The following is a 56681-nucleotide window of genomic DNA, read 5'->3' as shown; positions in this document are numbered from 1 at the left end:
CGTTCACCAATTGCGCGCGCGGGTCGGTCGGATTCAGGTTCATTTCCCCTGCCTGCTGGTTGCCGTGCGTCGGATATTCGCTGCCTCGCGCCGCGTTCGGCATCAAACGCGTGCTGTTTTGCGGCGCGTTCATGTCGTCCTGCGGGCTCAAACCCTGCGCGCCCGCCTGGGCGGCGATCGCGCACGCGGCCGCGCACAGTAAAACCCGCCCTACCTGCGACATCGTCGATATTCGTTTCATACCTGCCTCCGGCAAAATGAAATGAAGGGGATCAAGTCGCGCCCCGGCATACAACAGGCCTGCACGCGACGGCCAACGCTGACCACACCAGTTATACGCGCCACGCAGCGCTTCGGATTCGGCGACCTTCAGGACACGCCGCGGTCAACAGGAAAACCGGCCGGCACGGTCTTTTATTCCGGTTGCGGCGACCGCCACGCAAAACCCGGCGAACGCCTATCCTTATGCCGATTACCGATTTTGTTCCCGCGCGGTCGCGCCCGATAATGGACGTCATGAACCCACAACCCAATCTTCAGGCTAGCACGCTGCGCGCCACGCTTGCGATGCTCACAGCAACGTTGCTGCTGGCGGCCTGCGCCGGCCCGTCGGGCTCGACTTCGGCCTCGACTTCCGCATCGCCCAGTCCGGCGCTGCTCGATGCCGCGATTTCCGGACCCCAACGCAGCGACAAGGCCCGCGCCCGCGACATCTACCGCCATCCGAAGGAAACGCTGCAATTCTTCGAACTCGCGCCGTCGCAAAGCGTGCTGGAGATCGAGCCGGGCGGCGGCTGGTACACGGACATCCTCGCGCCGTATCTGCGCGAGCACGGCAAGCTCTACGAGGCGCAGTACGACGGCCCGCAGAGTGCGCCATCTGCGGAAACACAGGCCAATCGGGCCGCGTTCGCGCGCAAGTTGGCGGCCACGCCCGCCGTGTACGGCCATGTCGTGGTCGGCACGCTGCACGCCGGCCAGTTCAGCGGCTTTCCGGCCGATGCCAGCGTCGACGAGGTCCTGACCTTCCGCAACATCCATAACTGGATCAAAGACGGCCAGATCGACGCCAACCTGCGCGCGTTCTACGCGGCGCTCAAGCCGGGCGGTGTCCTCGGTGTCGAGGAACATCGCGCGGCGCCGGGCATCTCGCTGCAACAGACCATCGACACCGGCTATGTGACGGAAGACTACGTCATTGAACACGCGCGCGCGGCGGGCTTCGAACTGGCCGGCAAGAGCGAAGTGAACGCCAACCCGCGCGACACGAAAAACTACCCGAACGGCGTCTGGTCGCTGCCGCCGACCTTCGAAGGCGGCGACGTCGACCGGGCGAAATATGCGGCGATCGGCGAATCGGATCGCATGACCTTGCGCTTCGTGAAACCGGCGCACTAATCTCCGCCAGCCTCGATCCAAAAGGGAACGGCGCTTGACGCCGTCCCGATAATATGGTCCTATTGCGCACTATGTACCGCGCCCAGACCATCCTATCGCTACTACTAGCCCCCTCTACCGGGCTAGGTCTGCTGCTGCGCGCTTCCATCTGAAACACCCGAAGCACCGCAAAATTCCCCAGTAACTGACCCAGCCCCGGTTTTCGACCGGCGCCTCGTCATGTCTTTTCGTCGTCCGGTCGACTCCCAGCTACCTGGTCTCACCCACGGATGATGAAAATGTTGAAGAACCCCGCTACCAAATACCGCTCGTTCAAACCCGTCACCTTGACGGATCGCCAGTGGCCGTCGCGCACCATCACGCACCCGCCGATCTGGATGAGCACCGACCTGCGCGACGGCAATCAGTCGCTGTTCGAGCCGATGGACGCGCAGCGCAAGATGCGCATGTTCAAGACGTTGGTGCAGATCGGCTTCAAGGAAATCGAAGTCGCGTTTCCGTCCGCTTCGCAGACCGACTTCAATTTCGTGCGTGAACTGATCGAAGGCGGCCATATCCCCGACGACGTCACCATCGAGGTCTTGACGCAAGCGCGTGACGACCTGATCGAGCGCACCTTCGAATCCTTGCGTGGCGTGCCGCGCGCCATCGTCCACCTGTACAACGCGACCGCGCCGGAATTCCGCAAGATCGTCTTCAATCTGGACAAGAGCGGCGTGAAGGAACTGGCGCAAAACGCTGCGCGCACGATGAAGCGCATCGCCGCCACCATGCCGGAAACGCAGTTCACGTTCCAGTACAGCCCGGAAGTGTTCAGCGGCACGGAAATCGAATTCGCCAAGGAAGTCTGCGACGCCGTGTTCGATGTCTGGCAACCGACGCCGGAACACAAAGCCATCGTCAACTTGCCGGCCACCGTCGAAATGTCCACACCGAACATCTACGCGGACCAGATCGAGTGGATGCACCGCAATCTCGCGCGCCGCGATTCGCTGATCATCTCCGTGCATCCGCATAACGATCGCGGCACCGCCGTGGCCGCGGCTGAACTCGCCGTGATGGCCGGCGCGGATCGTATCGAAGGCTGTTTGTTCGGCAACGGCGAGCGCACCGGCAACGTAGACCTCGTCACGCTCGCATTGAACCTGTACACGCAGGGCGTCGACCCGGGCCTCGACTTCTCGAACATCAACGAAGTCGCGCGTACCGCGGAAGAATGCACACAGTTGCCGATCCATCCGCGTCACCCGTATGTCGGCGATCTGGTGTTCACGGCCTTCTCGGGCTCACATCAGGACGCGATCAAGAAGGGTTTCGCGGTGCAGAAGCCGGACGCGGTCTGGGAAGTACCCTACATGCCGATCGATCCGGCCGATCTCGGCCGCACTTATGATTCGGTGATTCGCGTGAATAGCCAGTCGGGCAAGGGCGGCATCGCGTATCTGCTCGAACAGGGCTACGGAGTCGTGTTGCCGCGCCGCCTGCAGGTGGACTTCAGCTCGGCCGTGCAGCGCTTCACCGACGACAGCGGCCAGGAAGTCACGTCCGCGCAGATCTGGGAATTGTTCCAGCAGGAATATGTGCAGAACACCGCGCCGATTCATTACGTGGGCCATAGCCTGTCCGAGCGCGAAGGACGCGAGCGCATCAAACTGACGGTCGACATCCACGGCACGCGGCGCGTGCTGACCGGCGAAGGCAATGGCCCGCTCGACGCGCTGATGCACGCGATCGGTGTGCCGGTACGGATTCAGCACTATGAAGAACGCGCGTTGACGCAAGGCGCGGATGCCCGCGCGGTGGCCGTCGCTGAAATGGCCGGCGCCGATGTGACCGGCAGCGCGTTCGGCGTCGGCATCGACGCCAACCTGGTGACGGCGTCGATTCGCGCGGTGATCAGCGGGGTGAATCGCGCTTATGCTCGTGTCAATACGCGGGCGCAGGAAAGCTTCTTTAACGCCGCGATGAACGATGCCGTGGAGAGCGTGGGCGTTTAAGGTTCGATGAGCGTGGCTGCGACTGCGTAGCGGTGTTGTTAGAAGGGGGCGTTCCGACGCCCCCTGTTGTTTGGGCTGCTGTCTTGGTGCGTCGCGATGCTGGTGCATCGCACAGTCATGCCGCTGCGGCTTGCGCCTGCCGCATGCCTGCCCTGCCGCGTTACCGCCGTCCGGCTCCGCCCGATTCAGTCCATTCATCCGGCAAACTATGCGTCAACGTCGAGACGAAACGCTCCGTTTCCGGCGCGCGCGGCTGCATGAAAATCTCGCGCGACGGCCCGGCCTCCACCACCACGCCGTTATTCAGAAACACCACGTCCCGCGCGATCGTCGCGGCGAGGCGCAAGTCGTGCGTGGCCATCAGCATGGTCATGCCTTCGGTGGCGAGCTGCTTGAGCACTTCCACCACTTCCGCCGCGAGGCCGGGATCGAGCGCCGAGGTCGGCTCATCGCATAACAGCACTTCCGGCGACGGCGCCAACGCCCGCGCAATCGCCACGCGCTGCTGCTGACCGCCCGACAGCGTGGAAGGCCATGCGTCCGCCTTCTGCGCGATGCCGACCTTTTCGAGCAACTCGTCCGCGCGAGCGCGTGCTTTGTCCTTGTCCCACTTCAGCACGGTCACCAAGCCTTCCATCACGTTCTGCCGCACCGTCAGATGCGGAAACAGCTGAAAGTTCTGGAACACCATGCCGGTGCGGCGGCGAATCGTCAACACCGCTTCGCGAGAAGGCCGCTGGTCGCGGCTGAATTCCAGCCGCTGGTCGCCGAGTTCGAGAGCCCCGGACTCTGGAATCTCGAGCAGATTCACGCAACGCAACAGCGTGCTCTTGCCGCTGCCCGACGGACCGATCAACGCGGTGACATTACCCGAGGCGAGTTGAAGATCGACCGAGTTGAGCACCCGCAGGCCGCCGAAATACTTGTCGATTTTTTCCAGCCGGATCATCAGTTGCCTGCCTGGAAAAGTGCGTGACGCCCGAATTTGCGTTCGAGCCTGACTTGCGCCGACGACAACACCGAACTGAACACCAGATAAACCAGTGCCGCTTCCGTGTACAGAATCAGCGGCTCATAAGTCACCGACGCAATACGCTGCGCCGCCTGAAACACCTCGGGCACGGTCAGCACCGCGGCGAGCGAAGTGTCCTTCACCAGCGCGATAAACGAATTGGACAACGGCGGCAACGCAACGCGCGCAGCTTGCGGCAGGATCGCGCGGCGCAAGGCCTGCTCGCGGGTCATCCCCATCGAATACGCCGCTTCCCACTGCCCTTTCGGAATCGACTCGATCACGCCGCGTATCACTTCGGAGTTGTACGCGCCGACATTCAGCGAAAAGCCGATGATCGCCGCCGTCAGAGGATCAAGCACGATGCCCACGTTCGGCAAACCGTAGAAAATCACGAACAGTTGCACGAGCAAGGGCGAGCCGCGAAACAGCCATACGTAAAAGCGCACGATCGCGATGGCCCACCTGGGCCCGAACAACCGCACCAGCGCGACGAGAAACGCCAGCGCGAGCCCGATCGCGAACGAGATAAGCGTGAGCGGCACGGTAAACACGAGCCCCGCAAACAGCAGGGGCCACAGCGACTGCGCCATCAGATGCAACCATGCCGGCATGATTCAGACTCGCTGAAGGCGTTTACTGGGAGACGTCTTTGCCGAAATACTTCTGCGAGATTTTCAGGTACGTGCCGTCTTTCTTCATGTCGGCGAGCGCCTTGTTGATCGCGGCCTGCAAATCGGGGCTGCCCTTCCTGATCAGCACAGCGGATTTGTCGCTGCTATCGGGCGACGTATCGAGCGCGGCGATCTTCACCTTCGCGTCCGGCTTGTGCTTCTTGAAGTCGAGAAACGACAGCGAGTCGTTGACGGTGGCATCGACACGGCCCGAGGTCAGCAGATCGATCGACTCATTAAAGCCCTGCACGGGGATCACTTCCGCGCCGTGCGCGGCCGCGATCTTGCCGAAGTTGCTGGTCAGCGTGTTGGCCGACTTCTTGCCCTTCAGGTCGTCGAAGTTCTTGATCGTGGTGTTGTTCGACGCCACGATCAGCGCCGCGTGCGACGTGATGTACGGATCGGAGAAATCGTATTTGGCCTTGCGCGCATCGGTCACGGCCACTTCGTTGATCACCGCGTCGTAACGGTTCACATCGAGGCCGGCAATCAGACCGTCCCATTTGCCTTCGACGAATTGCGGCTTGACGCCGAGACGCTTCGCGATCTCCGTGCCGATCTCGACGTCGAAGCCGGTCAGCTTGCCCGATTCGTCGTGGTACGTGAACGGCGCATAGGTGCCTTCGGTGCCGATCTTGAACACGCCGGCGGATTTGATCTGCGCGAGTTCATCGGCGGCGAATGCGGAAGTCACGGCCACGGCCTGGAACAACGCGATCAGCAGAATGGAACGAATCGATTTCATCAGGCGGCTCCGTCAAATGTGCCACGTGGGTGGCTGAGTCTTGTGTTGGACAGTCCCCGCCGGCGCATGCGCCTTGCAGAGTGGGCGGACTGTAGCAAACGGTCTGCGTTTTTACAAAGGATCAGGTTTTCGATCGATATGCGCTTGCGTGCTAAGCGAACAGCCAAGGCCTCTGGTATGACGCGGATTCCAACTCTACAGCAGATAGGACAGACGCGGGATGCATCGCAACACGGAACCTATGTTGCGCGCCATCGGGGAAAACGCGAGAGCGGTGCGGCCGCGGCGAACGCACGGCATAAAAAAGAGCGGCGCCGCGTTTGAATGCGGCGCCGCCCGCTGGCGGATTGCGAACAGCTTACCGCTCCACCGGATGCGGTTCCTTGCGCTTGTTGGCGACGCGGATCGCGTCGAAGTAGGCACCGTTCGGCGGACGCTTCAGATAGCGGCCGGCGCCGCGCTCCGCCCGCAACTCGCCGTCGGTCCAGGCGAGCGCGCCGCGAGTGAGCGTGTGCATCGCCACGCCTTGCACCGTCATGCCTTCGAACACGTTGAAGTCGACCTTCTGATGATGCGTCTTCACCGAAATCGTTTTGCTCGCGTTCGGGTCCCACACCACGAGGTCCGCATCCGCACCGACCCGCACCGCGCCCTTGCGCGGATACAGGTTGAAGATCTGCGCGGCATTGGTCGACGTAATGCGCACGAACTCGTTCGGCGTGAGACGCCCCGAGTTCACGCCGTGATGCCAGAGCACCGCCATGCGATCTTCCACACCGCCGCAGCCGTTCGGGATCTTCGTGAAGTCGTCGCGGCCCATGGCTTTCTGCGACGCGCAGAATACGCAGTGATCGGTTGCCGTGGTGTGCAGCTGGCCGGCTTGCAAACCCCGCCACAATGCCTCACGATGCTCGGCCGAGCGGAACGGCGGGCTCATCACGTGGGCCGCCGCGCGGGTCCAGTCGGGATCGCGATACACCGCTTCGTCGATCACCAGATGGCCCGGCAATACCTCGCCGAACACGCGCAGACCTTCGCTGCGGGCGCGGGCGATCGCATCGACCGCATCTTTCGAGGACACGTGCACGATATACACCGGCACCCCCAGCACCTGCGCGATCCGGATCGCACGATTGGCGGCCTCGCCCTCCACTTCCGGCGGCCGCGACAACGGATGCGCCTCCGGACCGGTAAAGCCTTTCGCCAGCAACTGACGCTGCAATTGAAACACCAGCTCGCCGTTTTCCGCATGCACGGTCGGCAGCGCACCGAGTTCGAGTGAGCGCGAGAAGCTGTTCACCAGCACTTCGTCGTCGGCCATGATGGCGTTTTTGTAGGCCATGAAGTGCTTGAAGCTCGACACGCCGTGTTCGTGCACCAGCGTGCCCATGTCGCGATAGACCGAATCGTCCCACCATGTCACCGCGACGTGAAAGCCGTAGTCCGCCGACGCCTTCTCGGCCCAGCCGCGCCACTCCTTGAACGCGTCCATCAGCGGCTGCTTCGGGCTCGGAATCACGAAGTCGATGATGCTCGTGGTGCCGCCCGATAAACCCGCCGCCGTGCCCGTATAGAAGTCGTCGCTCGCCGTGGTGCCCATGAACGGCAATTCCATGTGCGTGTGCGGATCGATGCCGCCGGGCATCACGTATTGACCGCCCGCATCGACGATTGCGGCGCCGGCGGGCGCCTCCAGGTCCGCTCCGATCTGCAGGATCGTGCCGCCGTCCTGCGGGTCCGCACACAACACGTCCGCACGATACGTGTTCTCCGCGTCGATAATCGTGCCGCCGCGAATCAGGGTCGTCATGTTGCCGCCTCCTTATGAACTGCTGGTTTCGGTGCTACGTAATCGCTGGCACTCGTGGGCCGGCTTTATGCGCTCGCCACGCGCGCACTCGGTCCTTTGCTCAACTTCATCCACGCGCTATATACGATCGACGCCAACGCGAGTCCGACAAACCACGCGTACGTATAAAGCGTATTGAAGATCGCCGGCACGTTCGGGAACGAGGCCGGAAACGCGGTATGCAAGAAGCCCGGCAGATTCGGCAGCACGCCGATCACGAGCGCGACGACCGCGCCGATATTCCAGCCACCGGTGTAGCTGTATTCGCCGTGTTCGTCGAACAACTCACGCGTGTCGAGCCGTGTACCGCGGATCAGGAAATAGTCGACCATCAGAATACCCGCCACCGGACCGAGCAGCGCCGAGTAGCCGACGAGCCACGTAAAGATATAACCCTGCGTGGTGGCGAGAATCTTCCAAGGCATCATCACGATCGCGATGGTCGCGGTGATCATGCCGCCCACGCGATACGAAATGCCCTTGGGCCACAGGCTCGAAAAATCGTAAGCCGGGCCGACAAGATTCGCGGCAAGATTGCAGCACATAGTGTCGAGCGTCAGGATGATCAGAGCGACGCCCACGCCGATGCCGGTCATACGGCTCGTCAGATCGATCGGATCCCAGATCGCCTTGCCGTAGATCACCACCGTCGCCGACGTAACAACCACCGAGATCACCGAGAGCAAGGCCATCGGCACCGGCAAGCCGACCGACTGGCCGATGATCTGATCGCGCTGCGTTCTGGCAAAGCGCGTGAAGTCGGGGATATTGAGCGCGAGCGTGGCCCAGAAGCCGACCATGGCCGTGAGGCCGGGCCAGAACGTGGCCCAGAAGAGGCCTTCTTTCTTGCCGCCCGCCACGAATTGCGACGGCGCCGACAGCATCGAGCCGAGACCGCCCGCTTTCGATGTCGCCCACCACACCAGTGCAATGCACATCACGATCTTGATCGGCGCGGACCAGCTTTCGAGCCAGCGGATCGAATCCGTGCCGTGCACGATGAAGTAGATCTGCAGCGCCCAGAACACCAGGAAGCACGCCAGTTGCGCGAGCGAGATGTCGAGAAACGGCAAGGCCGCGCCGTGCAGCGCGTTGCCGGTGAGAATGTTCAGCAGCGTATAGATCGCGCTGCCGCCGAGCCACGTCTGAATCCCGTACCAGCCGCATGCCACAATGGCGCGCAGCATTGCCGGCAGTTTGGCGCCCTGCGTGCCGAACGAGGAGCGCACCAGCACCGCGTACGGAATGCCGTGCTTCGCGCCCGCGTGGCCGATCAGGAGCATCGGCACCAGTACGATCAGGTTGCCGAGCAGCACGGTCGCCACCGCTTGCCACGGCGACATGCCCTCTTCCGTCAAGCCGGCGGCCAGCATGTACGACGCGATGTTCATCACCATGCCCACCCACAGCGCGGCGAAGTGATACCACTTCCACGTGCGCTGAGCGACGCCGGTCGGCGCGAGGTCGTCGTTGTAAAGACTGCTGCCCTGCACGCCGGCCGCGAACTGCGGGTCGGCGGGTTGCGCTGTCTGCTTCATCTAGAGCTCTCCACTCGATCGTTGAGACCCGCGCGGCTTCTGTCGGCGCGTCGAGCCTTTTGGGGAATGACAGGTTCAGTACTAGCGCTGCGTTTGTTTCGGTTCCCTTCAACCGTGCTCTGTTTTCAGGCGGCATTTGCCGCGTGCGCCGGCTCGCCGGTTTCAGCCGCGTCCGCCGATGCGCTCAGCCCTGCGTCCACGCGCGCCGGATTGTTCGGATGCGTAGTCCAGTTCGCATACTCGCCGTTGTCCACGCGTTCCATCGAGATGCACTGTTCGACCGGGCACACGTGCATGCACAGATTGCAGCCCACACATTCGGAGTCCATCACTTCAAAATGCCGGACGCCATCTTTTTCTTTCATGATCGCCTGGTGAGCCGTGTCTTCGCAGGCGATATGACACAAGCCGCACTGGATGCACTTGTCCTGGTCGATGCGCGCCTTGATGTCGTATTTGAGGTTCAGGTACTTCCAGTCGGTGACGTTCTGGACGGCGCGGCCGCGAATATCGTCGAGTGTCGCGTAGCCTTTTTCGTCCATCCAGTTGGAGAGGCCGTCGGTCAGGTCGGAAACGATACGGAATCCGTAGTGCATGGCCGCCGTGCAGACCTGCACGCTGCCCGCGCCGAGCACCATGAATTCCGCGGCGTCGCGCCATGTCGAAATCCCGCCGATGCCGGAGATCGGCAGATTCGGCGTTTCCACATCGCGCGCGATTTCCGCGACCATGTTCAACGCGATCGGCTTCACGGCCGGGCCGCAGTAGCCGCCGTGCGTGCCCTTGCCATCGACCATCGGCAACGGCGACATCGCGTCGAGATCGACCGCGACGATCGAGTTGATCGTGTTGATCAGCGACACGCCGTCCGCGCCGCCTTTATAGGCCGCGCGCGAACCCGTTCGAATGTCGCTGATGTTCGGCGTGAGTTTGACGAGGCACGGCAGCCTGGTGCCTTCCTTCACCCAGCGCGTGACCATCTCGACATACTCAGGCACCTGCCCGACGGCCGCGCCCATGCCGCGCTCGCTCATGCCGTGCGGACAGCCGAAATTCAGTTCGACCGCATCCGCGCCGGTGTCCTCGACGAGCGGCAGAATCCACTTCCAGTCGCGTTCGTTGCACGGCACCATCAGCGAGACGATCATCGCGCGGTCCGGCCAGTCGCGTTTGACCTGCGTGATCTCCTTCAGGTTGACGTCGAGCGGGCGGTCGGTGATCAGTTCGATGTTGTTCAGGCCCGCCATGCGCTGGCCGTTCCATTGGACCGCGCCGTAGCGCGAGCTGACGTTCACCACGTGCGGGTCGAGGCCGAGCGTTTTCCACACCACGCCGCCCCAGCCCGCCTCGAAGGCGCGGTTCACGTTATAGGCTTTGTCGGTCGGCGGCGCGGAGGCGAGCCAGAAAGGATTCGGCGAAGTGATGCCGGCAATCGTACAGCGCAGATCAGCCATGTTCGGCTCCTTGGGGACTGCTGTTTTTTGTCTGGTATGACGCTTCGTCAGGCTTGGCTCGATTCGCTTCAGGCGGCTTTCACCGCTGTGCGAGCGAACTGTGCGTCGATCGCGGCAGCGGCGATCTTGCCGTCCTGCACCGCCTGCACCGTGAGGTCGATGCCGCCGGTCGCCGCGCAATCGCCTCCGGCCCACACGTTCCCGAGCGAAGTCTGGCCATTCGCATCGACCGCGATACGGCTGCCGTCCAACGTCAGCAACTCACGCTCGATGCCGACCGGCACCAGCGTTTGGCCGATCGCCTTGAGCACCATGTCGGCTTCGACCACGAAGCGCTCCTCGCCACCATCTTTTGACGTGCGCGCGAATTCGACACCTGTCACCACGCCGCCGCCGCCGATCAGACGCATCGGCGTGGCATGCGTGACGAGCGTAACGCCGCTGGTCTGCGCGAAGTCGCGTTCGGCCCAGGTCGCGCTCATCGCTTCGACGCCGCGCCGGTAAACCATCGTCACCGACGTCGCCCCGAGCTTGCGGCTTTGCACGGCAGCGTCCACCGCCGTATTGCCGCCGCCGATCACGACCACGCGGCGCCCAACCGGCACCGTGCCGAGATCGCTCGCGCTGCGTACCTGCTCGATGAAGTCCACCGCGTTCATCACGCCGCCGAGGTCTTCGCCGTCCATGGCGAGCGCGCGCACGCCGGTGAGGCCGATCGCGAGAAACACGGCGTCGTGCTGCTTGCGCAGCGTGTCGAGGTCGACATCGCGTCCGAGCGCGACGCCGTGTTTGATCTCGATGCCGCCCACCGAGCACAGCCACTCCACTTCACGCTGTGCAAAGTCATCGACGGTTTTATAGGCGGCAATGCCGTATTCGTTCAGGCCGCCAGCTTTTTCGTGCGCGTCGTAGATCGTCACGTTGTGGCCGGCCAAAGCAAGTCGGTGCGCACAGGCGAGTCCAGCCGGACCCGCGCCGACCACCGCGACGTGCCGTCCGGTTTCCGCCGCGCGCTTGAAAAGCACTTCGCCGCGCGCCATCGCCCAATCCGTGGCGTGGCGTTGCAGCGCGCCGATCGCAACCGGCTTCGCATCCTGATGGTTACGCACGCAAGCGCCTTCGCACAGAATTTCCGTCGGGCAGACGCGCGAGCACATGCCGCCCAGCGGATTGGCCGACAGAATGTCCACGGCCGCGCCCTTCAGATTGCCGTTGCTGATCTTGCGAATGAAGCTGGGAATGTCGATCTGCGTCGGGCAGGCGTTCACGCACGGCGCGTCGTAACAGTAGTGGCAGCGGCTCGCCGCCGCGGCGGCAGCACTCGCGTCCAGCAAGGGCGCGATGTCGGAGAACTCGCATGAGAGCTGCTCGGGCGAGAGCCGCTGAGCGGCAATGTCGCCGGTTTGCTTGATGGCCATACTCGTTCCTTCTTCGATGTGAGGACGTAGCCGCTCCTGCCGGCCACGCTGCGGAGCCGGGACGGCATGTTTTATGAGCACTACGGTGCAGCGGACGAAACGGGTGGTAAGGACCGCAACCGCTAAAGCGTTATGAAACCGGCTCGCACGCACGCTCCAGCATGGCATGCAGCAATACATTGGCGCCCGCCTCGATCCATTCGAAGGTGGCGTCCTCGATCTCGTTGTGACTGATCCCGTCCACGCACGGCACGAACACCATCGAAGTCGGCGCAACTTGCGACAGATAGCAGGCATCGTGTCCCGCACCGGACACCATGTTGCGATGCGGATAACCGAAGCGTTCCGCAGCGGCGCGCACGGACTTCACGCAAGCTTCGTCGAAGGCGACCGGCGCGTAGTAAAAGATCTGCTCAAGTTCGGTTTCGAGGCCGATACCGTTCGCGATGTCGGCCACGCCCTTGCGCAAGGCGGCGTCCATTTTCGCGAGCACCGCATCGTCCGGATGACGGAAATCGACAGTGAAGAACACACGCCCCGGAATCACGTTGCGCGAGTTCGGATAGACCTGCATCATGCCGACCGTCGCACAGCCGAACGGCGCGTTGTCGAGTCCGATACGATTGACCAGATCGACTACGCGCGCGGCGCCGAGCAACGCGTCGCGACGGCGCGGCATCGGCGTCGGACCGGCGTGCGCCTCCTGTCCCGTCAGCGTGATTTCGTACCAGCGCTGACCTTGCGCATCGGTCACGACGCCAATAGTTTTCTGTTCGGCTTCGAGAATAGGCCCCTGTTCGATATGCAGTTCGAACGCCGCGTGCAGCGGCCGTCCGCCGCATGGAATATCGCCCGCATAACCAATGCGCTCGAGTTCGTCGCCGATGGTCTTGCCGTCCACATCCTTGCGCGACAGACCGTACTCGAGCGTGAACACACCGGCGAACACGCCCGATGCCACCATCGCGGGCGCGAAACGCGAGCCTTCCTCATTGGTCCAGATCACCACTTCGACCGGATGTTCCGTCTCGATGCCGTGATCGTTCAGACTCCGAATCACTTCGAGACCGCCCAGCACGCCGTAGATGCCGTCGAAGCGGCCGCCGGTTGGCTGCGAGTCGGCGTGCGAACCGGTCATGACCGGCAGCGCAGCGGGATTGCGCCCGGCGCGCCGCATGAACACATTGCCCATCTGGTCCACACTGACCGTGCAGCCGGCTTCCTTCGCCCAACTGACGATCAGATCGCGGCCTTCCTTATCGAGGTCGGTGAGCGCCAGGCGGCAGACGCCGCCTTTGGGCGTTGCGCCGATCTTCGCCATTGTCATCAGGCTGTCCCACAGCCGCTTGCCGTCGACCTTGATCGACGTGGTGGGTTCAGCGTGCTTCAGCGCTTCGGATACCGCGTTCATTCGTCTCGCTCCTTTCGGTGGACCGACATGAAACTGGTGCATCGGCGGCGGGTTTTGGGGCGTGCCCGCACGGGGGCGGTGCAGATTCGATGCCGTCGCCCGCTTCTCATACAGCGGGCAAACCCTGGGGTATCGGCCGCTCCTCCAATCCTGTCCAGTTGGACAGGTTGTAGCCGATTAAACTCGCCAAATCAACACCTTTCGTGCGGTGAGAAACATAGCGAGAAGCGTGCCATTGCATCGCAGCATGCCCGCGCCGCGCGCGATGAATGCGCGTGTGGGCAGCGCGCCAAACGACTAGAATGAAGCGCGACGCGGCACCCATGCCGCCGAAGGCGAACATGAGAGACGACGACGTGGCGGCAGACATCACGGAAAGCGAGGAAACACGCGCACCTTTGCGGCGGCGCAAGGCGCACATTCGCGAGTCGAATGAAGCGCATCTTCTGGCGTGCGCCGAGGCGGTTTTCGCCGAGCGCGGACTCGACGGTACGAGCACCGCGATGATCGCGGAACGCGCGGGCTTACCAAAAGCCAACGTGCATTACTACTTCCCGACAAAACTCGCGCTCTATCGACGCGTGCTGGAAGACCTGTTCGAAGACTGGCATCGCGCGGCGGATACGTTCGAATGCAGCGACGACCCGGTCGAAGCGATCGGCGGGTACGTGCGCGCGAAAATGGAACTGTCGCGGCGCCGGCCGCTTGGTTCGAAGGTGTGGGCGAGCGAGATCATTCACGGCGCGGAGCATATGGAGGACATTCTCACGGGGCGCGTGAAGCCGTGGCTCGACAGCCGCGTGAAGGTGATCGACGATTGGATCGCGCGCGGGCTGCTCGCGCCGGTGAATGCGCAGACGCTGATGTATATGATCTGGGCGACGACGCAGCATTATGCCGACTTCGATGCTCAGATTCGCGCGCTTAAAGGCAAGCGCGCGTTGACGCAAAAAGCGTTCGATGCGACCACGGAGGAAGTGGTGCAGTTGGTGCTTCGGGCTTGCGGGGCGGTGTCGCCGGGGAAGGTGGATTCGGCGGAGTGCGACACGTAGGCCCTCAATCTTCGACCAGCACTATGCCGATCCACAAACCACTATAGGAAAATCATGCATAGCAATCTGATATCAAAATCCGAATTCGAAGCCAGGGTGCTCGAGTTGTTTCGGCAGGTCGAATCTTCCGGCGAAAGTCTGATCGTGACAGACTGCGGGAAACCCGTGCTGGAAGTGCGGCCCTATCGCGGCGTGGAACGCCACGCACTCGAAGTGCTGCGCGGCACGCTTTTGCGTTACGACAATCCCACCACGTCCATCAGCGAAGACGAGTGGGAGGCCGCTTAGCGATCACTCGAGGCGAGTTCCGTAAGATTTCGCCGAACGCATGACCGGCCACCAGCCGCTCAATACGTCTCCAGATGCAGCCTCCCCTCCTTCTTCAACTTCACCCACAGCGCTTCCCAATCCAGCTGATGCTGCTCACCAATCTCCTTGAGCGCCTGCAGCACACCATCCTCCATGCCCCTCAACCCGCACACGTAAATATGCGTGTTGTCGTCCTTGAGCATCTGCGCCACATCGACCGCGCGCTCGCGCATGGCGTCCTGAACATAGCGCTTCGGTTGACCCGGCGTGCGCGAGAACGCCAGATTCGTATCGATGAAATCCTTCGGCAGATTCGTGAGCGGTCCGAAGTACGGCAACTCTTCTTTGGTCCGCGCGCCGAAGAACAACATCAACTTCCCAGTCGCGCCCTTCAGCCGACGCCGGCGGCGATACTCGGTCATCGCACGCATCGGCGCTGAGCCCGTGCCGGTGCAGATCATCAGCAGATGCGAGTTCGGATGGTTCGGCATCAGGAACGTGCCGCCGAACGGGCCGATCACCTTGACCACGTCCCCCTTCTTCAGATCGCACAGGTAGTTCGAACACACACCGTCCAACGAGTCGCCGTGTTGCTGCGAAACACGTTTGACCGTCAACGAGACGTTGTTGTAACCGGGCCGCTCACCATCGCGCGGGCTCGCAATCGAATACTGGCGCGCGTGATGCGTGCGGCCGTCCGCGGTCGCGCCGGGTGGAAGAATACCGATTGACTGGCCTTCCAGCACCGGAAACGGCATCGATCCAAAATCCAGCACGATATGATGAATGTCGCTATCGGTCGAACCGTCCGTCAGCCGGTAGTTGCCGACCACCGTCGCGCTAGTGGGCTCCTTGTGCGTGTAAAGGTTCACGTACGGTTTCGCCGCGGACCATGGCGGCACGACCGAACCGCGCACGGTATCCACTTCAATGCCGCCCGCCTCCGCCGGCGTATCACCCGAGCCGCCCGCGGCCGGCGACTTGTCCGCGGCGGGCACGGCCATCGTGTTCTGTTCCGGCAGAACGTCCCACGTGAACTGTTCTTCGATCGGATACGCGTCGGCCTTCAGCACCGTGCGCCAGTTGTCGATCGCGCCAGTCGGACACGGCGGCACGCATGCCATGCAGCCGTTGCAGATCTCCGCCTTGACCACGTAGTTGTTGTCGTCGTGCGTGATCGCATCGACCGGGCAAGTCTCTTCGCACGTATTGCAGCGAATGCAGATTTCCGGATCGATCAGATGCTGTCTGAGAACTTCGATCGATACTGGGCCGTTCATGACTTCCTCCACCTTGAGATGCGGCGCACTGGCGCCACGCGTGTCAAGCGCCGCTCGCGCGCTCAGTTGAAGCGCACGTATTCGAAATCGACCGGCTGACGGTTCACGCCCATCGCGGGCGGCGCAATCCAGTTGGCGAACTTGCCGGCTTGCGTGACGCGTCCCATCAACGACGCAACGTAAGCGCGGTCTTCTGGCGTGGCGAGCCATTTCGCCTCGTTGGCGGCCCATTCGGTTTCGCTGACCACGCGGCCGTCGGGCGACACGCGCGTGCCCGCGAACGTCCCGATCTGCCGATTGAATGCTTTGTGCGGCACCGTCATGCGGAAATCGATGCCGGCTTTTTCGAGCACCTTGTTCCAGCGCCCCACGCCGGCCACCGAATCCTTGATGTAATCGTCGCGTAGCACTTCGTTCATCGCGTTGAGCATCGGCACTTCGCGCTCGACCAGTTTGCCGTCCTGCACGTCGAGCAATTTGTAGCTCTGGCCGTTCAACTGATGATCGTCGTCGCGCTTGTTTTCTTCATAGCGACCCTTGAGGCCCGAGCTATAGAACGTGGCCGCGTTGGACGAATGATCGGCGCCGAACAGGTCGATCGTGACCGAGTAATGGAAGTTCAGATAACGCTGAATGGTCGGCAGATCGATCACGCCGGCCGCGCGAAGCTTCGCGACATCGTCCGTGCCCAGTTCGTTCATGACCTGGGCAGTGCGCTGGATCACGCGAGATACACCCGATTCGCCCACGAACATGTGATGTGCTTCTTCGGTCAGCATGAACCTGGTGGTGCGCGCGAGCGGATCGAAGCCGGACTCGGCAAGCGCCGACAACTGAAACTTGCCGTCTCGATCGGTGAAGTACGTGAACATGAAAAACGCGAGCCAGTCGGGCGTTTTCTCGTTGAATGCGCCAAGAATGCGGGGATTGTCGTCGTCGCCAGAACGGCGGCCGAGCAATGCTTCGGCTTCCTCACGGCCGTCCCGGCCGAAGTAGCGATGCAGCAGATACACCATCGCCCACAGGTGACGGCCTTCTTCCACGTTCACCTGGAACAGGTTGCGCAAGTCGTACATGGAGGGCGCCGTCAAACCAAGGTGGCGCTGCTGCTCGACCGACGCCGGTTCGGTGTCGCCCTGTGTCACGATGATACGGCGCAGGTTCGCGCGATGTTCGCCGGGCACGTCCTGCCAGGCCGCTTCGCCCTTGTGTTCGCCGAAATGAATCTTGCGGTCCTGCTCGCCGGGCGTGAGAAAAATGCCCCAGCGGTAGTCCGGCATCTTCACGTGATCGAAATGTGCCCAGCCGCCCGCGTCGACGCTCACCGCGGTACGCAGATATACGTCGTAGCCGTGCGAGCCTTCCGGGCCCATGTCGCCCCACCACGCCAGAAAATTCGGCTGCCATTGTTCGAGCGCGCGCTGCAGTGCCCGGTCGTCGGCGAGGTTGACGTTGTTCGGAATCTTTTCGCTATAGTTGATCGTTGACATGGTCGGTTCCTGGTTCGGAAACTGCAGTGACGATGAGAGGCTGGTATCGGGCAATTGGCGTCGATGGTGTTCAGACGCCCATCACGCGCGCATCAAATGCGTGCCCGATGCGTATCAAACACGCGAGACGTCGAATTGCGCCTTGCTGCCCTTGCCATATACCTTGAGCGCGCCCTTCTCGCCCACTGCATTCGGCCGGTTGAAAATCCAGTTCTGCCACGCGGTAAGACGCCCGAAAATGCGCGTCTCCATCGTTTCCGGACCATTGAAGCGCAGATTCGCCTCGAGTCCGGTCAATGCATCCGGCGACATCGCGGCGCGCTCTTCGAGCGCGATGCGGATTTCGTCGGCCCAGTCGATGTCGTCGAGCGATGCGGTCACGAGGCCGAGACGCTCGGCTTCGACCGGCTTGATCGGCTGACCGATCAGGGAGCGCACCGCGTCGAGCGGCTCGGCTTCTTCGTAGAAACGCCGGCCGAGACGCGACTGATGCGTGACCATCGGATAGAGGCCGAAGTTGACTTCTGAAAGCGTGATGGCCGGCTCTTCCTCTTCATTGCCCGGCAGCGCCGCCATATACGTGCGGTCCGCGGCGAACGCGAGTTCCGCGAACGTGCCGGCAAAGCACGAACCCGGCTCGATCAGCGCGAACAACGAGCGCGACGAAACGTCGATACGTGCAAGCGTGCGGCGCAACAGGCCGATGGTCTCGCGCACGAACCAGTGGTCCTTGTGTTGCATGAGCGAGGCATCCGCAGCGAGCAGATTGCGGGCATCGCCTTCGGTTCTGAAGACCCACGTGCCGACCGCCAGTTCGTTCGTACGCATGCACAGGATCGCGTCGTCGAGTTCGCGGGCGAATTGCAACGGCCACCAGTTCACGCCCGCTGCGACGATCTCATCGATATTCGCGGGCGGTTCGCCTGCCGGCGCCTTGGCGGTGAACGTCGCGATACGTTTCGCACGATCAATCGTGACGTCGAGCGTCTTATAAGTGAGGCCGTCTTCGCGGTCCGTGCGTTCGATACGCGTGAGCACAACGCCTTGCGCGTCCGCGGGACGATCGCTTTGCTCGGCGAGTTCGAGCGCGCGCGCCTGGATCGCCTGATCGAACTGGTTCGGCTTCACGACTTCATCCACGAGACGCCATGCTTTCGCTCGCTCGCCGCGTACGCCTTCGACCACCGTGCAGAAAATGTCGGCGCGGTCGTGCCGCACCTTGCGTTTGTCGGTGACGCGCGTCAGGCCGCCGGTGCCCGGCAGCACGCCGAGCAACGGTACTTCCGGCAGCGACACCGACGACGAGCGGTCGTCCACCAGATAGATTTCGTCGCAGGCCAGAGCGAGTTCATAACCGCCGCCGGCGCACGCGCCGTTCACGGCAGCCAGAAACTTCAGACCCGAATAGCGCGACGAATCTTCCAGGCCGTTGCGCGTCTCGTTGGTGAACTTGCAGAAGTTGACCTTCCACGCGTGTGTCGAGAGGCCCAGCATGAAAATGTTGGCGCCCGAGCAGAACACGCGGTCTTTCAGGCTTGTCAGCACCACGGTCTTCACTTCAGGATGCTCGAAGCGGATGCGCTGTATTGCGTCGTGCAATTCGATATCGACGCCGAGGTCGTACGAATTCAGTTTCAGCTTGTAGCCGTCACGAATGCCGCCGTCCTCGGCGATGTCGATGCCGAGCGTCGCGACGGGGCCGTTGAAGCTCAGCTTCCAGTGCTTGTACTGCGAGGGATCGGTGCGGTAGTCGACCGGCGCGACGGCGGTTTCTGCTGTGGACATGGGGCGTCTCCTGACTGGACGATGCAAATTTGTTTTTTTGAACAATAGTGCATCTTCATACCCATGTAAAGCACTTTAGTGCATGTTTGCTAGTAAACCCTGACGCCGCAGCGCAGATTAGCTCGCATGCGCTTCGTCGGGCGATTCCGCGGCGAGTCTTGCGGCGAGGCGGTCGCGCAGTTGCAGGTAGGCGTCGGCCAAGGTTTTTTCGCTGGTGTCGAAGGTCATGTCGGCGCGGCCGTACAACTCGGAGCGCCCCGCCAGAATGCGCTTCAGGTCATCCATCGCCTCCTTGTTGCCCGACATCGGCCGCAGGTCGCCCTGCGCGACGACGCGGCGCATGTGCTCTTCCGGCGCGGCCTGCAGCCACACCGTATAGCAATGCGACAGCAGCGTATTGAAGGTGCCAGACTCCGACACGAGTCCGCCCGGCGACGCGATCACCGCGCGCTCGTGCTCCTGGATCACGGCCTCCAGCGCACGGTGTTCATAACGCCGGTAGGCGGCCGCGCCGTAAAGCGAATGAATCTCCGAAGGCGGACAGCCGGCCAGTTGCTCGATCACGCGCGTGAGTTCGACGAACGGCACTTTGCGCTCCTGCGCCAGCATTCGCCCGAGCGTCGATTTGCCGGCGCCGCGCAAGCCGATCAACGCAATCCGGTCCTTGCGATGCGGGTCGCGCGGCGCCTGCGCGAACATCTCGGCGAGCGCCACGCGGGCGCGCTGCAAGGCCGCCTGATCGCGTCCCTGGAGCAATTCGCGGATCAGCAGCCATTCGGCGGAAGCCGTGGTTTCGTCGCCGATCACCTCGGCCAGCGAGCAGTTCAAGGTAGCCGCGATCTGCCGAAGCACCAGCACCGACGCATTGCCCACGCCCGATTCCAGATTCGCCAGATGCCGCTCCGACAGACCGGTCTCCGTGGCCAGCGTCTTGCGCGTCATGCCACGGCGGGCGCGCAGCAGGCGCACGCGGTCGCCCATCGCCGTGAGAAACGGATCGCGCTCGGCGCCGCGCTCCGGCGACCGTTCGGCACGGGGCGCCTCCTCATCGGATGAGTCGTCAAGAGGTGCCTGAGAGTAATTTTGGTTCATGTTTTGCTGCCTCATAACTGCGATACATGTACTATAGTGCTTGACAGACACCGAGTGAACGGTTAATTTTCGCCAAATATTGATCCAATAACAAACGCTGTCGAGATTTTCGGCGGCGTCACGGAGATGGCGCGACGACTCGCATGCATTAACGTGCGTGTGTCTGTCTAAGGCGCCGATCTGGAGGCTCGCATGTCCCCACATGAATTCCAGCGCCTGATCGCGGGCGTCACTGAGCAACTCGCCGGCCGGCCGCTCGACGGCAAGCTGGCGGTCTGGCTGAACGAGACCTACCCTGCCGACGGCGACGCGTTCCGCGAGCTTGCAGAGGCGTGCAAAAGCGGCGTCGCTGAAGGCTGGCTGTGCAACCGCGAAGGCGGCGGCATTCGTTACGGTCGCATCTTCAAGGCGCTGCCCGAGACGCACGGCTTTTCCGTCGACGTCGTCGATATGAAGGATATTGCGGGACCGCATCATGTTCACCCGAACGGCGAGATCGATCTGATCATGCCGCTCACCGCAGGCGCCACCTTCGACGCCCACCCGGCCGGCTGGTGCGTGTACGGGCCAGGCTCCGCGCATCGTCCGACGGTGGCGAACGGCGAGGCGCTGGTGCTGTATCTCCTGCCGCAAGGCGCCATCGAATTCACTCCCGCCTGAGCACCGCCATGACCGAACTCGTGAAGAACCATGTCGCCCGCGAGCGGATCGCCGGCCGCGGCGCGGGCGTCACACTCACCGATCCGCTGACGGGCGTTGCGCTCGTGGACCGGGCAAGCACCTTAGCCTGACAGCATCGAGCGGATCATGAGCACAGAACAGCCGGACCGCGCCCACCCGATGGAGGAGACACATGGAAGCCCTGTTGGAAAAGGCAGCGAATCAGCCCGCCGCGACAGTCGAAGCGCCGCCCGCGCTATTCAACTTCGCGGCCTACCTGTTTCGACTGAACGAAGCCCGCGCCGCCAAGACCGCCTATATCGACGACACCGGCAGCACCACCTACGCTGAGCTCGAAGAGCGCGCGCGGCGCTTTGCGAGCGCGCTGCGCACACTCGGCGTGCATCCCGAAGAGCGCGTGCTGCTCGTGATGCTCGATACCATCGCCCTGCCGGTTGCCTTTCTCGGCGCGCTCTACGCGGGCGTCGTGCCGGTCGTCGCAAACACGCTGCTCACGCCCGCCGACTATGTGTACATGCTCACGCACAGTCACGCGCGCGCGGTGATCGCCTCGGGTGCGCTGGTGCAGAACGTGACGCAGGCGCTGGAGTCCGTCGAACACGATGGTTGTCAGTTGATCGTCTCGCAGCCGTGCGAGGGCGAGCCGCTCATCGCGCCGCTGCTCGAAGAATTGATCGACGCCGCCCCACCCGCCGCCAAAGCCGCCGCAACCGGTTGCGACGACATCGCCTTCTGGCTGTATTCATCAGGCTCGACCGGCAAGCCGAAAGGCACCGTCCACACGCATGCGAACCTGTACTGGACCGCCGAGCTTTATGCCAAGCCGATCCTCGGCATCGCCGAAAGCGACGTGGTGTTCTCCGCAGCCAAGCTGTTCTTTGCGTACGGTCTCGGCAACGGCTTGACGTTTCCGCTGTCGGTCGGCGCCACGGCGATCCTGATGGCGGAGCGTCCCACCGCCGACGCGATCTTCACGCGTCTCGTCAATCATCGCCCTACCGTTTTCTACGGCGTGCCCACGCTCTACGCCAACATGCTGGTCTCGCCCAACTTGCCCGCACGCGCCGATGTCGCGATGCGCATCTGCACGTCGGCGGGCGAAGCGTTGCCGCGTGAAATCGGCGAGCGCTTCACCGCCCATTTCGGCTGCGAGATTCTCGACGGCATCGGCTCGACTGAAATGCTGCACATCTTCCTGTCTAATCGCGCGGGCGCGGTCGAGTACGGGACGACGGGCCGCCCGGTGCCTGGATACGAAGTCGAGTTGCGCGACGATGCCGGTCATGCCGTGGCCGATGGCGAAGTCGGCGACCTGTATATCAAAGGGCCAAGCGCCGCCGTGATGTACTGGAACAACCGCGAGAAAACTCGCGCCACCTTTCTCGGCGAATGGATCCGCAGCGGCGACAAGTACTGCCGGCTGGCGAACGGCTGCTATGTCTACGCGGGCCGCAGCGACGACATGCTCAAAGTCAGCGGCCAGTATGTCTCGCCGGTCGAAGTGGAAATGGTGCTGGTCCAGCACGGCGCGGTGCTCGAAGCGGCGGTGGTCGGCGTCGATCACCGCGGCCTCGTCAAGACTCGTGCTTTCGTGGTGTTGAAGCGTGAATTCGCAGCCTCTGAGATACTCGCGGATGAGTTGAAGGCTTTCGTGAAGGACCGGCTCGCGCCGCATAAATATCCGCGCGATATCGTGTTCGTCGACGATTTGCCGAAGACTGCCACCGGAAAAATTCAACGCTTCAAACTGCGCGAGCAGTCATAAGGTGATCTATGCAGAACCCCGCCATTGGCAACGATGCAGCGACGAGCGCGAGCGAATTCGCTGACTTGCCCGCTTGCGCGTCGCATGGGCCGTTGCGCATCGAGTATCGTTGGCTGAATGAAGCGGCCGGCAACGCGCCGATCGCTGTCTTCCTGCATGAAGGCCTCGGTTCGATCGCGATGTGGCGCGACTGGCCGCAAGCGCTGTGCGAGCGGCTCGGCATGCGTGGGCTGGTCTATTCGCGGCCCGGCTACGGACTTTCCACGCCGCGTGCGCATGAGGTGAAATGGCCCGTCGATTTCATGACGGCGCAGGCGCGCGATATCCTGCCCGCGTTGCTCGACGCGCTCGATATCGATATGCGCGAACGCCGGCGTATGTGGGTGATCGGCCATAGCGACGGAGGCTCGATCACGTTGCTGTATGCAGCGCTCCATCCTGAAGAATTGGCCGGCGCGGTGGCAATTGCGCCGCATGTCTTCGTCGAAGATATTTCGGTGGAGAGTATCGCGCAGACCAAACGACTCTACGAAACAACGGATCTGCGCAGCAAGCTGGGCCGCTATCACGCGGATGTCGATTCCGCGTTCTATGGCTGGAACGATATCTGGCTGAATCCGGCTTTCAGGCAGTGGTCGATTGCAGAAGAATTGGCGTCGATCCGCAAACCGTTGCTCGCCGTGCAAGGCCACGACGACAACTACGGCACGATGGCGCAGATCGAAACGATCGCCGCACACGTGCCGCATGCGCAACTGGTCAAGCTCGACGCTTGCGGACACTCGCCGCATCGCGACGCGCCGGGGCCGCTGAACGAAGCCATTGCGGCATTCGTTTCGAGCGCGACGCATTTGGACCATTGAGGTTATGAGCGCGGCGCATCTTCCCGACGACGTGCCGCGTCATAACGCTATTGCCGGCAAACGCCTCAGATTAACTTCACGCACTGCGCACGCGGGGCCAATCTCGCGCTCCGCGGTCGGCGTGGGCTCGCTGCCGGGCAATATTACCGTCGAGATCGAGGCCATCGTCGCCATCCAGGATTGACGGTCGCGCAATTCTCAACAAATACCCAAATTTCCACATCTTCACAAAAGTTACACAGGTAAGCGACTATTCTTGCGCATCGCTGACCTGGGCAAATGGACGCCCTGGCTCATCTTCCCCGTGCCGGAGACATTGCCATGTCTGTTGTGTCGAACCCGTCGATTGGCTTGCATTGCAAACGTTTGGCGGCCGCACTGGCCGCCGTGTCGCTGTGCATGCTGCTCGGCGCATGCGGCAACGACGACGACAAAACCCCGGACACGCGCGCGGTTACTTCTACGGGGAGTCCGGCCAGCCCCAATAACGCCGGCGCCGTGCTGTCGGCGAATCCGTCCTTCGCTTCACCCGCGCCCGCTGCCGTTACGATTCAAACCCCCGCACTACCCGCATCAAGCGCCGACCCGGCATTGTCCGCCGCCGCGTCGACGCCGCTCGCCACACCCGTGATCCATACCGTCGACTGAGTTTCGCGCGTCACGCGGCGCGCGGGCGAGTCTCGTGCGTTGCGTGCATCGTTCCTCCACCGAAGATCGAAAGCCAATACCATGACCTCAAAAAATCGCCGTGATTTTCTGCGCTCCGCCGCGCACGCTGCCGGTTCCGCCACCGCGCTGAGCATGCTGCCGCTGGGCATCCGCAACGCCCTCGCCATTCCCGCCAACAACAAGACCGGCACCATTCGCGACGTCGAGCACATCGTCGTGCTGATGCAGGAAAACCGTTCGTTCGACCACTACTTCGGCACCCTCAAGGGCGTGCGCGGTTTTGGCGACACGCGCGCGATCAATCTGCCCAACGGCAAGCCCGTGTGGTATCAGCCGCTGGCGGCGGACGCTGGTTACGTGCTGCCGTTCCGCCCGAGCGCGCCGAATCTGGGTCTGCAATTCCTGCAGGATCTCGCGCACGACTGGACCAGCACGCACGCGGCATGGAACGGCGGCCGCTACGATCAATGGGTGCCCGCCAAAAGCGCCACGACGATGGCCTATTTCACGCGCGAGGACATTCCGTTCCACTATCAACTCGCCGACGCGTTCACCATCTGCGACGCGTACCACTGCTCGCTGATGGGACCGACGGACCCGAACCGCTATTACATGTGGAGCGGCTGGGTCGGCAACGACGGCAGCGGCGGCGGCCCGGTGATCGACAACTCCGAACTCGGCTATGGCTGGTCCACGTACCCCGAAGTGCTGCAAAACGCGGGCATTTCGTGGAAGATCTATCAGGACATCGGCACTGGTCTCGACGCGAACGGCTCGTGGGGCTGGACGCAGAACCCGTACATCGGCAACTACGGCGACAACTCGCTGCTCTACTTCAACCAGTACCGCAACGCGCAGCCCGGCAATCCGCTTTACGACAACGCGCGCACCGGCACGAACGCGGCGAAGGGTGACGGCTACTTCGACATCCTCAAGCGCGACGTGCAGAGCAACGCCTTGCCGCAAGTGTCGTGGATCGTCGCGCCCGAAGCCTACTCCGAACATCCGAACTGGCCGACGAACTATGGCGCGTGGTACATCGACCAGGTCTTGCAGATTCTCACGTCGAATCCCGAGGTGTGGAGCAAGACGGTGCTGCTGATCAACTACGACGAGAACGACGGTTTCTTCGATCACATGGTGCCGCCGTTCGCACCGTCGTCGAGCGCGAACGGTCTGTCCACTGTCGACACCAGCAACGAAATCTATCCGGGAGACGCGAAGATTCCCGCCGCCCCGTACGGCCTCGGACCGCGTGTGCCGATGCTGGTGGTGTCGCCGTGGTCCAAAGGCGGCTACGTGTGCTCGGAGCTGTTCGACCACACGTCGGTGATCCGTTTCATCGAAAAGCGTTTCGGCCACGAGCACAATCTCGGCGAGTCGAACATCACGCCGTGGCGCCGCGCGGTGTGCGGCGATCTGATGTCGGCGTTCAACTTCAGCAATCCGAACGACGCTTTCCCGACACTGCCGGGCACGAGCGGCTACGTGCCGCCGGATCAGAACCGCCATCCGGATTACGTGCCGCTGCCGCCCGCGTTGCAGGCCGTGCCGAAGCAGGAACCCGGCGTACGCCCCGCGCGCGCATTGCCGTACGAATTGTTCGTGCGTGTGCATGGCGAAGGTTCGGCCAACCAGCTCACGATGCGCTTCGTCAATACGGGCCGTACCGGCGCGGTGTTTCTCGTCTACGCCGCTCATAGTCTCGACGCGCCGCGCACCTATACGGTCGAAGCCGGCAAGCGCCTGCAGGACGTATTGCCGCTGAATGCGGACGGCAGTTACGACTTCACCGTGTACGGCCCGAATGGCTTTCTGCGCCGCTTCGCGGGCAAGCCGGTCGCGCGCAACTGGTGGAACGGCTCCGACATCGCGCGTCCTGAAGTCGAGGAAGGTTATGACGTCGCGAACGGCAATCTGCAACTGCGCCTGGAAAACGTGGGCAGCGCGCCTGCACAGTTCAAGATCGTCAACGCGTACGATCCGAACAACGTGATCCGGCATACGGTGCGCGGCGGCGATACCGACCAGATCTACCTCGATCTGCGCAACGCTCACGGCTGGTACGATCTGGCGATTACGGTCAATACGGATCCGCTGTTCGCGCGGCGATTTGCCGGACACGTGGAAACCGGCAAGAGCAGCATGAGCGATCCGGCGCTGGGTAGCTAAGCCTTAGCCGAACGTATCGGTGAAATACAGCGGCCGCTGCGATGAAGATCGCAGCGGCCGTTTTTTCATGCACGATGCCTGGTCACTACACCGAGCAACGTCACGCGGCGACAGCGGACGATAACGACGCGCGCTCGCTTGCCTTCTCGCGAATCGCCTGCACGATGAACTCCGCATCGCGCGCGACGCCGGAGAAACGCCCCGATCCCCACGTATGCAGCCACGGCAAGCCGACGAAATACAAGCCGTCGATCGGCGTAATACCGCGCGTATGCGCCGGATAACCACGACCGTTGAACACGGGTGCATCGAGCCAGCTGAAGTCCGGCGTAAAACCGATGCACCAGATGATCGCGGCAATGCCGCTTGCTTCCAGATCAAGGGTGGTGCGCTCCTGTGACGGACGCCAGACAGGTTCGTACACACCGCCCTTCGGCGCGTCGATACCCCGCTTCTCGATGAAGTTGTCGATGCTCACGTTGATCCGGTTATACGTATCGTCCGCCGCGTCGAGATTGGCCGCGAGCGTGGGCGAGAAATGAAACTGGCCGTCGCGCAGATCGTCGAGGCGGCCGTACAGCTCCATGCCTTCGGCGGCGAACTTGCGCAGATCGATATCGCGGCCACCGTCGCGGCCCGTCACGTAGTGATTGGTGTTGTCGCGCACGCCTTCGCGCAACGGATGTTTTTCCACCGGCATGTCGTAGTACTGCATGTCGGCCAGCCAATCCACCACGTCGCGGCCACGATAGAAGCGCGCGCAACGCGGCGCCTCGCCGACCGCCAGCACCACCTTGCGGCCGGCCAGATGCAAGTCTTCCGCGATCTGCGCGCCGGACTGCCCTGTGCCGACCACCATCACCGCGCCGTCAGGCAGCGCCTGCGGGTTGCGATACGCCGACGATTGCAGTTGCACGATTCGCGCGGGCAAGCGCTCTGCCAGGCGCGGCACGATCGGCGTGTGATAGCCGCCCGAGGCCACCACCACCTGATCCGCGCTGAAATCGCCCCGCGTTGTCGTGATCGCGTAGACGCCGTCGTCGCGCTGTTTGACGCGTTTGACCTCCGTGCGCTCCATCAACGGCGCATCGACGTGTTCAATGAAACCGTCGAGGTAGGCCACGATCTCGTCCTTCTTCATGAAGCCGTGCGGATCGTTGCCGCGATACGGATAACCGGGCAGCGCGCATTGCCAGTTTGGCGTGACCAGACAGAAAGCGTCCCAGCGCTGCTCGCGCCACGTGTGCGTCACGGTGTTCTTTTCAACGACCAGATGGTCGATGCCGGCCTCTTTGAGGTAATAGCTGACCGACAGACCCGCCTGACCGCCGCCGACGACGAGCACGCTGTAATGGCCTTCGGCACGCGCGTGATGTGCTGGATTCGACATGATGCGTCCTCTGAAAGAATAAGCGCCTAGCTGAATTCGATAACCTTGACGGTCGCGTCCGGGCGATCGCGAAAGCGCGCCGCGTCGCGCTCGATCTGCGCAAGCTGGTCCATCGCCGCCGAGCAGGCAAAGCCATATTTCTCGCGCACCCGCTCCGACGCGATGCCCAGCGCCTGCCGCGAGCGCGCCACGAAATCTTCCAGCGCGTACGCCTCGCCCGGGATGAAAAAATCGCCGATCACGTGCGAGGGCGAGTAACAGTTCGCTTCGTCGCCATCGGGCCATTGAATGCGAAAGTGCATGACGGGCATTGCTGATCCTCGAATCAATGAGTGGGCACGAACACGGTCGCGTCGTGCCCATGTGTCGTCAAAGGCGTCGCCAGTTCGAGCGTGTGCTGAACGCCGTGACGCGGCTTGACTGTGCACAACGCGTTCATGTCACGTCGCCCTTCCCGACAATGAAAGGCTCGCGCTGAAAATCCCACAGCGTTGCAGCGTCGTCTCTGTGATGCACGACAACCTGATTCGCCGCATCGATGGATCCGATCACCGCACACGAGAGAGCGCGCGCATCGAATAGCGCCTGCACGGCATCGACATGCTCGGGTCGCACGGATAGCAGATAGCCGAAACTCGGAAACGCGGTCACCCAGCGTTCCAGCGCCACGCCTTCGGGTTTGGGAATGCGAGCGAGGTCGATCCGCGCCCCAACTCGCGAGCATTCGAGCAACATCAACGCCGTGCCGAGCGTGCCCGCCATGCTGATATCTTTCGCGGCATCGCACAGGCCGCTTTCCGCCAATTGCGGCAGCAGTTCGAGATCGCCGCGCAGACGCTCGGCCGGCGCATCCACCGACGCATTCCAGAACGGATACGGTTCTTCAAAACGGCCGCGCAGATCGACCGCCATCATCAGGCTGTCGCCTGGTTTCGCGTTGAAGCTCGATAGCAACGCCTTGGCGCGGCCGATAATCGACACCGCCAGTTGCGCCGCGTCGCTGCGCGTATTCGTGTGGCCGCCGACAATCGGCACGCCGTACGCGACCGACGCCGCCGCCATGCCCGCCAGCACCTCGTCGGCCGCGCCGATGCCCGGACTCCACAGCGCGTCCACCACCGCCAGCGGCCGTCCGCCCATCGCATAGATATCGCTGACGTTGACCATCACGCTGCTGTAGCCGGCAAACCACGGCATGGCGCCGACAAAATCGCTGACCATGCCTTCGATCGCAAAGAGCAGATAGCCGTCGCCATCGGCGAGCGCGGCGCAGTCGTCGCCGAGCGCCACGGCTTGCGCGAGATCGCGCGTGCCGCGAGGCAAACGCTTCGCCAGCGCGCCGATCACGTCGACGATATCGGTCTTGTGACGGAACCCACGGCTTTCGCGCAAGCTCGCGACGAGATCGGCAACGCTCATGCCGCACTCCGCGCGGGCTCGACACGGCGCGAATACACTGGCGCTTGCGTACGCGTGACGAAACCGCCAAAGGGCGTGACGCACGGCGGATAGCGGTCCAATTGCGCCTGCATCAGATGATGCGGCCTGCCGAGCAAGGTCTCCTCTGCGAGCACGTCCCAATCCATTGCGCGAAAGAGCGGCACATTCTGGCTCTGCACATGGGCCAAAAACGTCTCGCAGCCCAACGCATGCGCGCTGCTCACCGCGAGACGAATCAACGTCGCGCCGATCTTTCCATGCCGACGAAACGCCGCGTGCACGGCGAGGCGCGAACCGAACCACACGTTGTCGTGATCGCGGTGAATCCGCACGGTGCCGACCACCTGCTCCGGCATGCCGCCGAGACAACTGACGGCCACCAACTGCTGCGCGTGCCGATCGATATCGTCGCGATCATCCGCGACGAAAATGCCTTGCTCGATGCAGAACACTGCGCGCCGCAATTTGAATGCCTCTTCGGCTTCCCAATTCAACGTGGTCCACTTAATGCGGAATTCACTCGGCGCATACGGCGCGGAATCGATGTCACCGTCCAGCGTCTCGCCTGCAATCGCTTCACCGAACATGGTCACTCCTCGTACGACGACAACGACGAACACGCGCCGCATTTACCACAGCCCGCCTTGATATCGCTGGAACGCATGGCCGCGGCATTGAGCATGCCGCCCAGCGGCTGCAACACCGACTTCATGAATTCGGGCGTGGGCGCCGGATGATCTTCGAGCGGCGTGCCGCTGATCGGCACGAAGGGCACGACGAACGGATAGACACCCAGCTCGATCAGTTCGCGCGACATCGCCAGAATCGCCGCCGCGCTGTCGCCGAGCCCCGCGAGAATGTAGGTACTGACCTGGCCGCGCCCGAATACGGCCACGGCGGACTTGAATGCTTCCATGTAGCGCGACAGCGGCACGCTCGCCTTGCCCGGCATGATGCGTTCGCGCAAAGCGGGCGTCACCACTTCGAGATGCATGCCGAGCGTGTCGATGCCGCTCGCTTTCATGCGCGCGAACCAGCGGTCGTCGTCGGGTGGCTCGCATTGCGCCTGGATCGGCAGATCGACCGCGGCCTTGATGGCGAACGCGCTCTCGCACAGAATCTGCGCGCCGCGATCCGGCGTGGGCGGTGTGCCGGTGGTCAGCACCATATGCTTCACGCCGTCGAGCAACACCGCCGCGCGCGCCACTTCCGCGAGTTGCTCCGGGGTCTTGCGCGCAATCGTGCGGCCCGCCGCGAGCGACTGCCCGATCGCGCAGAACTTGCAACTCTTGCGCCGGCTCTCGTAGCGAATGCAGGTTTGCAAGACGGTGGTGGCGAGCACGTCGGCGCTATGCAATGCGGCGATATGCGAGTACGGCACGCCGTCGAGCGTCTGCATGCCGTAAAAACGCGGCGCTTTCGGAAAGCTGATGTTGGCGATTGGGATCGTGCCGCGCAATAGCGCGCTCGAACCGCTCGCATCCGGCGTCTGCGCGACGAAGGGCGAATGCCACGCGGTGCTCGTGTGCACGGGCACCATGATCGTCACGCCATCCACCGTCACCGCCTTGTGATCCGACGGACCCGCGCCGCCGCGCCGGCTCGCTGCGCCCGCATCCGGCGACACGAGCCGCAAACCGGTCGACTGCAATTCAGTCATCAATTGCCGGCTCTGCGCCGACAGCGACTCGCTGGCGTTCATCGCATCCTCCTTCGGTTGATTTGAAATCCACGCTCGATGTGGCCGACCACGGCGGCATCGGCGCGACAGTTTCCGCGGGCCGCCGGTTGATCGCGAGGCTCAGCAATTCGGGCCGCGCGTAATGGCCGACCGAATCCATCATGCGTTTGCGCTTGGTGATCAAGGCCATGTCGAGATCGGCGATCACCATGCCTTCGCCCTCGCGCAGCGGTTCGGCGAGATGCTGTCCTTCCGGCGAGACAATCGCCGTATTGCAGCCGCCGCGCAGCGCCTTCTGCAAATTCGTATCCGGCGTCACGGAGGCGATCTGCGCTTCGGTAAGCCATCCCGTTGCATTGACGACGAAGCAGCCCGACTCCAGCGCGTGATGCCGGATCGTCACCTCGATCTGCTCGGCGAAAATCGGCCCCACGAGAGAACCGGGAAACTGGCTGCAATGAATCTCTTCGTGCTGCGTCATCAAGGCATAACGCGCGAGCGGGTTGTAATGCTCCCAACAAGCCAGCGCGCCGACGCGCCCCACCGCCGTATTCGCCACCGTCAAACCCGCGGCGTCGCCCTGCCCCCAGATCATCCGTTCATGAAACGTCGGGGTGATCTTGCGGCGCTTGAGGACGATCCGGCCATCCACGTCGAAGATCAACTGCGTGTTGTAGAGGCTGCCGTGATCGCGTTCGTTGACGCCGAGCACCACCACCATCCGGTGCAAACGCGCCTGCTCGGCCACCGCCTGCGTCACCGGGCCCGGCACGATCACGGCCTCTTCATAGAGTTTCATGTGATCGGCGCCGGACACGACCGGCGGCCGCACGAAAGAAAAGTACGGGTAATACGGCACGAAGGTTTCGGGGAACACGATCAGCTGCACGCCTTCGCGTGCGGCTTTCCCAATGGCCTCGCAAACCTTCTCGAGCGTGCCGCCGCTGCGCTCGAAGTCGGGTGCGATCTGAACCGCTGCGGCGCGCACGATACGTTTGTCGGACATGGTGGTCACTTGCCTCTCGTCAAACTGCCGTCAGACCGTCCACGTGTGGATGACCAGCGCATTGTCCTTGCGGTGAAGCAACTGGATGTCGAGCACGTCGAGCGGGCTGATCGGCCGGATGCCTTCGATCAGCGAGGCTTCGCCGTGGCCATACAGCGCTTGCAGTGCGAAGCGGCACGCGTAGACCTTGCCGCCCTCTTCCATGAACTTCGTCAACTGCTTGTTGAAGTTCAGATGGCCGGGAAACGCTTCGTCGCCGAGCGTCGGAAAGCCGCGTTGCAAGCCGAGCGTAACGCCCGGCCCATACAGCAGCACCGATGTTTCGAAGCCCTTACGTTGCAGGCGCGTGGCCTGCAGCATATTGACGAAACCGATCGAACCTTCGAACGCGACCGTATGAAACGTGACGAGCGCCTTCTCGCCCGGCTCGGCTTTCACGTCTTCGAAGACTTTCTCCTCGTAGTCGACAAGGTAATCGCCTTTCTGATGCAGCGGTTTGTTGACGGCTGGCATGACACTCTCCGATCAGGTTTGCTAAGTAAAAGAGGACGCGCGTTCAAGCTGTGCGCGCTTCTTCCAATGCAACGGCCGTGCCATTGATCGGGCACGCGAATGCGATCAATCAGCAATCAATTCCGTCTCGATTCGAAGTGCGACTCGAAAAAATTTTGGGCGCGAAGGTTGCATATGACTCGGGCATCCGGCGCGAACGCCGTTGCCGCGGCTTTGTCGCACCAGCCATGTGCGATTCGCGCATACCAACGTGTCGGCGTGGTGCAGTCATTCACCACTGTCGATCAATCCGATCATTGATCGCATGCGGATGCGATCAAGTTCTCTCAACGTGAATAGAGACCCGAAAGCAATGAGCAGCCCGACACATCACTGGATCAAACGTCTCGCCGACATTCGCAAACCCGCCTATCTGGCGATCCCCGATCTGATCGAAGAAGATCTCGCCACTGGGCGGCTGCGTCCACGCGACCGCTTGCCGGGGCTGCGCGATCTCGCCCTGGAACTCGCGCTGAACTACACGACGGTGGCGCGCGCTTACGCCGAAGCGCGCAAACGTGGCCTGCTCGATTCGCGCGCGGGCAGCGGCACGTTCGTGCGGGGCCGTACAGCCACCTTGCCGCTCGCGGGCGGCAGCAGCATCGAGATGTCGATGAACACGCCCCCCGAGCCGCCCGACTTCGCGATACGCCTGCGCGAATCCGCCGCGCGGCAGATGGCCGATAGCGATCCCTATCAATTGCTGCGCTATCAGGACTTCGGCGGCTCGGCGGCCGACAAGGACGCGGGCGCCGAATGGTTGAGACGCCGCGTGCCGCATTGCGACGCGCAAAACGTGCTGGTGTGCCCCGGCATCCATAGCGCGCTTGTGGCGCTCGTCTCGCAGTTGGCGCGGCCGGGCGGCACCATTTGCCTCGATGCACTCGCCTACCCCGGCATCAAGGCGATCGCCGCGCAACTCGGCGTGCGTCTGCAGGCATTGCCGCGCGATGACGAAGGACCGCTCGCGCACGCCTTCGAGGCGCTCTGCAAGACCGACAAGCCGAGCGCGTTCTATTGCAATCCGACGCTGCAGAATCCGAGCACGCTCACGCTCACGCACAAACGGCGCGAGGCGCTCGCCGACGTGGCGCTGCGCTACAGCGTGCCGATCATCGAAGACGACGCCTACGCGATGCTGCCGCAGAACGCGCCCGACGCGCTCGCGAGTTTCGCGCCCGAACTGACCTATTACGTCACGGGTTTGTCGAAGAGCTTCGGCGCGGGTTTGCGCGTCGCGCATCTGCATGCGCCGACGTCGCGGCAAACGCAGCGGCTAGCCGGCGCATTGCGCGCCACCACCGTGATGGCGAGCCCGTTCACGGTCATGCTCGCGACGCAGTGGATCGTGGACGGCACCGCGGCTGACATGCTCAACGCGATCCGCAACGAGTCGCGCGCCCGCCAGGCCATTGCTTCGCGCATGCTCGAAGCATGGCCTTTCGAAGCCCATCAGGATGGCTTTCATTTGTGGTTGCCGGTGTCGGTGGAAAGCGGCTGGAGCGCGTCCGAACTCGCGTTGCAGTTGCGCAATCAGGGCATCGCCGCCGTGGCGGGCGCCGCGTTTTCGACCGATGGCAATCCGCCCAACGCCATGCGCGTCTGCCTCGGCGGATCGAAAACGCGCGATGAATGCGAAGAGGCGCTGCGCATCGTTGCGGAGACACTCGATCATCCGCATCATCTGCACTCTCCGGTGATGTGACGCGATCCTCAGACGCCTCCAGCCAGCGTTATCGTCATACAAATACGGCGTATCGCGAGCGATCGATCAGCGCACACCGACACGCTGTTTCCGTGCGCATTGAAAAAGCCGACGCGCAAGAAAAATTTCGCGCGCGCTCGACACGCCGCCCCGCACCGCTCACCCGCCGTCGGTGAGTGATTGAAAGCATTCCCCACTCAAGTCCCACTAATTGGAGCCGTATACAGCTTGTGAGGCCACTGCCTCGTTGACTCCGACTCCGACTCCGGTTCACCGCTCACTCCGAAAGACTCCCGACATGTTCACCTCCATTCGCGCGCGCATCGTCGCCCTGTGCGTCGCTATCGTTGTGGTCGCGCTTGCCGCCAACGCGGTTCTCAACTATGTCGTCGCCAACTCGTATAACGCCGATGCCATCGACAGCAGTCTGACCGCGGTCGAAAGCGGTCACGCGGACGGCATCGGCGACTGGGTCGCCACCAACAGCCAGATGATCAACTCGCTGCAGGACGCGGTGCTGCAAGCGGATCCGTCCGCCGCGCTGAAGCAGATCGCCGCGGCCGGCAAGTTCACCAACGTGTACGTCGGTTATGCGGACAAGACGGCGAAGTTCTCCGATCCGACCGGCATTCCGCCCGACTACGATCCGACCGGCCGTCCCTGGTACAGGCAGGCCGCGGAAGCGGGCAAGCCGGTGGTCACGCCGCCTTACGTGGACGTGGGCACGGGCAAACTGGTGGTGGCGTTCGCCGCGCCGGTGGTGCGCGACGGCGCGGTGAAAGGCGTGGTGTCGGGCGACGTCGCGATGGACAGCGTGATCGCCAACGTCAAAGCGATTCATCCGACGCCGGCGAGCTTCGGCATGTTGATCGATGCGAGCGGCCATATCGTCGCGCATCCCGATGCGAAACTGACTTTGAAGCCGGTCTCCGATGTGGCGCCGGGGTTGACCGGCGACAAGCTCGCTGCTCTCTTCAGCGCCGGGCGTCCGCTGGAAATGGACGTGAACGGCAGCACGAAGCTGCTGCGCGCGCAAGCGATTCCCGGCACCGACTGGTACGCGGTCGTCGCGCTCGACAAAGCCGAAGCGACCGCCGGCATGCGTTCGCTGCTGACCGCTTCGGTGATCGCGTTGATCGTGATCGCGGGCATCGCCGCCGCGGTCGTGGCGGCGGTCACTGCCGTGTCGTTCCAGCGTCTGTCGAAAGTGCGCGACGCGATGGATGCCATCGGCTCCGGTGAAGGCGACCTCACGCAACGTCTGCCCGCCGTCGGCAACGACGAAGTCGCGCAGATCGCGCGTTCGTTCAACACCTTCATCGACAAACTCAGCCACGTGATGCGCCAGATTCGCGACGCCAGCGAATCGGTGCGCGTGGCCGCCAATGAAATCGCCGCGGGCAACGTCGATCTGTCGGGCCGCACGGAGTCCGCCGCGGCGAGCTTGCAGCAAACCGCCGCGTCGATGGAAGAAATCACCTCGACCGTCACGCAGTCGGCAAGCGCGGCGAAGCAAGCCGACGATACCGCCGTGTCCGCCTCGCAGGTCGCCTCGCGCGGCGGCGTCGTGATTTCCGAAGTGATTGCGACGATGGGCGAGATCCAGCATGCGTCGGTCAAGATCTCCGACATCATTGGCGTGATCGACGGCATTGCGTTTCAGACCAACATCCTCGCGTTGAACGCCGCGGTGGAAGCCGCGCGCGCGGGCGAACAGGGCCGCGGCTTCGCGGTGGTGGCCGGCGAAGTGCGCAGCCTCGCGCAGCGCAGCGCGCAGGCCGCGAAGGAAATCAAGGCGCTGATCGAATCGACAGTGGCGAGCGTGACCTCGGGTTCGGGCCAGGTGCGCCAGGCCGGCGAGACGATGACGGAGATCGTCAGCAACGTCGCCAACGTGACGACCATCATTTCCGAAATCACCCAGGCCGCCAGCGAGCAGACGCGTGGCATTCAGGAAGTGAACCGCGCGGTCAGCCAGCTCGACGAGATGGTTCAACAGAACGCCGCGCTGGTCGAGCAATCCACGGCGGCGGCCGCCGCGCTGCAAAACCAGGCCGTCAGCCTGGCAGGCGCGGTGACGCAATTCAAACTCGATTAAACGCCTTACCTGGGACATCGCAGTGACGTTCTATAGAAATCTGAAGATCGCCGTTAAATTGGCCTTGCTGGGCGCGGTGTTGCTGGCCGCGACGATGATCGTGGGCCTGGAAGGCTGGCATGCGTTGGCAAAAACGCATGCACTGCAAATCGAGTCGGCGCAATCGCTCGCTCACTACGCGCGAGCCGCCGACACGGCGCGCGTTGCGCAGGTCGAGTTCAAGAAGCAGGTGCAGGAATGGAAAGACCTGTTGTTGCGCGGCGCTGATCCCGCCGCGTTCGCCAAATACCGTGACGCCTTCAGCAAGGAAAGCGGCACGACGCAGGCCGCCCTGCTGCGTCTAAAGGATCAGTTGAGCGCATTGGGCGCAAACGTGGACGGCGTCGACAAGGCGCTCGCCACGCACGCTTCGTTGCAGGACACTTACCTCGATGCGCTCAAGCATTACGACGCCGCCGATCCGAACACCGCACACGTGGTCGACGCTCTCGTGAAGGGCATCGACCGCGCGCCGACCGCCGCGATCGACGACATCGTCGCTTCCGTCATGCAACAGGCGCAGGATTCCAGCGTGCGCACGAGCGAAGCGGCGGAACGCTCCTATACGATTGCCACGGTGCTGCTGCTGTCGGTCGTGATCGGTTCGCTCGGCGTCGGCGCATTTGCGGTGTGGTTTCTCAGCCGCAGCATCACGCTGCCGGTCAGGCAGGCCGTGGGCGTCGCGCAGGCGGTTGCGGCAGGCGATCTGCGCGCGGACGTGGCCGTGTTGAGCCGCGACGAGACCGGCCTGCTGCTCATCGCGCTCAACGACATGAACCGGCGCTTGCGGCAGATCGTCAGCGAGATTCGTGAAGGCGCAACGACGATTTCGTCGGCCACGCAGGAGATCGCTGCAGGCAACCTCGACCTGTCCGCACGCACTGAACAGCAAGCGGCCTCGCTCGAAGAAACCGCCGCGTCGATGCAGCATTTCACCGACTCGGTTCAGCGCAACGCCGCCAATGCGCGCGAGGCCACCACGCTCGCGCAAACCGCGGCGCAAGCGGCACGCGATGGCGGCGCCGTGATGAGCGACGCGGTGCGCACGATGGGCCAGATCGAAGCGGCGTCCAGGCGCATCGTCGATATCATCGCGGTGGTGGAAGCGATCGCGGCCCAGACCAATATTCTCGCGCTCAACGCCGCGGTCGAAGCGGCCCGTGCCGGCACGCAAGGGCGCGGCTTTGCGGTCGTCGCGAGCGAAGTGCGCAGTCTCGCGCAACGTTCCGCCGATGCCGCGCAGGAGATCAAGGCGCTGATTCGCGAGTCGGTCGCCACGATCGACGCCGGCACGCAGTTGATCAATCACGCGAGCAATACGATGGACGGTGTGGTGGCCAGCGCGGGCAGCGTGACGCGCATCGTCGAATCCATCGCGACGGCAAGCGTCGATCAGGCAGCGGGTATCGCGGAAGTGAACGATGCCGTCACGCAGATGGATCAGGTGACGCAAAGCAACGCGGCGCTCGTCGAGCAGGCGGCTGCCGCAGCCGATGCGGTGCAAAGCAAGGCCTCCGGGCTCGTGCAAAGCGTGAGTTTCTTCAGGCTGGGAGCCGCGGCTTAAGGCTTGGCGCCGTGTGGCGCCCGTAGTTATGCAAGCTTGAAGCGGCGCGCAATGCGCGCTTACGACTCGAAATCGAGTCCGCCGATCAACACCAGAGGATCGGCCTGCGTATGCGAGAGAAAATCCAGTTCGCGCGCATGATTCCAGGCCGCGAGCTTGCGCGGCAGCGCGGCCAGATAGCCGGCGAAACGCGAGGGCCCTTCCGCGCCCATCAGTCGCTCGATTTCGTCGCTGTCCCAGGTCAGATACAGATTCAGCGGGTAGGTGTAGTGCCCCATGTCTTCGATGGGCGCTGCGTGAATCCGCACGCGAGTGGGATGCCCATGGCCGCCGTACGGCAGCACTTTGGTCTGCACGGTTGTCGCGAAACAGGCGGCAATCGCCTCGGCAATGCGAGGCGCGAACTCTTCATCGAAACGGGCGGCACTCTCCGGACTCATCCAGGTCTCCAGCTTTGTGCGTGATGAGCCGGCTATCCTAGCACGCGGACGGGCGCGTGCCTGTTGCGTCGCGGCATGTCTGCCTCGTGGCCACGCGCAACCGCGGCAGCGGCTTTGCGTCGGCCCATCCGCCTCAAACCGTCTTCAGAATCCGCGGCTTCGCTTCGTTCACCGCCAATGCGAGTTCAGGCACCGCATCGGGCGCGCCGGCGCCCTTCTCCGTGCGCATCGACAGATAGCGCAAACAGCACACCCGCAAAAACGATGCGAAGTTGGTCGGCATCTCGCCGCGCAAAGCGATCAGTTCGTCGTAGAGCTTCACGGCGAACTGGCTGGTCGTCATGCTCTCGCGCGCGGCGATTTCGTGCAGCACGTCCCAGAACAGATTCTCCAGCCGCACCGTGGTGATCACGCCGTGAATGCGCAACGAGCGCGTGCGCGACTCGTACAGGATCGGATCGGCGTTGATGTATATCCCACACATAACGTTTGCTCCTTAATTACAAGCACGCGCGCCGTGGCGCTTTTCATGCAGCCACGGCACGCCGCCCGTCTTCGTCAACATACGCCGGCATTCGCCGCCCGGCAATCGCATCGAACCCGAACGCCGCGCCGGCCCCGTCGAACCGCTTTACACCGCGCGTTTATTCATCTGTCCCGCGATGTGATCCGCCTGACGGATCGCCAGTGTGACGATCGTCAAGGTCGGATTTTCCGCCGCGCCGGTGGTGAACTGGCTGCCATCCGAAATGAACAGGTTCGACACTTCATGCGTCTGGCCGAACCGGTTGCACACGCCGTCTTCGGCACGCGCGCTCATGCGGGCGGTGCCGAGATTGTGCGTGGACGGATACGGCGGCACGCGATACACCGTCTTCGCGCCCGCTGCTTCGTACACCGCCGTGCCCTGCCTGAACGCGTGCTCGCGCATCGCTTCGTCGTTCGGATGATCGTCGAAATGCACGTTGGCGACCGGCTGGCCGTACTGATCCTTCACGTCCGTGTTCAAGGTCACACGATTGCTCTCGCGCGGCATATCCTCACCGACGATCCACATACCCGCCGTGTACGCGTATTGATCCATCGCCTGGCTGAAGGTCGGCCCCCATGCGCCCGGATTCAGAAAGGCCGCGTAAAACGGCAGGCCGAGCGACACGGTCTCCATGTGATAGCCGCCCGCGAAGCCGCGCTGCGGATTGAACACCGCTTCGTCCTCGATGATGCCGGCCATCGTGGTGCCCTTGAACATCTCCACCTTGTCGTTGAACACCGCATACACCGAGCCCGTGGTGTGACGCATATAGTTGCGGCCCAACTGGCCCGAGCCGTTCGCGAGTCCCTGCGGGAATTTGCTCGAATGCGAGTTCAGCAACAGCCGCGGCGTCTCGATCGAGTTGCCGGCCACCGCGACGACGCGTGCCTTCTGCCGCTGCAATTTGCCGTTGCCGTCATAGTAGATCACCTCCTTCGCCTTGCCGCGCGCATCGGTTTCAATGCGCACCACGTGGGCCTGCGTGCGCAACTCCATATGGCCGGTCGCCTGAGCGCGCGGCAATTCGGTGTAGAGCGTCGACCACTTGGCGCCCGTGCGGCAACCCTGAAAACAGAAGCCGCGCTGGAAGCAATGCGCGCGGTCGTCGCGCACCACGCTATTGATCGCCATGTGGCCGGTATTGCATTCCTTGTAGCCGACTTTCATCGCGCCGGCCGACATCACCTTGAAGTTGTTGTTGCCCGGCAGGCCCGGCAGACCGTTGGTGCGCGTCACGCCCATTTTCTGCGACGCGCGGTCGTAATATGGATCGAGCTCTTCACGCGTGAGCGGCCAGTCGAGCAGATTGGCGTCCTTGATATCGCCGTAGGTCGTCTTCGCCTTGAATTCGTACGGCTGGATGCGCAGACTCGCGCCGGCCCAGTGCGTGGTCGTGCCGCCGACCGTCTTGCAGATCCACGCGGGCAGATTCGGAAAGTCCTTGGCGATGCGCCAACTGCCCGACGTGGTGCGTTTGTCGAGCCATGACAGCATCTGGAACGCGCCCCATTCGTCCGTCGTGAAATCGGCCTGCGTATGCAGCTTGCCCGCTTCCAGCACGACGACGTTGATGCCCTTCTGCGCGAGTTCGTTGGCGAGCGTGCCGCCGCCCGCACCGGAGCCGATGATCACGACGACCTTGTCGTCGTTGTGCGAAAAACGCACCTTGTTGTTGTCCTGATCCATTTCTTTCTCCGCTGTCGACAAGAGTTGGCGCTTTAGCGCTTACTCTTGTCCCATGCACCGCAGTCGACAAGAGTTGGCGCTTCAGCGCTTACTCTTGTCCCATGCACCGCAGTCGACAAGAGTTGGCGCTTCAGCGCTTACTCTTGTCCCATGCACCGCAGTCGACAAGAGTTGGCGCTTCAGCGCTTATACCTGCCCCATGCAACGTTCTCGTCGCGATTAGCTGTCCGTCGGGATCGGGCCACTGGCTGCAGGCGGCGGATTGGGCAGCCACGAAAGGCTGTTGAACCCTTTCGTCAGGTAGCCGCCATCGCCTTCCGAAGCGCCGTAGCCGAAGTGCGCGTACGCCATGGTGTTGGCGTACAGCGAAACCACCGCGGTGCTGCGTATCGTGTTGAAGAACGGCGTGCCCGCGAGCGCGGCGACGTCTTTCGCCTGGTCCGCAGGCGCGCGTTTCAGCCAGTCTGAACCCGCCTGCGCGTCGAGTTGTTTGACCCCGTCCGCAAGTTGCTGGCGTACCGCCGGATCGGCTTTCGCTTTCGCGTCGAGGTCCTTGACCACCAGCGCGTAGACCGCGTTGTCGAGCGTGGGGTGTGGATAGATCTGCCGCGTGATGGCCAGAATCACTTCGCCCTGGTGCGTGTCGAGACCTTGCAGTTCGAGGGCCCACGCGCGGCTCGGCGCGAGCGTCGACAGTACCGACGAGAACGCCAGCGTGCCCATCAGCACACCCGTGCCTCTCAAAAGTTCGCGACGCGTGAGCGGAAGCCGCAACGCGGCCGCGGCAGCCTTCGCCGCGCGATGCTCGCCGCCGTGTTCATGCGTGTGCTTATGCGTGTGTTCGTGAGAATGCTCACGGCGTGCGTGATCGGACGCGACGATCGGTATGACCGTTGTCTTCATGGTTGTCTCCTGTCGACCAGAGCTGGCGCTTCAGCGCCTCATTCCAGTCCCATCCAAGATGGTTGCTTGTGGGGTATTGCAACTACGCGCGGCGGCCGCCGGATTACTTTGGCTATTGATAGTGGCCGTGGCGTTCCAACACTTCGATCTTGTAGCCGTCAGGGTCCTGAATGAAAAAATAACGCGCCAGCAACTCACCGTCGCCGTTGTGAAACTCGCGCAGATCGTTGGGCGTCATGCCGAGATCGAGTAGACGCTGCCGTTCGTGTTTCGCATCGTCGACCACAAAAGCGACATGGCCGTAGCCGTCGCCGTGCGAATACGGTTCCTCGCGGCCTTTGTTCCAGGTCAGTTCTATTTCGGCGTCGGCTTCGGCGTTGCGCAAATAAGCGAGCGTGAAGTCCGGAAAATCGAGCCGGTGCGATACGTCTAAATTGAAAGCTTTTTGATAGAACGCGAGCGAGCGCGGCAGATCCTGCACACGGATCATCGTGTGGATGAGTTTGGCCATCGGTGTCCCCTCCTGTTTGAATCAAGTTTAGGAGGACGCACACGCGAGTGGTAATGCACGGCTAAATAGCGCCAGGGACTTGCCCTATGTTGCAGCAGCGTCGCTTGCGGGGATTTCGCTCGCGCGTCGACGGGGTGAACACTGATGCACATGGCGCCCCGTCAGGTTGCATTGCAGCACGCCGGCCTGTTCAGGCAAGCATGTGCCGAATGGCATTAGGCGAAACCCGACGTCGACGTGGCGGCCACGCACATCCGGTGAAGCCCATTCGTTTTTGCCCGACAGCCATACACAGATGCGTCGAGTTTCCATAAGATCGGGTTCGGATGTCTTTCTAAATGCCGTGGAGCGTAGTGCGTTATGGAATTCGATACGAAAGTCGCGATCATCGTGCTGGACGATCTCGCTGTCTGGCAAAAACTCAATGTGACCGCGTTTCTCGCGACGGGGATCGCCGGCGCCGCACCGGAGGCGATGGGCGAGCCGTACGAGGACGCGGCGGGCCGCCGGCACGCGCCGCTGCTCGGCCAGCCGATGATGGTGTATCAGGCGGACAACGCGGGTTTGCTGCGCGCGTTTCGCCAGGGCATTGAACGCGAATTGACGCGCGCGGTGTATGTGCGCGCGATGTTCGCGACCGGTCACGATCAGGCGAACCGCGAAGTGTTCCGCGCCGAACCCGCCGATGCGCCCGACCTCGTCGGCATTGCCGTGCGCGGGCCGAAGAAGGCGGTCGATAAAGCCGTGAAAGGTCTCTCACTGCATGCGTGACACGCCGCACTGCTAGCGCGTTCAGAGTTCAGGACTCGGGCCGCGTTCCAGATAAGTGGTCAGCGCGATATAGCTGCGCGTGCCGGTAAAGCCTTCGATCGCGTGGATACGCGCGAGCAGTTGTTCGAGCGATTGCGTGTCGCGCGTGCGGACCTTGAGCAACATTGCGCTCTCGCCCGTCACGGTATGAATCTCCTCGACATCGGGCAGTTCCTGCAGCGCCAGCAGTTGCCGCGTCACCGCCCAGCTCGTCGTATCGACATGCACGAACGCGAGCAGCGGGCGATTTAGCCTCGCGCCGTCGAGCGCGGCAACCGTGGCCTTGATCACGCCTTCCTTCTTCAAACGGCGGGTACGTTCGTGGACCGCGGGCGCCGACAGGAACAGCAGCTTGCCGAGTTCCGCATAAGTGCGCGTGGCGTCTTCGGCGAGCAGTGCGAGCAGCTTGCGGTCGGTATCGTCGAGCGAGGCCGGGCCCGGTTGAGTGCCCGGCGTCCGGAGCGCCCTGCCGCTGCGCGTGGAAGGTGAGCGCGGACCCGTGCTCATGGTTTTGCGGCGGAATCGTTACCTTCTTGTGCGAGTCCCTCGCGCAAGGCTTTGCGGATCACCTTGCCGGTCGGCGTCAATGGCAGGCTGTCGACAAAGCGGATCTCGCGCGGATATTCGTGCGCGGCAAGGCGCGTTTTGACGTGATGCTGGATCTCGCGCACGAGCGCCTCGTCGCCGACAAAACCGGCCTTGAGCACTACGAACGCCATCACGATCTCGGTGCGCTCGGGATCCGGCGCGCCGATCACGGCCGCCATCGAAACAGCCGGATGACGCAGCAAAGAATCTTCGATCGAAGCCGGTCCGATTCGATAACCGGCACTCGTGATCACGTCGTCGCCACGGCCGACGAAGCGGATGAAACCGTCCGCGTCGCGCGTGCCGAGGTCGCCAGTCAGCAGAAACTTGCCGCGGAATTTTTCGCGCGTGGCCGCCTCGTTGCCCCAGTAGCCGAGGAACATGACCGGATCGGGCGCGGCCACCGCGATATCGCCGATTGCGCCGATTGCGCCTTGCGGCAGTTCATTGCCGTCCGTGTCGACGATCGCGACATGATGCCCGGGCACCGCGCGGCCGATCGCGCCGAAGCGCGGCTCGAACAGCGCCGCGCACGAGGACACCACCACGTTGCACTCCGTCTGCCCGTAGAACTCGTTGATCGTCACGCCCAGCGCCGTGCGGCCCCAGCCGATCAATTCCTCGCCGAGCGATTCGCCGCCGCTTGCCACCGAGCGCAATGCGAGGCCCCAGCGTTCGGGATGCTCGACGCCGCGCATCATCTTCAGAGCGGTCGGCGGCAAGAATGTATGCGAGACCGCGTGACGCGCCATCAGATCGAACGCGGCCTCGCCGTCGAATTTCGCAAAGCGGCGCGCCAGCACCGCGACGCCGTGATGCCACGACGGCAGCAGCACGTCGAACAGGCCGCCGATCCACGCCCAGTCCGCGGGCGTCCACATGAGCGTGGCGTGCGCGGGAAAGCCCTGCTGCGACATCTCGACACCCGGCAGATGGCCGAGCAACACGCGATGCCCATGCAGCGCGCCCTTCGGCTTGCCGGTCGTGCCCGACGTATAGATGATCACCGCGGGATCGTCGGCGCCCGTGTCGGCGGGCGTGAAGCTCACGGGCGCGCTGTTCAGCGCCTGCCAGAATGAATGCACGGGCGCTTGCGGATCGCCGTTGTCCTGATCGATATCCACGCTGAAGACATGGCGCAATGCCGGCAATGCCGCGCGGATTTCGTCGACCTTCCGCACGCCGGCGTGATCGGTGATCAATGCCACCGCGCCGCTGTCGCCGAGCCGGTGCTCGATCGCGTCGACGCCGAACAGCGCGAAGAGCGGCACGGCCACCATGCCCGCCTTGTAGGCGGCGAGATGCGCGAGCGCCGTTTCGATCGATTGCGACAGAAAGATGCCGATGCGGTCGCCGCGCTGCGCGCCCGCCGCGAGCAGCGCATTGGCAAAGCGATCGGACAGCGCCTTCAACTGGTCGAACGTATAGCGGGTGGCGTTGCCCTCGGCGTCCTCGTAGATCAGCGCGAGACGGCCCGAACTGTCGGCCCATTTGTCGCATACATCGACACCGATGTTATAGCGCGCCGGGATGTCCCAGGCGAAGCTTGCCGTGAGCGACTCGTAGGTCTGGCCGTCGAGATTCATCCTGTCTGCTCCTGCAAGCCCGTCGGCGGTTGATAGCGCGGGAAGCCGTTATATTCGATCGTACGCTGCGCTTCAGCGAGCGGCCATGAATGGCGCGCGTTCGGCACGCCGCCGTCGACACGGATCACTGTACCGTTGATAAACGCCGACGCCTCCGACAACAGAAAGACCGCCGCGCTGGCCAGTTCCGATTCCGTGCCGAAACGCTGCAACGGCACCTTGTGCTTCAGCGTGCGCAGCAGCGCCTGGTACTCTTCGTTGTAGCTGTCCATGCCCGCTGACGCAATCCAGCCGGGCGCGACCGCGTTGACTCTAACGCCGGCGTGGCCCCATTCGCAAGCGGCCGTTTCGGTGAAGTTCCATACGCCCGCACGCGCCGCACCCGAGTGCCCCATGCCGGGCATGCCGCCCCAGATGTCCGCCAGCATGTTCACGATCGCGCCGCCGTGATGCTGCATCCATTGGGTATAGCACTCACGGGACATCAGAAACGTGCCGTGCAGATTGTTGCGCACGACCGCGTCCCAACCGTTCAGGGAGATCTTTTCGAGCCTCGCGGGGAATTGCCCGCCTGCGCAGTTGAAAAGGCCGTCCACGTGGCTCAGATCCGTGATGATGGAAGCGATCGTTTCACGGACCTGCTGCTCGTTGCGGATGTCACAGGAATAAATCTTGTGGCCGTTGCCGGAGGACGGATGATCCGTTGCCAGTTCGGCTTGCACCGCTTTCAGCTTGTCTTCGCTTCGGCCGACCAGCGCCAGGGTCGCCCCCAAGGACGCCAGTTCGTGAGCCGTGCATCGGCCAAGTCCGCTGCCCGCGCCGGTGACGATCACCACTTTGCCGGCGAAAAGACTTTCGCGGAAAACTGAACGATAGCCGCTGGATGGCGGCGAGGTACTCGACGAAGCTGCGGGCATTCGGGTGTCTCCTTCACGAACTGCGCTTTCGGTGTTTTCTGAGTTTAGCTCAAGTTTTGTTCGCGCGTTGTTGTCACCCTCAATTTTATTTCCCTCATTTCGTGCTTGATATTTCATTAATTTTTGAGCGAGGCTCAACTCCAGCCCACCCGACTTCCCGCGCGGCACCCACCGTCGTGCGTTCATCGAGCGCGCCGGTCAGACCGTCAACCGGCCGCGAACGTGGCCGCGCCAACGCCGCCCTCAGCTTGTCCCGATCCAGTTCCTTCTCCCACGCCGCAATCACAATCGACGCCACGCCGTTGCCCATCGTATTGGTCAGCGCCCGGCACTCGGACATGAACCTGTCGATGCCGAGAATCAGCACCATCGCCGTCACCGGCACGGTCGGCACCACGGAAAGACTCGCGGCCAGCGTGATGAACCCCGCCCCCGTGACGCCCGTCGAACCCTTGGACGTCAGCATCGTCACCGCCAGCAGCGTGATTTCCTGAGCGATCGTCAAATGCGTGTTGGTCGCCTGCGCGAGAAACAGCACCGCGAGCGTCATGTAGATATTGGTGCCGTCGAGATTGAACGAGTAGCCGGTCGGAACCACGAGACCGACAATGCCGCGCGAGCAGCCGAGCCGCTCCAGCTTCTCCATCAGTTGCGGCAGCGCGGCTTCCGATGTGGAGGTGCCGAGCACGATCAGCAACTCATCCTTGATATAGACGACGAAGCGCCACAAGCTGAATCCGCATGCTCGCGCAATCAGACCAAGGCCGCACGAGACGAACAGAAACGCGGTCAGATAGAACGTGCCGATCAGTTTCATCATCGGCAGCAAGGAGACGATGCCGTATTTGCCGATCGTGAACGCGATCGCACCGAACGCTCCGATCGGCGCGAGGCTGGTGATCATCCGCACGATGCGGAAAAAAGTTTTAGACAGCAGGTCGATCAGACCGATCAGCGGTTTGGCGGGTTCGCCCAGCACCGCGAGCGCGGTGCCGAACAACATTGCGATCAGCAGCACCGGCAGAATGTCGCCCTGAGTGAAAGCGCCAGCGAACGTATCGGGAATGACGTGTATGAAGAAGCCCGCGAGCCCTTCGCCGTGTGCGGCTTGCGCGGCATAACTCGCGATCGCGCCGGCATCGAGCGTGGCGGGATCGACATTAAAGCCCACGCCCGGTTTCAGCACATGCGCGGCGAGCAGGCCGATCGCCAGTGCGAGCGTCGACACCACCTCGAAATACAGCAAGGCCTTGCCGCCGACGCGCCCGACTTTGCGCATGTCGTGCATGCTGGCAATACCGGTCACGACCGTGCAGAAAATCACGGGGCTGATGATCATGCGCACGAGTTTGATGAAGGCATCGCCGAGCGGTTTCATCGCCACGGCGTCCGTGGGCAGAAAATGCCCCAGCGCCACGCCGATGATGATCGCGACAATCACCTGCACATACAGCACTTTGTAGATCGGTTTGCGTTTCATGTCTCCTCCGTTTTTGCGGGCAAGGCACGTCCCTTCCCTTCTGGTGGGAAATTAGTCACGCGCAGTTTGGTTGGATGGCGACGTGGATGTCGCCAGGGTGTTACAACACGGCGACCCAGCTGTGCCGCGCGAAATGGTCGCGCTCGAATGCTTCGATGTCGTGCAATGAAGCGAGCGTCAGATCGATGGTGTCCATGCCGTCGACCACCATCTGTTTATGGCGAGCGCCTAGTGGAAACGCAAACACGCGTCCCGTGCCTGACGTCACGGTTTGCCGTTCGATGTCGATATGCAGCGGCGCTGCGGGTTGCGTTGCCGCGTCATGCAACAGGAGGTCGATTTCGTCGCGTTCAAGTTGCACGAGCAGCAGACGGTTGTTCATCGCGTTCGAATAGAAGATCTCCGCGAAGCTCGGCGCGATGACCGCCTCGAAACCGGCTTGCTGAAGTCCCCACACCGCGTGCTCGCGGCTCGACCCGCAGCCGAAATTCGAGCCGCCGATCAGAATGCGCGCGTCATCATACTCAGCCTGATTCAGCACGCAGTCGCCACGCGGCTCGCCTTGCGCGTCGAAACGCAAGTCATACAACAAGCCTTCCTTGAGCCCCGCCTTGTCGATAATGCGCAGAAACTCCTTCGGCATGATCTGATCGGTATCGAGGTTTTCGATTGGCAAAGGCGCGGCGGCGCCGTGGATTTCGGTAAGTCTCATGACTGCGTCTCCAGCGTGCGGACGTCGGTGATGCGCCCGGTCAATGCGGCCGCCGCCGCCATCGCGGGGCTCATCAGGTGAGTACGGCCGCCACGGCCCTGGCGTCCTTCGAAGTTGCGGTTGGTGGTCGAGGCACACCGCTCGTCGAGCGTCAGAAAATCGTCGTTCATCGCGAGACACATCGAGCAACCCGGCTCACGCCATTCGAAACCGGCCTCGCGCAATGTCGCCGCGACGCCTTCGGCTTCCGCCTGGCGTCGCACGCTGCCCGAGCCGGGCACGACCATCGCGCGCACGCCCTGCGCGACGTGGCGCCCCGCGACGATCGACGCGACGATGCGCAGGTCTTCAATGCGTCCATTGGTGCAGGAGCCGATGAACACGCGATCGATCGGTGTGCCCGCAATCGGCTGATCCGCGTCGAGGCCGATATAGTCGAGCGCCCGGCGTAACGCGGCGGCAGCTTCCGGTGTCTTTTGCGTGGCCGCAGCGGGAATCCGTTCGTCGACGGCGATGGCCTGGTCGGGACTCGTGCCCCACGTGACAAACGGCGCGATATCACGCGCATCGAATACATGCTCGCTATCGAAGCGCGCGCCCGGGTCCGATTTCAGTTCGCGCCAGTCGCTCATCGCGGCGTGCCACGCGGTCTCATCGAGCGACGTTGCGTGTGCGCGGATGTAGTCGAACGTGGTGGCATCGGGTGCGATCAGTGCGGCACGCGCACCCGCTTCTACGGTCATGTTGCACAAGGTCATGCGTGCTTCCGCCGACAGCGACGCGATGGTCGATCCAGCGAATTCCACCGCATAGCCGCGCGCGCCCTGCGCGCCGATGCGACTGATAATCCACAGAATCAGATCCTTCGACGAGGTGCCATACGGCATCGCGCCCTCGATCGTGATGCGCATGGTCTGCGCGACGCGATACACCAGCGTCTGCGTGGCGAGCACATGCTCGACCTCGGACGTACCGATGCCGAAACCCAACGCGCCAAGCGCGCCGTACGTCGTTGTATGACTATCGCCGCACAACACGACCATGCCCGGCCGAACCAGCCCACGCTCGGGCGCGACGATATGTTCGATGCCTTGCAGCGGATCGTTCGCCGCATGCAACGCGATGCCGGCCTCCGCGCAATTGCGCGCCAGGTTGTTCGCGAGCAGCAACGACGCGGCATCGCGAATCACACGCGGCGATTCCGCGTGCGTCGGAATGATGTGACTGACCACCGCGAGTTGCTGCTTCGGCCGGCGCACGCGCCGCGTTTTCGCGGCCAGCGCGCTGAACGCTTGCGGGCTGGTGTATTCGTTCATCAGATGCAGATCGACGTACAGCAGCACGTTCTGTTCATCGACACGCGTCACGACATGCGAATCGACCAGCTTCTGGTAAATGGTTCGTGTTGACATGATGAAGGCCCGCGCGACTAGAACTGCAGAAACGGAAGGACGCGTTCGAGCAATAACCCGGGCGCTTCCTCGGGAATGTAGTGGCCGCACGGCAGCGCTTCGCCGCTCACATTGGCCGACCACTTCCGCCATTCGGCGAGGGGCTGGAAGCATTGTTCGATCACGCCTTGCGCGCCCCACAGCGCCAGGAAATCGCATTCGATCTTCCGCCCTTCAGCAAACGACGCGCGGTCGTGTTCAAGGTCGATCGTGATGCTCGCGCGGTAGTCCTCGCAGATGCCGTGCGCGGTGCCGGGGTCGCTCAGGCAGCGCAGATATTCGGCGTAGGCCGCGTCGGTGAATGGCGCGAGGCCGGCGCTGCGCGCGCCGATGGTCTGCTTCAGATAGAGGTCCGGATCCGCGCGAATCAGCGTCTCGGGAAACGGCGCGGGACGTACGAGAAAGAACCAGTGCCAGTAAGCGCGCGCGAAATCGAACGAGGTCTGTTCGTACATCGCAAGGGTCGGCGCGACGTCTAGCGTCACGAGCCGGGTCACGGTTTGCGGATGATCGAGCGCCATGCGGGCGGCCACCCGTCCGCCGCGATCGTGGCCGATCACGGCGAATCGGTCGAAACCTTGCGCACGCATTAGCGCGACCTGATCGGCGGCCATGCGGCGCTTCGAATAGTTCGCGTGGTCGTGGGTGCCCTGCGGTTTGCCGCTGTCGCCGTAGCCGCGCAAATCCGCGGCGATCAGCGTGAAGTGCTGCGCCAACGTCGGTGCGACCTTGTGCCAGATCGCGTGAGTTTGTGGATGCCCATGCAGCAGCAGCAAAGCCGGTCCGTTGCCGCCGCGAATCGCGTTGATGCGAATGCCGTCGACCTCGGCCGACGCGTCTGTGAAACCTGCAAACATCATTGCCTCCCATGTTTGAATGAAGTCTAATTGATGCCTGAAGCGATATGGTTTCTCTCAGCGCAATCCGGAATTAACTTTTAGGAACGAATCGATGGACAGCTTTTCCGACCTGAATCTGTTCGCGCTGGTGGCGCGCCATCGCAATCTCGCCGCGGCCGCGCGCGAACTCGGCGTCACGCCGCCGTCCATCAGCAAACGGCTCGCGCAACTCGAACAGCGTCTCGGCGTGCGCCTCGTAAACCGCACCACACGGCGCGTGAGCCTGACGGCGGAGGGCGAGATTTATCTGGCGAATGGCTCGCGCATCCTCGACGACCTCGCCGAACTCGAACAACTGGTCACGCAGAGCCGCGCCGAGCCGACCGGTCTGTTGCGCGTGAATGCGTCGTTCGGTTTCGGCCGCGCGCACATCGCCCCGGCTGTTTCGCGTTTCAGCGAGCGGTTCCCGTCGATGAAGATTCAGTTGCATCTGACGGACCGGCCGGTCAGCTTGCAGGAGGAAGGCTTCGATCTCGGGATTCGTTTCGGCGAAGTGCCGGATGCGCGCATCAACGCGCGCTTGCTGCTGAAGAACCAGCGTGTCGTATGCGCGTCGCCGGCTTATGTGAAGCGGCACGGGGCACCGCAAATGCCGCACGATCTCACGCGTCATGCGTGCCTCGTCTTACGCGAAAACGAATCGGCGTACGGCACCTGGCATTTCTCGCGAGGCAAGAAATCGGAGACGGTGAAGGTGGACGGTCCGTTGAGCAGCAACGACGGCAGCGCCGTGCTGAAGTGGGCGCTCGACGGCCGCGGCGTCGCTGTGCGTTCGGCGTGGGAAATCGCGGGCCATCTACGGCGCGGCGAACTGGTGCCGCTTCTCTCCGACTGGGCGCTGCCGAACGCGGACATTCACGCCATCTATCTGGAGCGGCACCGTTTGTCGGCCAAGCTGAGGACGTTTATTGATTTTCTCGGCGACGAGTTGCGCGAGAGCGTACAGGCCGCATAGCGAAACGCGTGCTCACCCTGCCCGCTTATTGCGCTGTTGGGCCCGGCTAGCGCGCCAGCGCAGCACTAAGCTGATGAGCGCGGCAAAGGCGGCAGTCGCCACGTAACCGGCGAGACGAATCGCGTCTTCGCCCGGTAGGCGCGAGATCAACAGAACGACTACGGCAAGTGCCAGCACGGCTAGAAGTCCGATGATCCATTTCATCTCTTATCTCCGCTCTTTTTGCGTAGCATACCTGCGCGAGATGCAAGATGAACCTCGTCGTTTACGCGGGCAAGCCTCTGCCCGTGCCATGCGCCTGCTGCAAAATGAAATCGATGAACGTCGACGCCGCGCGCGTGTGATGCCGGTTCGGCATATACAGCATGTACATGTGCGTGCCGAAGATGCTTAAGCGCCATTCATCGAGCGCGGTGAGCACGTCGCCGCGGCGCAGATCGTCCTGCACTACATAGTCCGGCACGAGGCCCACGCCGAGTCCGGCGAGCACCGCCTGGCGCAAGAACAGAAAGTTCTCGGAGATGATGCTCGGCTCCAGCAGCACTTCATGCCGTTCGTCGCGCAAATAAGCGGCTACCCGCAACTGCCGGCCGACCACTGCCGCGGTAATCAGCGGCGCCGTGCGCAGATCGTCCAGCCGCTGCGGCATGCCGTGCCTGTCCGCAAAGTCCGGCGACGCGCACGCCACATACCGCACCGGCCCCATGTCGCGCGCGACGAGGTTTTGCGGCGGCTCGGACATCACGCGCACGGCGATATCGACTTCATCGCGCATCAGGTCTTCAACGCGGTTCTCGAACATCACATCCAGCACGATGCCCGGATAAAGCCGCTTGAACGCGATCAGCCAGTCCGACATGACGAGTTGCCCGTAACCGCTCGGCACGCTCAGCCGCACGCGCCCTTGCAGACTTTGCCCGAGCGTGGTGACGGATTCGCGCGCGGCGAGCAGCGCGTTCTGGATCGTGCGGCCATGTTCGTAGAGTTGCAGACCGATCTCGGTCGGCTCCACGCGGCGCGTGGTGCGCCTCACCAGTTGCAGCCCGATGGAACGCTCCAGCTGATTCAAGTGGTAGCTCACGTTCGCGCGGCTCATTTTCAGCCGGCGCGCGGCTTCGCTGAGATTGCCCGCGTCCAGGATGTCCACCAGCAGGGTCAGCGAATTGACGTCCATGGCGGCGCCTTTGTCAAAGAAACTTTGACAGTCTGTCAACCGCCCATGTAATTGTCAATAAACCTTGACCGACTCACAATCGGGACAGTTCGCCAGATCCGGCATGCTTTGCCATGCGACCCACCACACTCAGGAGACGCCATGACCCCCAACCCTTCGGCCGATGTTGTCACGCGCGAATTGCGCGGCAAGGTGCTGCTCGTGACGATCGACCATGCGCCGGTCAATGCGTTATCCGCCGACGTGCGGCGCGGCCTGCTCGCCGCCATCGAAGCCGCGGATGCCGACAAGGCCGTGGAGGCCGTGCTGATCGTCGGCGCGGGGCGCAATTTCATCGCCGGCGCGGACATTCGCGAGTTCGGCAAGCCGCCGGTGCCACCCTCGCTGCCGGACGTGTGCAACCGCATCGAGGCGTGCACGAAGCCGGTCATCGCTGCGATTCATGGCGCGGCGCTCGGCGGCGGTCTGGAAGTGGCGCTCGCGGCGCACTACCGGATTGCCGTCGACGGCGCGAAGCTCGGCTTGCCTGAAGTGCAACTCGGCCTGTTGCCGGGCGCGGGCGGCACGCAGCGCACGCCGCGTTTGATCGGCGCGCAGGCCGCGCTCGATCTGATCCTGAGCGGCCGCCACGCCAGCGCGAAGGAAGCGCTCGCGTTCGGTCTGATCGACCGTCTCGGCAGCAGCGACGACATCCTCGCCGAAGGGCTCGCCTACGTGCACCAGTTGCTGGCCGCCCAAGCGCCGGTGCGCCGCACGCGCGACGCGTCGGCACTCAGCGACCGCGCCGCGAGTCTCGCCGCCGTGGCCACGGCGCGTGCGGAAACCACGAAGAAATCGCGTGGCCTGTTCTCGCCGCTGAAAATCGCCGACGCCGTCGAGGCCGCCATCGAACAGCCTTTCGATGACGGTCTGCGGCTCGAACGCAAGCTGTTCCTCGAATGTATCGACAGCCCGCAGCGCGCCGGTCTGATCCACGCGTTCTTTGCCGAGCGCGAAGTGCTCAAGGCGCCGGAAACGCGCGACGCCAAACCACGCGCGCTGAACGCGATCGGCGTGGTGGGCGGCGGCACGATGGGCGCGGGCATCGCCGTCGCGGTGCTCGACGCGGGCTTGCCGGTGACGATGATCGAACGCGACGACGCGTCGCTCGCACGCGGTCGCGCGCACATCGAAAAAGTCTACGACGGCCTGATCGCCAAAGGCCGCCTGAGCGTGGAAAAGAAAGCAGCGCTCATGGCGCGCTGGAGCGGCAGCACGTCGTACGATGCGCTCGCCGGCGCCGACCTCGTGATCGAAGCCGTATTCGAAGACCTCGCCGTCAAACAGGCCGTATTCGCCGAACTCGATCGCGTCTGCAAAGCGGGCGCGGTGCTCGCGACCAATACCTCGTATCTCGACATCGACGCGATCGCGTCGAGCATTTCGCGTCCCGCCGACGTGATCGGCCTGCACTTCTTCTCGCCTGCCAACATCATGAAGCTGTTGGAAGTGGTGGTGCCGAAGCAGGTCAGCGCCGACGTGGTCGCCACCGCGTTCGAGCTGGCGAAAAAGCTGCGCAAGACGCCGGTGCGCGCGGGCGTGTGCGACGGCTTTATCGGCAACCGCGTGCTCGCCGTGTATCGCAGCGCCGCGGACGCCGTGATGGAAGACGGCGCCTCGCCCTATCAGATCGACGCAGCTGTGCGCGCGTTCGGCTTTCCGATGGGACCGTTCCAGGTGGTGGATCTGGCGGGCGGCGACATCGGCTGGGCGGCACGCAAACGGCGCGCGGCCACGCGCAATCCCGCAGCGCGTTATGTGCAGATCGCCGACCGCCTGTGCGAGCGCGGCTGGTTCGGCCAGAAGACCGGACGCGGCTTCTATCTGTACCCCGAAGGATCGCGCAGCGGCACGCCGGACCCGGAAGTCGAAGCGATCATCGATGCCGAACGCGTGCGCGCCGGCATCACGCCGCGCAGTTTCACCGACGAAGAGATCATCCGCCGCTACATGGCCGCGATGATCAACGAAGGCGCCAATGTCGTGCATGAGCGTATCGCGTTGCGGCCGTTGGACGTCGACGTGACGTTCCTGTACGGCTACGGCTTCCCGCGCTATCGCGGCGGTCCGATGAAATACGCGGACATGGTCGGCCTGCCGAAGATCCTCGCCGACATCCGCGAGTTCGCCAAGCAAGACCCGCTCTTCTGGAAGCCCTCGCCGCTGCTGGTCGAACTGGTGGAACGCGGCGCAGATTTCGCGAGCCTGAACCAGAGCGTCTGAAACGGCGCATCATCATCGACTTGCATCAGGCTGACCGGACGCGCGCGTGCGCGCCGGTCGCTCAACCCAATCCGGAACACCCGCCATGGATCTGAACTTCACTCCCGAGGAAGAAGCCTTCCGCGCCGACGTGCAGGCCTTTCTGCGCGACAAGCTCCCGCAACGTCTCGCCGATAAGGTCCACGGCGGCCGCCGTCTTACGCGCGACGACATGGCCGAGTGGCACGCCATTCTCAACGCGCAAGGCTGGCTCGCCAATCACTGGTCTAAAGAGTACGGCGGCCCGGGTTGGAACGCGGTGAAAAAATTCATCTTCGAAAACGAATGCGCGCTGGCCGGCGCGCCGCGCGTGGTGCCGTTCGGCGTCAACATGCTCGGCCCGGTGCTGATCAAATACGGCAGCGAAGCGCAAAAGCGTCATTGGCTGCCGCGTATTCTCGACGGCTCGGACTGGTGGTGCCAAGGCTATTCGGAACCGGGCGCGGGCTCCGATCTCGCCTCGGTCAAAACCACCGCCGTGCGCGGCATCGACGCGCAGGGCGAGCACTACATCGTCAATGGACAGAAGACATGGACCACGCTCGGCCACTACGCGAACATGATCTTCTGCCTCGTGCGCAGCGCAACCGATGTGCGCAAACAGGAAGGCATCAGCTTTCTGCTGATCGACATGAAGACGCCGGGCGTCGAAGTGCGCCCGATCATCACGCTCGACGGCGAACACGAAGTCAACGAAGTGTTTTTCACCGACGTGCGCGTGCCGGTCGAGAACCTCGTCGGCGAAGAGAACAGGGGTTGGACCTACGCCAAGTATCTGCTCACGTATGAGCGCACCAATATCGCGGGCGTCGGCTTCTCGGTGGCCGCGTTCAATCGCCTGCGCAAGATTGCAGCGAAACAGCGGCGCAATGGCAGGCCGCTCGCGGAAGACGCCGCGTTCGCGGCGCGCATGGCGCGCGTCGAGATCGATCTGGAGAACATGAAGACCACCAACCTGCGCGTGATCGCAGCGGTGGCGGGCGGCGGCGTGCCCGGTGCCGAAAGTTCGATGCTGAAGATTCGCGGCACGGAGATCCGTCAGGAAATCTCGTCGCTTACGCGGCGCGCGATGGGCGCTTACGCGCAGCCGTTCATGGAGGAAGCCTTGCATGACGGCTTCGACGGTACGCCCGTCGGCCCGGACGAAGCCGCGAGCGCCGCGTCGCTGTATTTCAACAATCGCAAGCTGTCGATCTTCGGCGGCTCGAACGAAATCCAGAAGAACATCATTTCCAAAATGATCCTGGGACTGTAAGGGGCGCACGTCATGAATTTCCAGCACACCGAAGACCGCCGCATGCTGGCGGATACGCTGAACCGTTTTGTCAGCGAGCAGTACGGTTTCGCGACGCGCGACCGGATCGCTCAGTCTGACCAGGGCTATAGCAGCGACTTGTGGAGCCGCTTTGCCGAGCTCGGCATTATCGGCGCACTGTTCGATGAAGCGGACGGCGGTTTTGGCGGCGGTGGTTTCGATATCGCCGTAGTGTTCGAGAGCTTGGGCCGTGGTCTCGTGGTCGAACCGTTTCTCGATACGCTGATCGTCGGCCGCGCGATTGCGCGCAGCGGCAACGAAGCGCAAAAAGCCGTGCTCGGTGAATTGATCG

At 63.1% G+C, this 56681-nt stretch carries 53 protein-coding genes (2 of these 53 running past the window's edge); 19 read left to right on the top strand and 34 right to left on the bottom strand.

Going from position 1 to position 56681, the window contains the following annotated elements; genetic code table 11:
• Positions 1–241, bottom strand: partial view of a hypothetical protein gene (locus B0G71_RS04480; RefSeq protein WP_116140010.1) — the 5' portion only. It extends 89 nt beyond the left edge of the window; the window shows 241 of its 330 coding nt (coding positions 1–241); its start codon is at positions 239–241; its stop codon lies beyond the left edge, outside the window.
• Positions 242–507: 266 nt separating this feature from the next.
• Between B0G71_RS04480 and B0G71_RS04475 the strand changes: the two genes are divergently transcribed.
• Entirely contained in the window at positions 508–1398 is an 891-nt protein-coding gene (locus tag B0G71_RS04475) for a class I SAM-dependent methyltransferase (protein WP_116140008.1), read from the top strand.
• 278 nt (positions 1399–1676) lie between these two features.
• Positions 1677–3395: a 2-isopropylmalate synthase gene (gene leuA / locus B0G71_RS04470; RefSeq protein WP_116140006.1), complete on the top strand. Its 1719-nt coding sequence runs from the start codon at positions 1677–1679 to the stop codon at positions 3393–3395.
• A gap of 160 nt (positions 3396–3555) precedes the next feature.
• Here the strand turns inward: leuA and B0G71_RS04465 are convergent, their stop codons facing one another.
• The 8 genes from B0G71_RS04465 to B0G71_RS04430 form a co-directional block, all read right to left on the bottom strand.
• Positions 3556–4344, bottom strand: coding sequence for an amino acid ABC transporter ATP-binding protein (locus B0G71_RS04465; RefSeq protein WP_116140004.1), 789 nt, complete (start codon positions 4342–4344; stop codon positions 3556–3558).
• Positions 4344–5021, bottom strand: coding sequence for an amino acid ABC transporter permease (locus tag B0G71_RS04460; RefSeq protein ID WP_116140002.1), 678 nt, complete (start codon positions 5019–5021; stop codon positions 4344–4346). The genes B0G71_RS04465 and B0G71_RS04460 overlap by 1 nt, the downstream gene beginning before the upstream one ends.
• A 22-nt stretch (positions 5022–5043) precedes the next feature.
• Complete coding sequence (locus tag B0G71_RS04455) at positions 5044–5826, bottom strand: amino acid ABC transporter substrate-binding protein (protein WP_116140000.1); 783 nt, start codon at positions 5824–5826, stop codon at positions 5044–5046.
• Between the two features lie 358 nt (positions 5827–6184).
• Positions 6185–7636 carry a dihydropyrimidinase gene (gene hydA / locus B0G71_RS04450; RefSeq protein ID WP_116117772.1) on the bottom strand — a complete coding sequence of 484 codons (1452 nt, stop codon included), beginning with the start codon at positions 7634–7636 and terminating at the stop codon, positions 6185–6187.
• A 65-nt stretch (positions 7637–7701) separates the two neighbouring features.
• Positions 7702–9213 carry an NCS1 family nucleobase:cation symporter-1 gene (locus B0G71_RS04445; protein WP_116139998.1) on the bottom strand — a complete coding sequence of 504 codons (1512 nt, stop codon included), beginning with the start codon at positions 9211–9213 and terminating at the stop codon, positions 7702–7704.
• Positions 9214–9338: 125 nt separating this feature from the next.
• Positions 9339–10667: an NAD-dependent dihydropyrimidine dehydrogenase subunit PreA gene (gene preA, locus B0G71_RS04440; protein ID WP_116139996.1), complete on the bottom strand. Its 1329-nt coding sequence runs from the start codon at positions 10665–10667 to the stop codon at positions 9339–9341.
• A gap of 68 nt (positions 10668–10735) precedes the next feature.
• The gene (locus B0G71_RS04435) at positions 10736–12085 is read right to left on the bottom strand and encodes an NAD(P)-dependent oxidoreductase (RefSeq protein WP_116139994.1); all 1350 of its coding nucleotides are present in this window, start codon (positions 12083–12085) and stop codon (positions 10736–10738) included.
• A gap of 130 nt (positions 12086–12215) precedes the next feature.
• On the bottom strand, positions 12216–13496 hold the full coding sequence (locus B0G71_RS04430; RefSeq protein WP_116139992.1) for a Zn-dependent hydrolase: 1281 nt from the start codon (positions 13494–13496) through the stop codon (positions 12216–12218).
• Between the two features lie 302 nt (positions 13497–13798).
• Here B0G71_RS04430 and B0G71_RS04425 point away from each other — a divergent pair, with 302 nt between their 5' ends.
• Positions 13799–14548: a TetR/AcrR family transcriptional regulator gene (locus B0G71_RS04425; RefSeq protein ID WP_181916709.1), complete on the top strand. Its 750-nt coding sequence runs from the start codon at positions 13799–13801 to the stop codon at positions 14546–14548.
• Positions 14549–14602: 54 nt separating this feature from the next.
• Positions 14603–14836, top strand: a complete 234-nt coding sequence (locus B0G71_RS04420) for a type II toxin-antitoxin system Phd/YefM family antitoxin (RefSeq protein ID WP_116139990.1) — start codon at positions 14603–14605, stop codon at positions 14834–14836.
• A 59-nt stretch (positions 14837–14895) separates the two neighbouring features.
• On the opposite strand, the gene boxA is transcribed toward B0G71_RS04420, so the two are convergent.
• From boxA to B0G71_RS04400, 4 genes are all read right to left on the bottom strand, one after another.
• Entirely contained in the window at positions 14896–16137 is a 1242-nt protein-coding gene (boxA, locus tag B0G71_RS04415) for a benzoyl-CoA 2,3-epoxidase subunit BoxA (protein ID WP_116139988.1), read from the bottom strand.
• Positions 16138–16199: 62 nt separating this feature from the next.
• Positions 16200–17627, bottom strand: a complete 1428-nt coding sequence (gene boxB / locus B0G71_RS04410; protein ID WP_116139986.1) for a benzoyl-CoA 2,3-epoxidase subunit BoxB — start codon at positions 17625–17627, stop codon at positions 16200–16202.
• 114 nt (positions 17628–17741) lie between these two features.
• The gene (boxC, locus tag B0G71_RS04405; protein ID WP_116139984.1) at positions 17742–19412 is read right to left on the bottom strand and encodes a 2,3-epoxybenzoyl-CoA dihydrolase; all 1671 of its coding nucleotides are present in this window, start codon (positions 19410–19412) and stop codon (positions 17742–17744) included.
• 117 nt (positions 19413–19529) lie between these two features.
• Positions 19530–20504, bottom strand: a complete 975-nt coding sequence (locus tag B0G71_RS04400; RefSeq protein ID WP_116139982.1) for a helix-turn-helix transcriptional regulator — start codon at positions 20502–20504, stop codon at positions 19530–19532.
• Positions 20505–20696: 192 nt separating this feature from the next.
• Here B0G71_RS04400 and B0G71_RS04395 point away from each other — a divergent pair, with 192 nt between their 5' ends.
• The 7 genes from B0G71_RS04395 to B0G71_RS04370 all read left to right on the top strand — a co-directional run bounded on the left by B0G71_RS04395 (position 20697) and on the right by B0G71_RS04370 (position 26654).
• On the top strand, positions 20697–21164 hold the full coding sequence (locus B0G71_RS04395) for a DUF4863 family protein (RefSeq protein WP_116139980.1): 468 nt from the start codon (positions 20697–20699) through the stop codon (positions 21162–21164).
• Positions 21165–21172: 8 nt separating this feature from the next.
• The gene (locus B0G71_RS41800) at positions 21173–21295 is read left to right on the top strand and encodes a hypothetical protein (RefSeq protein ID WP_258875803.1); all 123 of its coding nucleotides are present in this window, start codon (positions 21173–21175) and stop codon (positions 21293–21295) included.
• 62 nt (positions 21296–21357) lie between these two features.
• Entirely contained in the window at positions 21358–22950 is a 1593-nt protein-coding gene (locus B0G71_RS04390) for a benzoate-CoA ligase family protein (protein WP_116139978.1), read from the top strand.
• Positions 22951–22958: 8 nt separating this feature from the next.
• Positions 22959–23813 carry an alpha/beta fold hydrolase gene (locus B0G71_RS04385; protein ID WP_116139976.1) on the top strand — a complete coding sequence of 285 codons (855 nt, stop codon included), beginning with the start codon at positions 22959–22961 and terminating at the stop codon, positions 23811–23813.
• A 4-nt stretch (positions 23814–23817) separates the two neighbouring features.
• Positions 23818–23997 (top strand): hypothetical protein, encoded by a 180-nt coding sequence (locus B0G71_RS41795; RefSeq protein ID WP_258875482.1) that lies wholly within the window; start codon positions 23818–23820, stop codon positions 23995–23997.
• 137 nt (positions 23998–24134) lie between these two features.
• Complete coding sequence (locus B0G71_RS04375; RefSeq protein WP_116139974.1) at positions 24135–24461, top strand: hypothetical protein; 327 nt, start codon at positions 24135–24137, stop codon at positions 24459–24461.
• Positions 24462–24542: 81 nt separating this feature from the next.
• A complete protein-coding gene (locus B0G71_RS04370; RefSeq protein ID WP_116139972.1) occupies positions 24543–26654 on the top strand; it encodes a phosphocholine-specific phospholipase C in 2112 nt (703 codons plus the stop codon).
• A 100-nt stretch (positions 26655–26754) separates the two neighbouring features.
• Here the strand turns inward: B0G71_RS04370 and B0G71_RS04365 are convergent, their stop codons facing one another.
• The 7 genes from B0G71_RS04365 to B0G71_RS04335 form a co-directional block, all read right to left on the bottom strand.
• On the bottom strand, positions 26755–28044 hold the full coding sequence (locus tag B0G71_RS04365; protein ID WP_116139970.1) for an MSMEG_0569 family flavin-dependent oxidoreductase: 1290 nt from the start codon (positions 28042–28044) through the stop codon (positions 26755–26757).
• Between the two features lie 26 nt (positions 28045–28070).
• Entirely contained in the window at positions 28071–28355 is a 285-nt protein-coding gene (locus B0G71_RS04360; protein ID WP_116117786.1) for an MSMEG_0570 family nitrogen starvation response protein, read from the bottom strand.
• 124 nt (positions 28356–28479) lie between these two features.
• Complete coding sequence (locus B0G71_RS04355) at positions 28480–29463, bottom strand: sll0787 family AIR synthase-like protein (protein ID WP_116139968.1); 984 nt, start codon at positions 29461–29463, stop codon at positions 28480–28482.
• Entirely contained in the window at positions 29460–30071 is a 612-nt protein-coding gene (locus tag B0G71_RS04350; RefSeq protein WP_116139966.1) for an MSMEG_0567/Sll0786 family nitrogen starvation N-acetyltransferase, read from the bottom strand. Before B0G71_RS04350 ends, B0G71_RS04355 begins: the two co-directional genes overlap by 4 nt.
• Positions 30072–30073: 2 nt before the next feature.
• Positions 30074–31144 (bottom strand): MSMEG_0568 family radical SAM protein, encoded by a 1071-nt coding sequence (locus B0G71_RS04345; protein WP_116119592.1) that lies wholly within the window; start codon positions 31142–31144, stop codon positions 30074–30076.
• Entirely contained in the window at positions 31137–32171 is a 1035-nt protein-coding gene (locus B0G71_RS04340; protein WP_116148316.1) for a Nit6803 family nitrilase, read from the bottom strand. Before B0G71_RS04340 ends, B0G71_RS04345 begins: the two co-directional genes overlap by 8 nt.
• A 30-nt stretch (positions 32172–32201) precedes the next feature.
• A complete protein-coding gene (locus B0G71_RS04335) occupies positions 32202–32684 on the bottom strand; it encodes an MSMEG_0572/Sll0783 family nitrogen starvation response protein (protein ID WP_012433701.1) in 483 nt (160 codons plus the stop codon).
• Between the two features lie 352 nt (positions 32685–33036).
• On the opposite strand from B0G71_RS04335, the gene B0G71_RS04330 reads away from it, so the two are divergent.
• The 3 genes from B0G71_RS04330 to B0G71_RS04320 all read left to right on the top strand — a co-directional run bounded on the left by B0G71_RS04330 (position 33037) and on the right by B0G71_RS04320 (position 38129).
• Positions 33037–34428 (top strand): PLP-dependent aminotransferase family protein, encoded by a 1392-nt coding sequence (locus B0G71_RS04330; RefSeq protein WP_116139964.1) that lies wholly within the window; start codon positions 33037–33039, stop codon positions 34426–34428.
• Positions 34429–34726: 298 nt separating this feature from the next.
• Positions 34727–36526 carry a methyl-accepting chemotaxis protein gene (locus B0G71_RS04325; protein ID WP_116139962.1) on the top strand — a complete coding sequence of 600 codons (1800 nt, stop codon included), beginning with the start codon at positions 34727–34729 and terminating at the stop codon, positions 36524–36526.
• 22 nt (positions 36527–36548) lie between these two features.
• Positions 36549–38129: a methyl-accepting chemotaxis protein gene (locus tag B0G71_RS04320; protein ID WP_116139960.1), complete on the top strand. Its 1581-nt coding sequence runs from the start codon at positions 36549–36551 to the stop codon at positions 38127–38129.
• A 59-nt stretch (positions 38130–38188) separates the two neighbouring features.
• Here the strand turns inward: B0G71_RS04320 and B0G71_RS04315 are convergent, their stop codons facing one another.
• From B0G71_RS04315 to B0G71_RS04290, 5 genes are all read right to left on the bottom strand, one after another.
• Positions 38189–38569: a DUF5594 family protein gene (locus tag B0G71_RS04315; protein ID WP_116139958.1), complete on the bottom strand. Its 381-nt coding sequence runs from the start codon at positions 38567–38569 to the stop codon at positions 38189–38191.
• A gap of 133 nt (positions 38570–38702) precedes the next feature.
• Positions 38703–39053, bottom strand: a complete 351-nt coding sequence (locus B0G71_RS04310) for a ribbon-helix-helix domain-containing protein (RefSeq protein WP_012433706.1) — start codon at positions 39051–39053, stop codon at positions 38703–38705.
• A gap of 147 nt (positions 39054–39200) precedes the next feature.
• Positions 39201–40787: a GMC family oxidoreductase gene (locus B0G71_RS04305; protein ID WP_116139956.1), complete on the bottom strand. Its 1587-nt coding sequence runs from the start codon at positions 40785–40787 to the stop codon at positions 39201–39203.
• 219 nt (positions 40788–41006) lie between these two features.
• On the bottom strand, positions 41007–41690 hold the full coding sequence (locus B0G71_RS04295) for a tat (twin-arginine translocation) pathway signal sequence (protein ID WP_116139954.1): 684 nt from the start codon (positions 41688–41690) through the stop codon (positions 41007–41009).
• A 112-nt stretch (positions 41691–41802) separates the two neighbouring features.
• The gene (locus B0G71_RS04290) at positions 41803–42201 is read right to left on the bottom strand and encodes a VOC family protein (protein ID WP_116139952.1); all 399 of its coding nucleotides are present in this window, start codon (positions 42199–42201) and stop codon (positions 41803–41805) included.
• 360 nt (positions 42202–42561) lie between these two features.
• On the opposite strand from B0G71_RS04290, the gene B0G71_RS04285 reads away from it, so the two are divergent.
• Entirely contained in the window at positions 42562–42972 is a 411-nt protein-coding gene (locus B0G71_RS04285) for a DUF2000 domain-containing protein (RefSeq protein ID WP_106279245.1), read from the top strand.
• A 21-nt stretch (positions 42973–42993) separates the two neighbouring features.
• On the opposite strand, the gene B0G71_RS04280 is transcribed toward B0G71_RS04285, so the two are convergent.
• The 7 genes from B0G71_RS04280 to B0G71_RS04250 all read right to left on the bottom strand — a co-directional run bounded on the left by B0G71_RS04280 (position 42994) and on the right by B0G71_RS04250 (position 50602).
• Positions 42994–43518: an Lrp/AsnC family transcriptional regulator gene (locus B0G71_RS04280; RefSeq protein WP_116139950.1), complete on the bottom strand. Its 525-nt coding sequence runs from the start codon at positions 43516–43518 to the stop codon at positions 42994–42996.
• Entirely contained in the window at positions 43515–45185 is a 1671-nt protein-coding gene (locus B0G71_RS04275; RefSeq protein ID WP_116139948.1) for an acyl-CoA synthetase, read from the bottom strand. Before B0G71_RS04275 ends, B0G71_RS04280 begins: the two co-directional genes overlap by 4 nt.
• Positions 45182–46102: an SDR family oxidoreductase gene (locus tag B0G71_RS04270; protein WP_116139946.1), complete on the bottom strand. Its 921-nt coding sequence runs from the start codon at positions 46100–46102 to the stop codon at positions 45182–45184. Before B0G71_RS04270 ends, B0G71_RS04275 begins: the two co-directional genes overlap by 4 nt.
• 94 nt (positions 46103–46196) lie before the next feature.
• The gene (locus B0G71_RS04265; protein ID WP_116139944.1) at positions 46197–47582 is read right to left on the bottom strand and encodes a dicarboxylate/amino acid:cation symporter; all 1386 of its coding nucleotides are present in this window, start codon (positions 47580–47582) and stop codon (positions 46197–46199) included.
• Between the two features lie 100 nt (positions 47583–47682).
• Complete coding sequence (gene leuD, locus B0G71_RS04260) at positions 47683–48294, bottom strand: 3-isopropylmalate dehydratase small subunit (RefSeq protein ID WP_116139942.1); 612 nt, start codon at positions 48292–48294, stop codon at positions 47683–47685.
• Positions 48291–49706, bottom strand: a complete 1416-nt coding sequence (gene leuC, locus B0G71_RS04255; RefSeq protein WP_116139940.1) for a 3-isopropylmalate dehydratase large subunit — start codon at positions 49704–49706, stop codon at positions 48291–48293. The genes leuD and leuC overlap by 4 nt, the downstream gene beginning before the upstream one ends.
• Before the next feature lie 17 nt (positions 49707–49723).
• Positions 49724–50602: an alpha/beta fold hydrolase gene (locus B0G71_RS04250; RefSeq protein ID WP_116148315.1), complete on the bottom strand. Its 879-nt coding sequence runs from the start codon at positions 50600–50602 to the stop codon at positions 49724–49726.
• 94 nt (positions 50603–50696) lie between these two features.
• On the opposite strand from B0G71_RS04250, the gene B0G71_RS04245 reads away from it, so the two are divergent.
• Positions 50697–51599, top strand: coding sequence for a LysR family transcriptional regulator (locus B0G71_RS04245; protein WP_116139938.1), 903 nt, complete (start codon positions 50697–50699; stop codon positions 51597–51599).
• Between the two features lie 12 nt (positions 51600–51611).
• On the opposite strand, the gene B0G71_RS04240 is transcribed toward B0G71_RS04245, so the two are convergent.
• Positions 51612–51803: a hypothetical protein gene (locus tag B0G71_RS04240; RefSeq protein ID WP_106279230.1), complete on the bottom strand. Its 192-nt coding sequence runs from the start codon at positions 51801–51803 to the stop codon at positions 51612–51614.
• Between the two features lie 61 nt (positions 51804–51864).
• On the bottom strand, positions 51865–52773 hold the full coding sequence (locus B0G71_RS04235) for a LysR family transcriptional regulator (protein ID WP_116139937.1): 909 nt from the start codon (positions 52771–52773) through the stop codon (positions 51865–51867).
• A gap of 141 nt (positions 52774–52914) precedes the next feature.
• Between B0G71_RS04235 and B0G71_RS04230 the strand changes: the two genes are divergently transcribed.
• From B0G71_RS04230 to B0G71_RS04220, 3 genes are all read left to right on the top strand, one after another.
• A complete protein-coding gene (locus tag B0G71_RS04230; protein WP_116139935.1) occupies positions 52915–55035 on the top strand; it encodes a 3-hydroxyacyl-CoA dehydrogenase NAD-binding domain-containing protein in 2121 nt (706 codons plus the stop codon).
• A gap of 85 nt (positions 55036–55120) precedes the next feature.
• The gene (locus B0G71_RS04225) at positions 55121–56329 is read left to right on the top strand and encodes an acyl-CoA dehydrogenase family protein (protein ID WP_116139933.1); all 1209 of its coding nucleotides are present in this window, start codon (positions 55121–55123) and stop codon (positions 56327–56329) included.
• A gap of 12 nt (positions 56330–56341) precedes the next feature.
• Positions 56342–56681: the 5' portion of an acyl-CoA dehydrogenase family protein gene (locus B0G71_RS04220; RefSeq protein ID WP_116139931.1), read on the top strand. 791 nt of this gene lie beyond the right edge of the window; 340 of the gene's 1131 nt are visible here — the first part of the coding sequence; the start codon lies at positions 56342–56344; the stop codon falls past the right edge of the window.

This window comes from Paraburkholderia sp. BL27I4N3 (genome assembly GCF_003386115.1).
GTDB lineage: Bacteria > Pseudomonadota > Gammaproteobacteria > Burkholderiales > Burkholderiaceae > Paraburkholderia.
This window is presented reverse-complemented; position numbering and strand designations above follow the sequence as displayed.

Bases quoted from the DNA above. Each gene is read 5' to 3' on its own strand.
- B0G71_RS04475 (WP_116140008.1), top strand. From the start codon at position 508: ATGGACGTCATGAACCCACAACCCAATCTTCAGGCTAGCACGCTGCGC.
- leuA (WP_116140006.1), top strand. From the start codon at position 1,677: ATGTTGAAGAACCCCGCTACCAAATACCGCTCGTTCAAACCCGTCACC.
- B0G71_RS04465 (WP_116140004.1), bottom strand. From the start codon at position 4,344: ATGATCCGGCTGGAAAAAATCGACAAGTATTTCGGCGGCCTGCGGGTG.
- B0G71_RS04460 (WP_116140002.1), bottom strand. From the start codon at position 5,021: ATGCCGGCATGGTTGCATCTGATGGCGCAGTCGCTGTGGCCCCTGCTG.
- B0G71_RS04455 (WP_116140000.1), bottom strand. From the start codon at position 5,826: ATGAAATCGATTCGTTCCATTCTGCTGATCGCGTTGTTCCAGGCCGTG.
- hydA (WP_116117772.1), bottom strand. From the start codon at position 7,636: ATGACGACCCTGATTCGCGGCGGCACGATTATCGACGCGGAGAACACG.
- B0G71_RS04445 (WP_116139998.1), bottom strand. From the start codon at position 9,213: ATGAAGCAGACAGCGCAACCCGCCGACCCGCAGTTCGCGGCCGGCGTG.
- preA (WP_116139996.1), bottom strand. From the start codon at position 10,667: ATGGCTGATCTGCGCTGTACGATTGCCGGCATCACTTCGCCGAATCCT.
- B0G71_RS04435 (WP_116139994.1), bottom strand. From the start codon at position 12,085: ATGGCCATCAAGCAAACCGGCGACATTGCCGCTCAGCGGCTCTCGCCC.
- B0G71_RS04430 (WP_116139992.1), bottom strand. From the start codon at position 13,496: ATGAACGCGGTATCCGAAGCGCTGAAGCACGCTGAACCCACCACGTCG.
- B0G71_RS04425 (WP_181916709.1), top strand. From the start codon at position 13,799: ATGAAGCGCGACGCGGCACCCATGCCGCCGAAGGCGAACATGAGAGAC.
- B0G71_RS04420 (WP_116139990.1), top strand. From the start codon at position 14,603: ATGCATAGCAATCTGATATCAAAATCCGAATTCGAAGCCAGGGTGCTC.
- boxA (WP_116139988.1), bottom strand. From the start codon at position 16,137: ATGAACGGCCCAGTATCGATCGAAGTTCTCAGACAGCATCTGATCGAT.
- boxB (WP_116139986.1), bottom strand. From the start codon at position 17,627: ATGTCAACGATCAACTATAGCGAAAAGATTCCGAACAACGTCAACCTC.
- boxC (WP_116139984.1), bottom strand. From the start codon at position 19,412: ATGTCCACAGCAGAAACCGCCGTCGCGCCGGTCGACTACCGCACCGAT.
- B0G71_RS04400 (WP_116139982.1), bottom strand. From the start codon at position 20,504: ATGAACCAAAATTACTCTCAGGCACCTCTTGACGACTCATCCGATGAG.
- B0G71_RS04395 (WP_116139980.1), top strand. From the start codon at position 20,697: ATGTCCCCACATGAATTCCAGCGCCTGATCGCGGGCGTCACTGAGCAA.
- B0G71_RS41800 (WP_258875803.1), top strand. From the start codon at position 21,173: ATGACCGAACTCGTGAAGAACCATGTCGCCCGCGAGCGGATCGCCGGC.
- B0G71_RS04390 (WP_116139978.1), top strand. From the start codon at position 21,358: ATGGAAGCCCTGTTGGAAAAGGCAGCGAATCAGCCCGCCGCGACAGTC.
- B0G71_RS04385 (WP_116139976.1), top strand. From the start codon at position 22,959: ATGCAGAACCCCGCCATTGGCAACGATGCAGCGACGAGCGCGAGCGAA.
- B0G71_RS41795 (WP_258875482.1), top strand. From the start codon at position 23,818: ATGAGCGCGGCGCATCTTCCCGACGACGTGCCGCGTCATAACGCTATT.
- B0G71_RS04375 (WP_116139974.1), top strand. From the start codon at position 24,135: ATGTCTGTTGTGTCGAACCCGTCGATTGGCTTGCATTGCAAACGTTTG.
- B0G71_RS04370 (WP_116139972.1), top strand. From the start codon at position 24,543: ATGACCTCAAAAAATCGCCGTGATTTTCTGCGCTCCGCCGCGCACGCT.
- B0G71_RS04365 (WP_116139970.1), bottom strand. From the start codon at position 28,044: ATGTCGAATCCAGCACATCACGCGCGTGCCGAAGGCCATTACAGCGTG.
- B0G71_RS04360 (WP_116117786.1), bottom strand. From the start codon at position 28,355: ATGCCCGTCATGCACTTTCGCATTCAATGGCCCGATGGCGACGAAGCG.
- B0G71_RS04355 (WP_116139968.1), bottom strand. From the start codon at position 29,463: ATGAGCGTTGCCGATCTCGTCGCGAGCTTGCGCGAAAGCCGTGGGTTC.
- B0G71_RS04350 (WP_116139966.1), bottom strand. From the start codon at position 30,071: ATGTTCGGTGAAGCGATTGCAGGCGAGACGCTGGACGGTGACATCGAT.
- B0G71_RS04345 (WP_116119592.1), bottom strand. From the start codon at position 31,144: ATGACTGAATTGCAGTCGACCGGTTTGCGGCTCGTGTCGCCGGATGCG.
- B0G71_RS04340 (WP_116148316.1), bottom strand. From the start codon at position 32,171: ATGTCCGACAAACGTATCGTGCGCGCCGCAGCGGTTCAGATCGCACCC.
- B0G71_RS04335 (WP_012433701.1), bottom strand. From the start codon at position 32,684: ATGCCAGCCGTCAACAAACCGCTGCATCAGAAAGGCGATTACCTTGTC.
- B0G71_RS04330 (WP_116139964.1), top strand. From the start codon at position 33,037: ATGAGCAGCCCGACACATCACTGGATCAAACGTCTCGCCGACATTCGC.
- B0G71_RS04325 (WP_116139962.1), top strand. From the start codon at position 34,727: ATGTTCACCTCCATTCGCGCGCGCATCGTCGCCCTGTGCGTCGCTATC.
- B0G71_RS04315 (WP_116139958.1), bottom strand. From the start codon at position 38,569: ATGAGTCCGGAGAGTGCCGCCCGTTTCGATGAAGAGTTCGCGCCTCGC.
- B0G71_RS04310 (WP_012433706.1), bottom strand. From the start codon at position 39,053: ATGTGTGGGATATACATCAACGCCGATCCGATCCTGTACGAGTCGCGC.
- B0G71_RS04305 (WP_116139956.1), bottom strand. From the start codon at position 40,787: ATGGATCAGGACAACAACAAGGTGCGTTTTTCGCACAACGACGACAAG.
- B0G71_RS04295 (WP_116139954.1), bottom strand. From the start codon at position 41,690: ATGAAGACAACGGTCATACCGATCGTCGCGTCCGATCACGCACGCCGT.
- B0G71_RS04290 (WP_116139952.1), bottom strand. From the start codon at position 42,201: ATGGCCAAACTCATCCACACGATGATCCGTGTGCAGGATCTGCCGCGC.
- B0G71_RS04285 (WP_106279245.1), top strand. From the start codon at position 42,562: ATGGAATTCGATACGAAAGTCGCGATCATCGTGCTGGACGATCTCGCT.
- B0G71_RS04280 (WP_116139950.1), bottom strand. From the start codon at position 43,518: ATGAGCACGGGTCCGCGCTCACCTTCCACGCGCAGCGGCAGGGCGCTC.
- B0G71_RS04275 (WP_116139948.1), bottom strand. From the start codon at position 45,185: ATGAATCTCGACGGCCAGACCTACGAGTCGCTCACGGCAAGCTTCGCC.
- B0G71_RS04270 (WP_116139946.1), bottom strand. From the start codon at position 46,102: ATGCCCGCAGCTTCGTCGAGTACCTCGCCGCCATCCAGCGGCTATCGT.
- B0G71_RS04265 (WP_116139944.1), bottom strand. From the start codon at position 47,582: ATGAAACGCAAACCGATCTACAAAGTGCTGTATGTGCAGGTGATTGTC.
- leuD (WP_116139942.1), bottom strand. From the start codon at position 48,294: ATGAGACTTACCGAAATCCACGGCGCCGCCGCGCCTTTGCCAATCGAA.
- leuC (WP_116139940.1), bottom strand. From the start codon at position 49,706: ATGTCAACACGAACCATTTACCAGAAGCTGGTCGATTCGCATGTCGTG.
- B0G71_RS04250 (WP_116148315.1), bottom strand. From the start codon at position 50,602: ATGTTTGCAGGTTTCACAGACGCGTCGGCCGAGGTCGACGGCATTCGC.
- B0G71_RS04245 (WP_116139938.1), top strand. From the start codon at position 50,697: ATGGACAGCTTTTCCGACCTGAATCTGTTCGCGCTGGTGGCGCGCCAT.
- B0G71_RS04240 (WP_106279230.1), bottom strand. From the start codon at position 51,803: ATGAAATGGATCATCGGACTTCTAGCCGTGCTGGCACTTGCCGTAGTC.
- B0G71_RS04235 (WP_116139937.1), bottom strand. From the start codon at position 52,773: ATGGACGTCAATTCGCTGACCCTGCTGGTGGACATCCTGGACGCGGGC.
- B0G71_RS04230 (WP_116139935.1), top strand. From the start codon at position 52,915: ATGACCCCCAACCCTTCGGCCGATGTTGTCACGCGCGAATTGCGCGGC.
- B0G71_RS04225 (WP_116139933.1), top strand. From the start codon at position 55,121: ATGGATCTGAACTTCACTCCCGAGGAAGAAGCCTTCCGCGCCGACGTG.